The organism is Yersinia massiliensis (assembly GCF_003048255.1).
Lineage (GTDB): Bacteria > Pseudomonadota > Gammaproteobacteria > Enterobacterales > Enterobacteriaceae > Yersinia > Yersinia massiliensis_A.
The window spans coordinates 2,879,916-2,937,586 of the sequence record NZ_CP028487.1 but is presented as its reverse complement, the minus strand read 5'-3'; the positions used below and the strand labels follow the sequence as shown (position 1 = coordinate 2,937,586).

Genomic DNA, 57,671 nt, shown 5'->3' with positions numbered 1-57,671 from the left:
GGGGCCATTAATCCGAATACGCAATTGGCTGTCACTTGTACCAACTGTCATGGTAAAGCCTCACTTCTACACAGAAACGGCGTCAAAGATGTGATGCGATTTAACCGCGATATGCTGAATGCCGATAAGGCGATGTTCAGCGTATCGCAACAAAATAGTGTCTGCATGAGTTGTCATCAGCCGGAGAAATTACGAGAGGCATTTTGGCCCCATGATGTGCATATGCTGAAGTTATCTTGTGTCAGTTGCCATCAGTTGCACCCGAAAACAGATCCTATGCAGGGTTTGGATGACAAAGGGCGGGTCAAGATCTGTGTGGATTGCCATCGTCGCCAGCAGGAGCTGATACCGAAGGAAACGCCATGAAAACCAATCGTCGTCACTTTATCGTCAGTATGGGGGCGCTGATTTTTATGACCGGTTCGACCGGGCGTTCATTGGCGCTGAGCGGCACTATTGAAGGTGTGCGTTACGGTATGTTGCATGATGAGACACGCTGTATTGGTTGTACTGCGTGTATGGATGCTTGCCGCGAAGTCAATCACGTTCCTGCGGGTGTCTCGCGGCTCAATATCATTCGCAGCCAACCTATCGGTGAGTTTCCAGCGGTAAAATATCAGTTCTACCGCCACTCTTGTCAGCATTGCGATAAAGCCCCGTGTGTGGATGTTTGCCCGACGGGCGCATCCTATCGTGACAAGGCGACGGGCATTGTCGATGTTAATCCTGATCTCTGCGTCGGCTGCCAGTATTGCATCGCAGCTTGTCCTTATCGGGTGCGCTTTATTCACCCCATAACCAAAACGGCGGATAAATGCGACTTTTGCCGCAAGACCAATCTTAAACAAGGAAAACAGCCTGCCTGTGTGCTGTCTTGCCCTACCAAGGCGTTAGTCTTTGGCAATTTGGATGATCCTAACAGTGAACTGGTGAAACTGTTGCATCAGCGGACGGTCTATCGCGCCAAGTTACATCTGGGAACACAGCCGAAGCTGTACCGTGTGCCTTTTCAGTATGGGGAGATTACCGGATGAGCCCTAAACCGAATACGCCATTCCACTTCGAGTCTTTAGTCTGGGATTGGCCGATTGCGATTTATCTGTTTTTAATCGGCGTCTCTGCTGGGATGGTGGTGGTGAGTCTATTGGTTAAACGGCGCGTGTTAGGGGATGAGGCCGCTCAGAGTGGGTTGCTTAAATCCACCGCCATCATCGCGCCACTGGCCGTTATCTTCGGCTTATTTATCTTGATATTGCACCTCACTCGGCCATGGACCTTCTGGAAACTGATGTTCTTCTACAGCTCCAGCTCGGTGATGTCGTTAGGGGTGATGCTGTTTCAGGTCTATATGGTGGTTTTGCTGGTCTGGTTGGCGGTGATATTCCGCCACTGGTTAGCAGCACTGCTCCAGCCCTATGCCAAGTTGAACTGGGTGAGCACTGTACTCAACAAAATCGCGCCACTTGAGCGCAAGCTTGAGCCTTTTATGCTGTTTCTAGCGGTGGCGCTAGGGGCTTATACCGGTTTTCTGTTATCGGCGTTAAAGAGTTATCCCTTGCTGAATAACCCTGTCTTACCGGTGTTATTCCTGTTCTCTGGCGTCTCTTCAGGGATAGCGGCGATGGTATTGTGTGCGGTGACATTTTTTAAAGAGCCGATAGACAGTCCTGCACTGGCATTTGTCCATCGACTGGAAAAACCGGTGGTCTGGCTGGAGCTATTTCTGTTGTTGGCGTTCTTTACCGGGCTATGGTTTGGTGGCGGGCAAAAAGAAGCTTCGGTGGCTGTCGCGCTTGGGGGCGGCTTCTGGGCGGCCATGTTTTGGTTCTGGGTGATTGGCTGCGGCATGGTGCTGCCAATGGCACTAAACCAGTATTGCAGCCATCGCATACGCCACCGAGTATCATTTTTGCTCACCGTTTCCAGCCTCAGTTTGTTTGGCGTATTCGTCCTACGTTTCTTCATTCTATATGCCGGACAGATGACGGTGGCGTGATGAGTGGGCTGAAATGATCGGTGAATTAGGGCTGTTGTCATTGCTGGCTGCGGCGTCATTGGCGCTTTTGCTCAGTTGTGTGCCTTTTATTGCTTTACATGGGCGGCGGTTGCCCTTGTTGTATTGGTTGCCGTCGTTTAGTTATGGCGTGACGTTATTCTTGGCAGTGGCACTATTTTTACTGGGCTGGTGCTTTGTTACTGACGATTTTTCGCTGCTGTATGTTGCGCAGCATGCGAATAGCCAACTACCGTTGTTTTACAAGATTGCGGCGATATGGGGCGGGCATGAAGGTTCTATGTTGTTCCTGCTTTTTGCGTTGAGCTTGTGGAGCGCCGCGTTAACCGCTTTTCGCCATCATCTTCCGCTGCGCTTTTTTGCCCGCGCGCAGGGCGTCTTGGGCGGGTTGCTCGTTATCTTGAGTCTCTTTATCCTCTTCTTCTCGAATCCTTTTGAGCGCTTATTCCCCACGTTGGCGGAGGGGCGTGATTTGAACCCAATGCTGCAAGATCTCGCGCTAATATTTCATCCTCCCTTGCTGTATTTGGGGTATAGCGGTTTTGCCATCAGTTTTGCGTTCGCTATCGCTGCATTGCTAGAGGGGCAAACAGGGCAAAGTATGGCGCGCTATAGTCGCCCATGGGTCCTGGCGGCTTGGTGTTTACTGACCATGGGGATCTTATTAGGTGCTTGGTGGGCGTACAGTGAGCTGGGTTGGGGGGGCTGGTGGTTTTGGGACCCTGTAGAAAATGCGTCATTACTGCCTTGGCTGACGGCCACCGCACTATTACATGTGTTGGCGATCAGTCAGCGGCGCGGCTTATATCATCATTGGGGCATATTGTTGGGGCTGGTGACATTCCAACTTTGCCTGCTCGGCACCTTTATCGTGCGCTCTGGGGTGTTGACCTCGGTACACGCTTTTGCCGTCGATACCGCTCGTGGTGAGGCGCTGCTGGCAATGTTTGGCATCGTGACGTTAGCCTCGTTAACCCTGTTTTCGCTGCGAGTGAGGGGGAACCGTCGCGCTGCTGATTTTAGCGTGTTCTCATTGGAAACTTTGCTGCTAGCGGCGTTAGTTTTGTTAACCGTGGCGGCGGTTACCGTACTCATTGGTACGTTATATCCGCTAATATTTAGCGTATTAGGCTTAGGCTCGTTGTCTGTCGGCGCACCTTATTTTAATCAGACGTTAACCCCTTTTGTTCTCTTGCTGCTTTTGTTGATGGGCATTATGCCCTTCGCTCAATGGCGACAAAGCCCTAAAACTGCACTTTGGCGGCTTGCGATACCGGCCTTGCTCGCGGTTATCGGTGGTGTGCTCAGCTCGGGACTGGGGGCATTATGGCAAGTCGGCATGATACCGGGTGTCACATTGGCGCTTTGGGCATTACTGGCCCCGCTATTTGCACCAACAATACGGTGTCGCTCTTGGCTGCTACATGGTGGCGTCGCCGTCAGTTTATTGGGTATGTTGTTTGCGTCGTATCACTCAGTGGAGCAGGGCAGTCGCATGTCCCCCGGTGAGCAAATCACGTTGGCAGGTTACCAATTTACCTATCGCCAAACTGAACGACAGGTCGGCCCAAATTACACCAGCGAACGGGCACATATTCTGGTCAGTCGACAGGGGCAACCGATCACCCTGCTATTACCTGAACGGCGGCGCTATACCGTGCGTGAAACCTTGATGATTGAACCTGCCATCGCCAGTGGTCCGCTGGCTGATTTCTATGCGGTTTTGGGGGACAACTTGGGATCAGGGGAATACAGCGTACGTCTGTATCATAAGCCGCTGGTAAGTTGGATCTGGGGGGGCGCATTAATGATGGTCTTGGGTGGCGTGTTAGCACTTTGGCATCGATTAAAGCAGGGTGACGATCACCTAGGGGAGGATAGATGAAACAACGCTGGCCTTGGTTGATTGTCCCCTTACTGGCTTTATTATTAGGCATCGTGCTTTACGGCGGTTTAAAACGCGATCCGCATCGTATTGAGTTAGCGGCGAATGATTTGCCTTTTCCTGACTTTTCGCTCACGCAATTACAGCGACCTGAACAGCGCATAACGCGAGATCAACTGCTCGGTAAAGTCACGGTGATCAATGTGTGGGCCAGTTGGTGCGCGAGCTGTAAACAAGAAATGTCTGCGTTGGGTGAGATCGCTCGCCGCCATCCGAACATACAGTTTTATGGACTGAACTACCGAGATGAGCGTCAGGCGGCATTGAATACGCTTCAGCGGTACGGCAATCCTTTCCAACAAAGTCTGTATGACCCTCAAGGTACTTTAGCACTGGCGATGGGGGTTTATGGTACGCCTGAAACGTGGTTAATCGATGCTGATGGGGTGATTCGTCAACGCTATGCAGGTGAGATGACCCCTGCGATATGGCAGCAGCAATTTATGCCGTTGTTGGTGCAATCAGCGAAAATGGGGGGATCATGAGAATACTATTGCTGATGTTATCCCTGTTCTTCTGCGCATGGGCGTCTGCTGATCTGGTGGATACTTACACCTTTAGTTCACCACAGCGTCAGCAGCAAGCATTGGCACTGGCAAAAGAGCTACGGTGCCCACAATGCCAAAATCAGAATTTGCTGGAGTCAACATCCCCCATTGCGCAGGACTTGCGCTTAGAGGTCTACCGCTTGGTTGATGCAGGGCACAGCTCGCCAGAAATCATGACATTAATGACGCAACGCTATGGGGATTTTGTACGCTATCATCCCCCTTTACGCGGTACAACGCTCGTGCTTTGGTATGGGCCAGGTGTGTTGCTGATCGGTTTATTGGGTGGATTAGTGTGGCGAATACGCGCCCGAGCGGCCTCAACAACAAAAGGTTCACGCTAATGGTGCTGGCTATCGGGTTGGCATTTATGCTGTTGCTGATTCTGGCTGGAATTGGTTGGCCTTGGTTTGCCCAATATGGTCGAATCAGTTGGCGTTGGCCTGCGGGGTTCACACTGGTGGTATTAACCCTGATACTGTTGGGATATCAACATTTGGGTCGCTTTACCTTGGTACAGCAGGAGGTACTAAGGCAACAAGAAGCGATGCGCTTAAATAATATGCTGGATAAGCAAAGTGACGACCCGACCTTATATCGGTTACAGCAGCGTATCCGGCAGTCGCCGGATAACGGTGGCGGTTGGCTAAGTTTGGCTCAACATTATTTGTATCGAAATGAGTTTGACGATGCGCTGTTTGCATTGCAGCAGGCAGAACGACTACAGGGCGCGAATGCGGTTCTGGATGCTGCTCGTGCGACCGTACTGTATTACCAAGCGGATAAAAAGATGACCAAAGAGGTGGCTTATTGGTTACAACAATCGTTGGCAAAGGAGCCGCTGCAATACACCGCGCTTATGCTACAAGCTTCTGATCAATTTACCCATGGGCGCTACGTGGAAGCCATCGCCATCTGGCAGCAGTTATTGGACAGTGATAATCCTGAAGTCGATCGTGCGGTGATTATTCAAGCGCTGGCATTAGCGCGGATGATGCAACACGCCTCCTAGGCTCTTCCCACCTCAAATTTTAGGTAAAAAAAACCCTTACCAATCTCATTTGGTAAGGGATGCCAATTCGGCCAACACCAGGGAAACATTATAACCGTTGATTTATCATACGATTAATTTCGGTTAGGGACATGACTTAAGTCAAGTTTACCAAGATTACATAAATAAGTTTAATGTTTATATGCGTAAAAAGAATATTTATCAATGGTAATTAGAGATTATCGCTCGATTGCGTTTGCTGACTGTTTGATTTATGTGCAATATTTGGCAATGTAGCCTGTCGCACATCATGCGTTGGCATTAACTTTCGCAAATAAAACGCAGCATTTTGCAGAGGCAGATTGAAGAGGAGTAACAGACATAATGGGAGTTGAACGATGGATATTGATGATTACGGCCATCTAAATGTAAGGGCATCCAGATGGCTGGGGTAAAGCAGTACTGATGGACTCAGAGAGTCCCCTGGTATTGGCGAAATTTTATTCTTTGCAGACTAACTTTCTGCGCATTTGTGCGCTAAGATATTAGTTCATTATATTCAAATCTAATTCTTTAAAGCAAAAACAGTCTAATTAACATGGGGCTATAATAATAGCTATCCTTAGGTCTAGTTTTAAAAACTAACCTTTAGTCTAGGTTTTCAGTATTTTATTAGGCGGTTTCTGTTCATTTGAGGAATATCTGTAAGACTAGTTATACTCTGAATTGTATTGAAAACAATGTAATAAAATTGTATTGTTGCGGCATGTATAAGGGTGAAATTGGTTTGTTATGATAATTGATTACTTTGACAATGAAAGTATTAATGAAGACATTAAAAACTATATTCAAAGAAGAATAAAAACATATGGTGACCTTCGTTATTCGTATCTTGTCATGAATAAGAAAACACCCTTGCACCCGGCTATTATTTCTAACTACCCGTTAGATTGGGTGAAGAAGTACAGGCAAAATAGTTACCACCTCATCGATCCCGTCATTTTGACCGCAAAAGATAACGTTGCACCTTTTGCCTGGGATGACAACTCAGTCATCAATAAGAAATCAACTGACTCCGCTGTATTTAACTTGGCGAGGGAATATAACATTATTAATGGCTATACTTTTGTTCTTCACGACAATAACAATAATATGGCAACATTGAACATCTCGAATGGGAGTGATGACAGCATTTCTTTTGATGAAAGTATTGAAACGCATAAAGAAAAGATTCAAATGCTGCTTATCTTGACGCATGATAAAATGTTGGGCTTGTACCGGCAAGATTTCAATGCAAACAATGAATTACAAAGAAGTGGTAAGCCGAGAGAGATATTTTCTCCTCGAGAAAATGAGATTCTCTACTGGGCCAGTGTTGGCAAGACATACTCCGAGATTGCCATCATTTTAGAAATTAAAAGAAGTACAGTAAAATTTCATATTGGCAATGTGGTCAGAAAACTCGGTGTATTGAATGCCAAACATGCAATTAGGCTTGGCATTGAATTGAAACTTATCAAACCTATTTGATAATGTCGGGTATAGCCAACGGCCAATTATCAAGAATTTCAGGTTGGACGTGATGCTTTTTGCATATTTTAGTGATGAGCTTCTGTTGGCTATCAAGATCGACACCCAGGTTTAGCAGGTAGATAACCTCATTTTTTTCTGATTCACCTTGATTTAAAACAGTGATATTCCAGCCTGAACGCTTCAGTATTATATACATTCCTCGGCTCACTACGGTCAAGATACCTTTATATCCACGGCTTCTAGCATAGTTAACCATTGCAAGAAATAGGACCGTACTCAGTGAGCTATCATTACCGACCATATCTCGCGCCAATGCCTTTTCAACAAAAAATCGGCTGGACTCAATAAAGCCCTCAATCGGTAAATTAACATCCGTAAAATAAGGAGAGAATGGACCTGTAATCATTGTTGGATGTTTCATTTCAATAAATCTGACACTGCATACAATCGTGTCTTCTATTGTACCTAATATATAATGTGTATTCTCGTCATCATATTGATCACTTTCTCTACCATCAATACAAGTCACTTTCCAATCTAAGCGATCTTTGAACGTTATTCTCCGCAGTGTGAAAACTTCGTCCAACTTTCTTTCGGGCATACTGTCAAATTTTACGTTAAATAGTTTTAACATAATGAAAACCAAAGTTATTTAATTATAGTACGCATCGTACACGATCTTTGTCTATCAGTGCAAACATTGAACGAGCAGGGCCACTGTATGAATATCCAATGAAGGAAAGATGTGCAGTACGATTATTTTGTGGCTGAAGAGCGAAGAAACAATCTATTTTTTGACTCGCATGTTCAATAAGTGCGAAAGGAGTGATTATCGAGATGTTTTTAAGAGAAAAGTGACGTGAGGCGAGACTTTTTGATAGAGAATAGTTATAACGAAACATTATTTCATTTTTCTTGTTCGAAAAGGATGTTCACGTGGACCGCAGTTCTCCGCTTTTTACCAATAAAAAATTTGTATTCCTCGTGGCGACCTTCTGTTGCCTCCTTTGGGGGAGTGCGTACCCTGCGATAAAAAATGGTTATGCGCTATTTCATATCGCACCTGATGATATTCCGAGCAAAATGGTGTTTGCCGGCTATCGCTTTCTTTTAGCTGGACTGGTACTGCTGATAGTGGCGATGGCCAGTGGTAAGGCGATTGGTCGCCTCAAAAAGGGCCAATATAAGCAAATAGCGCTTCTGGGGTTGACTCAAACAACGCTGCAATATGTCTTTTTCTATATTGGTCTTGCATACACCACAGGGGTGAAAGGCTCCATTATGAATGCAACAGGGACATTCTTCAGTGTGCTGTTGGCGCATTATATTTATCAAAATGACCGGCTAACCTTCAATAAAGTGATCGGATGCGTATTGGGTTTTGCAGGCGTTATGGTGGTGAATTTTGGCTCAGATTTGATGGATTTTAATTTTTCACTGATGGGAGAAGGCTTTGTCGTGCTAGCGGCATTTATTCTCTCTGCGGCCAGTATTTATGGCAAACGTATTTCGCAAACCATGGATACCACGGTGATGACGGGTTACCAGCTAGCCATTGGCGGATTGGTGTTAACGGTTGGAGGTTATCTCTTTGGCGGCCATTTAAATGACGTAGATTGGCGCGCCTTATTGCTACTGGCTTATTTGGTCCTGTTATCCTCTGCGGCATTTGCGCTGTGGAGCTTATTACTAAAATATAATCGGGTAGGGATGGTTGCTCCGTTCAATTTTCTCATCCCAGCGTCGGGTGCTGTGCTTTCTGCGATATTCCTAAACGAAAGCATTTTAGAATGGAAAAATGCCGTTGCATTGATACTCGTCTGTGTGGGGATCGTGCTGGTTAATCGAATTAAGCCAAACCGCGTTTAGTCACGTACGTCATTGTCGTCGGGCGCTAATCAAAAAGTCGGGTGCTAATCAAAAGAGAGAATTAGCACCCTATCAATGGTGACGGCAGCAACACTAACGGCAGCATCAGGCTTTATCAGTAACGATTTTCACCCCCACACGGACGACACGCTCAGCATCCATTTCAGCAATGGTCCAAGTCAAACCATCCCACTCAATCTGATCGCCGATAACCAGTTCGCCACCAAAAAGATAAAGAACAAATTCACCCAATGTTTGCTGTTTGTCGACACCGGGTTCCAGATTGAGGCCATAGATTTGCGAGATATCATCGAGTTTTGCATCAGCTTCCAAAATGAAATCACCAAAGAAACGCTCGTCCAACTGAATGCTAGGTGACTGGCTAAAGAGTTTACCCAGTGCCGGTAAGTGATGCTCTTGGCCAATGACACATAGAATATCGCCTTCTTTCAGGCGGGTACTGCCCGTCGGATGTAACAAGTCTTTGCCACGAAATAGCGCAGCAATGCGTGTTTCATGCGGCATTTCCAAATCGCGTAAAGCGGCACCGATACACCATTTGTCGGAACTCAGTTGATAAATAAACTGCTCCCACTGATTATTCTTATCAATATCTAAACCAATTCGCGCCACGGGTGATAACGCGGGGGGCACCACCAACTTTGTTTTACGCGCCGCATAGGACAGGCTGGTGCCCTGCAACAGCAGTGATACCAAGACAACAAAAAAGGCGACATTAAAGAATAAATTTGCGTTGGGAATGCCGGCCATCATAGGGAATACGGCCAGAATAACGGGTACGGCGCCGCGTAAACCCACCCATGAAATAAAGATTCGTTCCCGTAGATTAAAACTTGGGAAAGGCAGCAGACCGATGAAAACGGAGAGCGGTCGAGCGAACAGAATCATCCACAATGAGAGAATTAACGCTGGGATTGCAATTGGCAGTAACTCGCTTGGATTAAGGAGCAGCCCCAAGACGAGGAACATACCAATCTGGCTGAGCCAAGCTAGCCCATCAAACGTTTGTAAAATGCCAGCTCGGTTACGGATAGGGCGGTTACCAAGCAGTAAGCCACAAAGATAGACCGCTAAAATACCACTGCCGTTCATTGCTGTCGCCAGTGAGAAAACTAAAATTCCGCCACTGACCGCCAGTAATGGATAGAGTCCATTTGCCAGCTCAATCCGATTCATTAGCAGCAACAATAAACCACCGCCCCCCAACCCGATGATGATTCCCAAACCAAACTGTTGAATCAAGTGCACCAAGAACATCCAGCTCAGGCTAGTTTCACCGGCTGAAATCATGGCAATCAAGGTGATGGTCAAAAAGACAGCCATCGGATCGTTGCTGCCTGATTCAATCTCTAGCGTGGCGCTCACGCGTTCGTTAAGCCCTTTGCCACCTAACAACGAAAAAACAGCGGCGGCATCTGTTGAGCCGATAATCGCGCCAATCAATAATCCTTGAATGATATCCAAATCAAATAGCCAAGCAGCCATCATTCCTGTTAGGCCAGCGGTGATCACCACGCCAATGGTTGCCAATGAAAGAGCAGGCCACAACGCAACACGAAAGGAAGAGGCTCGAGTACGCATTCCGCCGTCGAGTAATATTACGGCTAATGCAAGGTTGCTGACTAAATATGCAACCGGATAGTTATCAAATGCGATACCTCCAATCCCATCTGTGCCTGCCAGCATCCCAATCGCTAGAAAGATAACCAAAATGGGGATGCCTAACCGTGACGAGAGCGAACTCAGTAAAATACTGGCACCCACCAGCACTGCGCCGATCAAAAAGAGGCTATTTATCGTGATGGCGTTCAAGGTGGGTATTCTCCTGAAGTAATACTTAGGCAAATGGGTGGCTAGCGAATGTTAATGCGAAATTATTATACACAGATTTGTCGGAGGCGATGGGAGGATATGACCCAATTCAACGTGTTAAGTAGAGAGATTGAACTGCTGTATCGCAGAGAGCGTCAGTGAGAAGAAGAGGGAGAGCGCTCACCTTTAATCGCCCAGCGGGGAATCAAGGGTGAGCGTTTGTGGATTGAACTAGTCGCGTTTCAGGGTTGCTAGCACTCGTTTCAGTGCTTCAGCGGTCACTGCTTTTTCTTGTTCAGGCAGATTATCGACAGAAAGTTGTGAAAGTTCATGGACTAAGATACTGCGATCTTTCCCTGTGATTGCACCGTCTAATGCGCCACTGAGTCGGCCAATCAAGGTCAACAAAGTGGTGAATTCAGTGACGGTTGGCGTCTCAGATTCGGGATTTTTCTCAATAGAAGTTTGTTTCGTCATCACAATTCCTCTTTTGTTGTCACAGCAAGTGAAACAAATCCTGATAAGGAATCTACAGGATAGTGACTCTGCAAGCAGAGCGTACAGTAAGGCATTAGCCATCCCGCATCGATATGATGGTAGATCACATGACGGTTAGTCAGTGTAGCGGGTTTATTAAGCAAGCGGTATTCAGATATCAATATCACTTAGCAATAACATTATTCGGTTGAATAATAATTTGATCACGCAGTTTGCTGCGGTGCTCTGCCCGAAAATAAGAATTTAAGTAAGGGAATTCGGCGATGAATCTCATACAGTAGGAACGAGATGAGGCAAACAAACATCATGCCAACGAAAAACCCAAGGCCGTTATTGTCAATATGCGGCGTCACGAATGCACCATAAATCAACGTTAATGGGTGATGTACCAGATAGATAAACAGCGATGCATTTACCAAATAAGTGATTCGTGGTGAGGGATAGTTGAAGAGTTTGTACCCAAGGGCAAAAACGACGTTGGTCATGCTCACGCCCATCAATGCTTTGATGATGAGATCCAGTTCAAAGGCAAAAAATTCAGCAGTATTAGCATGTTGATTCGCAAAGTAAGCCACGAATAAGACCAATGAGGCGAATAATGCAGCGGGTGAGAATTTAAGAAATACTTGTTTGAGTGGTGGATAGATAAAGCTATAGGCACCAAGAAGAAAGAATGGAAGATAAAATAGCGTCTCCATAACAGTAAAGTTAAAGATACTATTAAAGAGTATTTCAGGGTTAAGTAGGTATATTATTCTGCGTATTATGGAATAGATAAATACATATAGAAACACTTGTAGTGAGACTTTTCCTATATTATTCATTCCTTTTATCATGGTCGGAATAGAATGTAGGTTATTCTTTATTCTACTAAACAGATAAAAACAGAGACCAGTCAGTAATGCGAGTGTCAGTAAAAACCATAAGTGTGAAATGAATTCCCAAATAGCAATATTTATTTTTTGATAAATTGTAAATGAGTTCCAATCTTGTAATTTATTAGTGTAATTCTTGAGGAGGAAAAATTGCGGTAAAGTAATAAGAGGGATAGCAGCCAGTAAAGGGATAACCACCCGTTCCAAGCGGACTTGCAGCCAACGTCGACGCTCATATCGCTGATATAACATGAACGAAAAATAGCCGGAAATAACAAAAAATACCTGCATACGAAAGGCGTGAATGAAGTCATTCAGTAAAGTAAATACCAGTGAGGGATGGCTACTGTTAACCGCCCAATGATGGCTGGAGTATATAAGAGAAAGATGAAAAGGAATGCCGAGTAACATCAAATAGGCGCGAATAGCGTCTAGAAAGTACTCTCTTTGGTTAGTGCTTTTTTTCATACTTATTCGCAAGTTGCTATCAGAAATAGAATAACGTATTGGTTTTTTGAGCATTGCTTTTTAATCGCAATCATATCGTTGATAACGATATACGTTATTAATGGATCAGTACGGCGAGAAACACTACTATAAGGGTTAATAATTTTCCATAGTGTATTTTAATCTGGGTTACCAGGTTTGTGGCTTAGCCACGGGTTTGCGCAATACGCAGGCAGCATAACGCCGGACATAACAATTACCTGAGCTTATCTGCTTGGCCTATTGGATAAACCGTCAATAATTTGGCTGTTATGATTTAGGGGGAGATGTGCAAGTTAATATTTTTTCAAATGTAAATCCTGTGTTGAAACGGGCTGGGGCAAACCAAACCAGATGGTTGGGGGTCACGCTCTTGCTGTCATTATTTGCTTCGCAGGCCATGGCTTTTTCGCTCGATGATGTCGCCAAACAGGCACAAGCATTAGCAGGTAAAAGCTTTGACGCGCCGAAAAGTAACCTTCCTTCTCAATTTCGCGAGATGAAATTTGCCGATTATCAGCAGATTCAGTTCAACCACGACAAATCGTATTGGACTAAGCTGGATACGCCATTCAAATTAGAGTTTTATCATCAAGGTATGTATTTCGACACGCCGGTACAGATTAACGAAGTGACGGCCACCAGTGTCAAACCTATTAGTTATAGCCCTGATTACTTCAACTTTGGTTCAGTGAAGCACGACCCTGATGCCGTTAAAAATCTAGGTTTTGCCGGCTTCAAAGTACTTTATCCGATTAATAAAGCGGATAAGAAAGATGAAATCGTCAGTATGCTCGGTGCTAGTTATTTTCGCGTGATTGGTAAAGGTCAGGTTTATGGTCTTTCTGCTCGTGGGCTGGCAATTGATACGGCGTTGGCTTCCGGTGAGGAATTCCCGCGTTTTCGTGAGTTCTGGATTGAGCGACCTAAACCCAATGATAAGCATTTGGTGATTTATGCGTTGCTGGACTCCCCACGAGCCACTGGCGCGTATAAATTTGTTATCTACCCAGGGCGCGATACCACTATTGATGTGCAGGCCAAAGTTTTCCTGCGCGATAAAGTGGAAAAGTTAGGGATTGCGCCTTTAACCAGTATGTTCTTGTTTGGCCCAAGCCAACCCTCGACTGTGTTGAACTACCGTCCGGCATTGCATGATTCCAATGGTCTTTCTATTCATGCCGGTAATGGCGAATGGATATGGCGGCCACTGAATAATCCAAAACACCTGTCTGTCAGTACTTATACGGTTGAAAATCCGAAAGGCTTTGGCCTGCTGCAACGTGGGCGTGAATTCTCGCAATATGAGGATTTAGACGATCGTTACGATCTGCGGCCGAGTGCTTGGGTCGAACCTCGTGGTGATTGGGGCAAAGGGAAAGTGGAGTTGGTGGAGATCCCAACGGCGGATGAAACCAACGATAATATCGTCGCGTTTTGGAATCCTGACGTGTTGCCCGATGCGAAAAAATCACTCGATCTAAATTACCGCCTGTACTTCACTCGTGATGAAGAGAAATTACATTCACCTGATGTGGGCTATGTTAAACAAACACTGCGCTCAACGGGTGATGTTAAACAGTCGAATTTGATTCGTGAGCCAGATGGCAGCGTCGCGTTCTTGGTTGATTTTGTTGGCCCAGCACTGAAAGCACTCGATGAGAAAACACCGTTAGCGTCTCAGGTCAGTCTTGATGATAACGGTGAACTGATCGAAAACAGTGTGCGCTATAACCCCGTCACCAAAGGTTGGCGTTTAACACTGCGGTTGAAAGTTAAGGATGCGAAGAAACCAATAGAAATGCGCGCAGCGCTGGCTAACGGTGATAAAACCCTGACCGAAACTTGGAGCTATCAGTTACCTGCCAATGAATAAGTCAACTCAATCTCCTATGCAGGATTATATTGCGGACTTGCCCCTGACTGCGCAGCAGCAAGGGGCGCTACGTGATGCTTTCCCTGAAGATGTTCTGCTCGATAGCCGTGTGGATGCAATGTCGCTTTTGCATCGACAATTGGCGGCTGATACACCAGAACGTGCCGTATTGACTGAAGGTGACAGCGCACTGGTATCCGTCAATGCTCGTCTACAAGCGGCATGGCCGGATGCCGTTAAAGGCGAAAATGTGCTGGGGAAAGATAGCGAAGGGCGCACGGTGATTCATGCCACGCCGCCTATCAAACGCACTAGCATGGCACCGCAGGCATGGCGGACTAATCCTGTCGGTCGTTTTTGGGATTCTTTACTGGGCCGCACACCGGTATCTCGTGCGACAACACACGAGCAAGCGGCAGCAGAAAAAAAATGGCGCAGTGTCGGTTCCTTGCGTCGATACATCTTGCTGATACTGATCGTGCTGCAAACTGCCATTGCGACCAGTTATATGAAGACCATTCTGCCTTATCAGGGTTGGGCACTCCTCGACCCCTTTGAGATTTGGAAACAGAACTGGCTGGTTTCAGTGATGCAATTGCTGCCGTATCTGTTACAAACGGGCATCTTGATCCTGTTCGCGATTCTATTCTGCTGGGTGTCAGCGGGCTTCTGGACCGCGCTAATGGGCTTCTTACAATTGCTGATTGGCAAAGATAAATACAGCATCTCTTCCACTATTAAAGGGGACGAGCCGCTCAATCCAGCTCATCGCACGGCGTTGATTATGCCGATTTGTAATGAAGACGTGGAACGGGTATTTGCCGGTTTACGTGCGACCTACGAATCCGTTGCCGCCACTGGCCAGCTTGAACACTTTGATATCTATGTCCTGAGCGATAGCTATGATCCTGATATCTGTGTCGCAGAGCAAAAGGCTTGGCTGGAGCTATGCCGTGATGTCGATGGCCACGGTCGCATCTTCTATCGCCGTCGTCGTCGCCGGGTTAAACGCAAAAGTGGCAATATCGATGACTTTTGCCGCCGTTGGGGCAGCCAATACAGCTATATGGTGATTTTGGACGCCGACAGTGTGATGAGTGGCGAGTGTCTGACGGGGTTAGTGCGGCTGATGGAAGCCAACCCGAATGCAGGGATCATTCAGTCTGCGCCGAAAGCATCTGGCATGGATACGCTTTACGCTCGTATCCAGCAATTTGCAACGCGGGTTTATGGCCCTTTATTTACGGCTGGCCTGCATTATTGGCAGTTGGGTGAATCCCATTACTGGGGCCATAACGCCATCATCAGGGTGAAACCCTTTATTGAACATTGCGCTTTAGCGCCATTGCCGGGCGAAGGCTCTTTTGCCGGTTCTATCCTGTCACATGACTTTGTTGAAGCCGCCTTGATGCGCCGTGCGGGTTGGGGAGTGTGGATTGCTTACGATCTGCCGGGCAGTTACGAAGAATTGCCACCTAACTTGTTAGATGAGTTGAAACGCGATCGCCGTTGGTGCCACGGTAATCTGATGAACTTCCGCCTATTTTTGGTGAAAGGAATGCATCCGGTTCACCGTGCGGTCTTCCTCACCGGCGTCATGTCGTATCTGTCTGCGCCTTTATGGTTTATGTTCTTGGTGCTGTGTACCGCATTACAAGTCGTCCATACCCTGATGGAGCCACAATACTTCCTGCAACCGCGGCAGTTGTTCCCTGTTTGGCCCCAGTGGCGGCCAGAGTTAGCCATTGGGCTGTTCTCCACCACGTTGGTTTTGCTGTTCTTGCCGAAATTACTCAGCATTATTTTGATCTGGGCAAAAGGGGCGAAAGAGTACGGCGGGGCGATTCGTCTGCTGTTATCCATGCTGACAGAAATGCTGTTCTCCGTGTTATTGGCACCGGTGCGAATGTTGTTCCACACGGTATTTGTGGTCAGTGCGTTCCTCGGTTGGTCAGTACAATGGAATTCACCGCAGCGCGATGATGATGCAACGCCGTGGAGTGAAGCCATGGTGCGCCATGGTCCCCAATTGTTACTCGGCGTGGTTTGGGCCGGTGGTGTGGCTTGGCTGGATCTGCTGTTCTTGTGGTGGCTATCCCCGATTGTCTTCTCGTTGATCCTGTCCCCGATAGTCTCTGTCCTGTCTAGCCGCCGTACTTTGGGGTTAGCCAGCAAGCGCGCAAAACTGTTCTTGATTCCGGAAGAGTATGATCCGCCGCGAGAACTGTTGGCGACGGAAACTTATCTGAAGCTCAATCACCAGCGGGCGCTGAAAAATGGTTTCTTCCATGCCGTGATGAATCCATCGTATAACGCGTTAGCCAGTGCGATGGCAACGGCTCGCCATCATGCCCGTGCGATAATTGAGCAAGTTCGCGCGGAGCGTGTGGCGCTAGCACTGGAAGCAGGGCCGGATAAGTTGGCTAAATCTCAGCGCTTAGAGTTGCTCAGTGATCCGGTATTGATTTCACGTCTGCATCAACACGTCTGGCAGCAACCTGAGCAGTACCGAATCTGGAATGGATACTATCGTCAACTCGCACACAATATGAAGGCGTTTCCTGCTGCGAAATAATGGCACTTTCGTCATCGCATTGTTGATTAAAAACGGGCATACATGATTGTATTGCCCGTTTTTTCTATCAATTTATTCTCTATCAATCTATTTTCTATCAATCTAAAAGAGCATTTGCGTGAATATCATGGTTAGACAGATACAGCGGACAAAAAGCGTCATCCGTATAACGCTATTACTCGTCGGCATGACCCTATTGACGGGCTGTGGCAGTATCATCAGCCGCACTGTGCCGGGGCAGGGCCATGGGCATCAATATTATCCCGGCGTGCAGTGGGACATGCGTGAAGGGCCGTGGAAGTACATCACGGTAATTGATGTTCCGCTGTCAATGATTGTTGATACTTTTATGCTCCCCATCGATGCCCAGCATGGGCCGTATGAATGACAGTAGGTCACCTTCATATGCCATCTCAGGCGACTAAGTTTTCCGACACTGCGAAAGCAAGCAGTTCGTCTAATGACCTGTCAGCTTAGAATCGATTTATGAAAGATCATTGTTGGCGACTTATTCATGATTACGCCTAATTAATCCATTCACATGAATATTATTAGGAGTCAACATGAGCTTCAACATCGCAAGCCTCAAAAGTGCTATTACCATCGCGTCCAGTCACACCAAAGTTGATAATCGTTTTCACAAAGCTGATATGAAATCATTGGCCGGTATGATGAAAGAAATTAAAAATAGCACCACTTTTACGAAAATGGATAACCAAATCACCCAAAAGGCTGCCGGTGTTCTTACACAACAAATTGATAGTATGATCAAAACGTTAAACGCACAAAGTTCTAATATGAAAGAACAGAAAATGGCTGCGCTGACGGGTTTAAAACATGAATTAACAGCCATAACTCAACAACGGGATAGTGCAAAAACAGACATGCCATCGCGAAAAGAAATTAAAGAGGCTGATAGAAACGCAGAGATAAAAGCCAACGCCAATACTGGTAAGTTGTTCAGTCTTAACGGTAAAGTTGAATCTAACCGTCAGGATGTAATGAACTAACCATCCCAGCAAACGCTTATATATGTACTAATGGCTAAAAAATTGTACTGTCGGATAAAAGAAAACGGCCCAAATAAGGGCCGTCTGGATAGGATGAAAATTGTTGCCTGCTAACTTATGCAGGTTGCACTTTCACCATCAAGCGGTTTTTTGTTCTTGAGTGCTATTCATCAATCGACGAATTGGCACGATAAGCAATATCAGCACTGCCGCGCAGATGGCTAATGCAATTGAACAACGCGCAAACAAGGTTGGCAGCATATCAAGTTGATCGGCTTTAACATGACCGCCAATCAGGCCCGCCGCCAAATTCCCCAGTGAGCTGGCACAGAACCATAACCCCATCACCTGACCGCGCATTCTATCCGGAGCCAGTAACGTCATGGTCGCCAACCCGATAGGGCTAAGGCAAAGTTCACCCAGAGTCAGGAGCAGGATACTCATCACCAGCCACAGGGGAGAAACTCCCTCGCCACCGCTGTTAAGCACATGCTGAGCCGCATACATCATCACGGCGAAACCGGCTGCAGCACATAAAATACCGATAACGAATTTTGTGATACTGCTTGGCTGAATTTTTTTCTTCGCTAATGCTGGCCATGCCCAACTGAATACTGGCGCTAAGATAATAATAAACAGCGCATTAATGGATTGGAACCAAACGGTTGGGATCTCAAAACCCATTATCATGCGGTCGGTATAGTCATTCGCAAACAGGTTAAATGAGGTTGGTTTCTGTTCGAAGGCTGACCAGAAGAAGGCCGCAGAAACCAACAGAATAAAGCACACTAAGAGCCGCGCGCGATCTTGACGGCTTAACTTAGCGAAGGCGAAGAGATAAACAAAATAGAGTGTGACTGAGGCGGCAATGACGTAAACCAACAGACTCGCCACCAGCACAGGGTTAATGGGGATTATCCCTTGCGAGATCATTGCGATGATGGCGACAACCACTACCATAACGGCGGTCACCCACTTACCCACACCTTGGCGCTTATTCGTCGGTCGGTTCCAGCTTGAATCTAACCCGACTTCGGCGTCATAGCGTTTCATTGAAGGGATGGCGAAGTAACGGAAGATGAGCAATGCTACTAGCATCCCAATCCCGCCAATACCAAAGCCCCAATGCCAGCCATGGGTTTTAAGCAACCAGCCAGACAACAGCGGCGCGATAAATGATCCCATATTGATACCCATATAAAACAGGGAGAACCCACCATCACGGCGAGCATCACCCGGTTTATACAACGTACCCACCATGACCGAAATACAGGTCTTAAACAGCCCCGTACCGAGTACGATAAACACTAAACCGATAAAGAACAGGTCATTGCCAAAGAAGGCGGAAAGCGCGATAGACAGATGGCCCAAGGCAATCAGAATCGAGCCATACCACACCGCACGTTGTTGACCGAGCCAGTTATCGGCAAGCCAACCACCGGGTAAGGCCGCCAGATACATACTACCGGCAAAGATCCCAACGATGGCTGAGGCTTGTTCACGAGGCAGGCCCATACCACCGTCAAAAACGGTCGCCGCCATAAACAAAATTAATAGTGGGCGAATACCGTAGAAAGAGAATCGCTCCCACATCTCGGAAAGAAAGAGTCCGCTAAGCGGGTAAGGGTGGCCAAAGAACGTTCGGCTACCTTCAGATTTAACAGAGGTTTGCATAATGTCTTCTCATATGAATTTAACGCATTAAAAACGTCATTTTTATATTTTCACTCTGGGTTATAGCGTATTTCTAGATGAAAAGTCGACACTCATAACAATTATCAATCAGTTAAAACCGAATATGATTATTTTTTCAGCTTTCTTATCGGGGATCACATTGATACGGATAGATGCGTAAAACACGCACTAAAATGAGGGGGTTGTCCCTGACAGTCTGCAAGTTTTGAATGGTGTCTATGTGATAACAGAATTTACGCCATAACCACATTGACGCCATTTTAGCTATCTTGCGGCTGCTGAACGTTATGTCGGCGTGACTTCGCTGGCTGGCGTTGTAAGCACCAGTAAGAGTAAATGGCATTGAATAGCACAACGACTGCCGTGACACAGAATACGGCGCGAAAACCGTAACTGGCAGAAACGGCAGCACCTAATAGTGGGCCAGTCACATTACCCACATCGCGGAAAGATTGGTTGTAGCTGAAAATTCGGCCCGCAACTTGATTGGTGCAGTTATAAATCAGCAGGGTTTGTACCGCAGGCAGTAGCGCACCATCCGTTGCACCCAATAAAAAGCGCAGGATACCCAGTTGCAAAGGGGTCTGAACAAATGCCATCGGGATCAGTATCAAGACGGATAAAGCTAGCATGGCAATCAAAATACGTTCTGGACCGATTTTATCCCCTAATTTACCTAATCGAGGCGCACTCATCAGTGCAGCAACCCCTGGCACAGAGGCGATTAGGCCACTGACGAAAGCCAGGTTATGGATGTCTCCCGCCAACTCGCGGACATAAAGCGTCAGGATAGGGGCAATAGAGCCTGTCGCAATTTGAATGATCATGGTGGTGATAAACAAACTGAGGATTAACTTCGGGCTTTTCAGCGAATTAAAGACCTGTCGTCCGTTGAGCATGTCTTTCTTCGAGACCGGAACAAATTCCTCTCTCACGTACAACCACGTCATGACAAAACAGGCCAATAAGACTCCAGCAGTGATAAAGAATACTGGGCGCAAACCGTAGTTATCTGCCAGCAGGCCACCAATCATTGGCCCAATTAACGCGCCACTGACTCCTCCCGTCGAAAGGGTGCCTAGCGCCCAGCCACTTTTATTGCGAGGGACTTGAGTGGCAATAAGGGCGTTAGCATTAGGAATAAAGCCACCTAATAGGCCCAGCAGCGCACGTAGCGCGAGAAACTGCCAAATGTTCTGTGCCATCCCCATCAATACCATCACTATCCCCATCCCTAATGCGGAGCGTAACAGCATAAGTTTTCGCCCTTTACGATCGGCGAGGCTCCCCCAGAAAGGGGCGGCGATGGCGGAAAATAGGAAAGTAATGCTAAACACGATCCCTGACCACATGTTGAGTGACTGATGGCCACTCACACCCAACTCCTCCACATAAAGTGGCAGGAACGGCATGATCAAACTAAAAGCAGCACCGGTTAGAAAACAGCCTAACCAAGCGACGAAGAGGTTTCGCTTCCAATTAACGGGTTGTCGTACTGGGGTCATAATCTACCGAGTAAGCAATTGATCGTTTTAAGCTCAAGCAAGCTGATCGCTTTGCGTCTCTAATTCGTCTGTATGGGCGTTTGAAGGGGCAAAGCGTAAGAAGAAAACAGTTAGCTTGGTAAGTATGCGCTTATGGGAGAGTGACATCAACCAGATGAAGAGGAGTTTTTATTTAAATGGAAGGCCAGTTTGAAATTTAGGAATATACTTATTCTGCTTATGCATAACGGAAATTGAATAAAAGTTAAGTGGTTATATATCAGGCTAAAATGCATAAAAAAAGCCACTCGCACATTGGGTGGAGTGGCTCAATATCGTCAATTCGTGTTTAGCGATACGCTTCGTTTTTGGTAATCGAATAACGACCGCTGCCCAGCAACATGATGGCAACACCACCGAGGAAATACATGGCTTCGTTTTCCAAACCCCATGCACCCACTTGAGTGAGGGTGAAGAATTTACCGGTGCCAACCATCAGTACTGCAACTAACAAGTTAACCGCGTAAATAAATGCCGCAGGGCGCGTGAATAGACCCAAAATGATGAGCACAGGGGTTAAGATTTCACCAATATAAACACCATAAGCCACGAAACCGGGGATACCTTGCGCCTGTAAAGATTCAGCAATCCAACTGGTACCATGCAGAATTTTTGCCACGCCATGGAACAGCATCAAAATACCAAACGTCAGGCGTAATAACAGTTTGCCGCCATCTGGATGATTCGTTAAGCGTGTGAACCAGAGATTTAAACTTCCCAGCATGTGTATTTCCTTCTCAATTGAAGTTGCAGCGTTGTGAGCTGCTCTTATTATTTAAGCCATGAACTCTTGTGTGTCGTCTGTCGGCGACTGCCTGCAACCCCAATTATGTTGGATATACATCCGAAGAAAGAAGATAACCATATAATAACTAGGATTAATTAGTTTTAATTATCTGTCAGATACCTACTATTCCTATAGCGGATAATACTGACAGACTATATCAAATAAACTGATATAGACTAATTCTCATTATCACTTGCGTTATTACATTTCAGTATAAGTTCTGCTACTCATAGAGCGACGGCGCGCCCTCTGGGCGAGTTTTAAAACGGCGGTGTAGCCACATATATTGATCAGTTGCCTGAGTAATCTCTTTTTCGATCACTTTATTCATAAAAGCGGTCGTCGCAACTTCATCCTCCAGCGGGATGTTTTCAACCGCCGGCTGCAAGATCAACTCATAACCTTTCCCATTCGGTAAGCGTTTGGGGGTAAATGGAATGACTGCAGGTTTACCCATTCGCACTAACAGGTAAGTACCGGTCGTTGTTGCGGCTTGATCGACGGCAAATAGCGGCACAAAAACGCTGCTGCGTGGGCCATAGTCGTGGTCAGGTGCATACCAAATAATCTCACCCTGTTTTAGGCTACGGACCATGCCTTTGAGATCCTTACGGTCCAACATGGCTTTATTGGAACGCATCCGGCCCCAAGTCTGAATCCAGTCCATGGCTTTATTGTCATGGGGGCGGTAGACACCAATGCCGGGGTTATAGATACCGAATATACGCGCGCCCAGTTCTAGGGTGAGAAAATGTAAACCGATCAACAGCACGCCTTTTCCCTCATCACGCGCTTTCTGAATATGCTCTAGCCCACTGACACGACACCAGCGCTCAATGCGCCAGTTTGGCCAAAACCATGCCATGCCGGTTTCAAACAGCCCCATTCCCACCGATTCAAAATTCTTAATCAGCAGTTCGTCTCGCTCCGCTTGCGGCATGTCAGGAAAGCAAAGTTCCAGATTACGCCGAGTTATCCGCAAGCGCCGTTTGAGAAAACGCATAGAAAAGCGCCCAAGGGCAGTGCCTATGGAATAAATAACGGGGTAGGGGAGCAGGACTAAGAGGTAAAGAACACCGAGGGCGAACCAAGTCAGCCAATAACGTGGGTGCAGTAGTGAGCGATCAAAAGAAGGAACTTGCATATCTGTTCTCAGCATCAATGTCATTTATTCGGACAGTTAACGATTAATCTTGCTGGCGGACATGTGTGCATTAGCGAATCTTGATGGGCAGTCCATGCCAACCTGTTTAGCTGTCTCATCAGTGGTTTATGATAGACTATTGTCGCATTTTTCGCGTACAACCGGAAAAGAGACCGCACTAATAAGCCATTTATTATGTTATTCGTTTAACATTTAGACAGATAAAATGCAACGTAGCCCTAAAAATAGTGTGGTTATGTTAAGTTTTGAGCAGACTGACTAATTCAGCCAAATTGTTAACCGCCATCTTCTCCATGACTTTGGCTCGATGTACTTCAACGGTTCTAACGGACACACAGGCTTTATCTGCAATATCGCGATTGATTAACCCTTGCATGACCCATTGCGCGATCATTTGTTCCCGTGATGTCAACGTGGCATAACGCAGTTGGACTTGTCGACGGGTACAGAGCAACTCTGATTGCAGCAAACCTTGCTGTAAGGCCGCCATCAAAGGTGCCGTTGCCACCGGTTTTTGCAAGAAATCTACCGCCCCCAGTTTCATTTGTTCAACCGCTTGCGGTATCTCACCATGTGCGGTGAGGAATATCACGGCAAGTGTGCTGTTTCGCTCGCGCATCTGTGCATAGACATGCGTCCCCTCTATTTGCGGCATACGAATATCCAGCAGCAACACGCCGGATTGATGTAAATCAGCCTGCGCCAGAAATCGTTCGCCGTCGTGCCATGCCTTTACTTTGTAGCCAAGACTTTCGAGCAAAAAACGGCAAGCATCGGTGACAGCAATATCGTCATCAACCAGATGAATCAGTGGCAAAAGTGAGCTCCTTAATTGAGTTGAGGGGGAGAGTTAGGGTGACTTGCAGCCCCATTTTTCTGTTAGCCGCGATGAGGTTAAGTAGTGTTAATTCACCGCCCTGACTGCGAATTAATCGTTGGCAAATCACCAAGCCTAGCCCTAAACCGTCACCTTTGTTGGAGCGGAAAGGGGTAAAGGGCTGGCTTAGTTGTTCTTTCGTTAAACCACCCGCATCATCCTGCAATGTTATTGTGATGCCGCTCTCATGCTGATAAGCGCGGCACCATAAGTGGCGTGCGCCTGCCTGCAAGCTATTGGTGATCAGGTTACATAACACTTGATCGAGCAAGGTGGGAGGCAACTGTAACGTTAATGACAGTGGGATATCCGCATGGAGTTGACAGGGGGGATGATGCCGTTCGGCCCCGAGTAACTGCCAAAGATGATGCAATAATTCATGCAGTGGTAGGGTGATAGTCGCCGGTTGAGTCGCCGAGTGAGCGGCAGGCTGTTTCCCCACCCACAGGCGCAGATTAGCGATGGTATCGGCTCCTCGCTGTGCTTGGTGGGTGATTTGCCCCAAAATCGGCAACAAGGAGTGGTCTGGTTGTTCTTGCCGTAGACGAATAGCACAGCCATCAGCATAGTGCTGAATGGCGCTCAGTGGCTGGTTCAATTCATGCGCAAATCCGGAGGCCATTTCCCCCAAAATGCTCAGACGCTGCGCGTGTTCCAAGGCATTCTCTCGGCTTCTTAACTGCTGATGCAACTGCTCTAACTGGCGGCTACGGCGGCGCACTAAGAATGCGACCCAAATATGATTGGCACCTAATAAAAGTAGAATCAATGTGATAACGGTAATTAATAATCGATGCGCTTGTGCCCAATCGACTATCTGTTGCCAAAATTGCGGCTGTTGCGGATGTTGATTAACCGAACGCAACAGACTTTCGACCTGGCTGGTGGAGGAGGCTGCGCCCCACAGCAGGTCAGGTTGACCAACTGGGCTGAGTAAGATTCGAGTGACATTATCAGCCAATTTATCTGGCACTTGTGATAATGCGGCAAACGACCAATTAGGATACAGCTCAGTACTGGTCAGACAGGGGATTGTTGCCGGTTTTGCCAGCAATGGTCGAAAATCAGCGGCATGAATCAATCCTTCGGCTTGCATATCCTCTAGCAAACACGTGGGAACGATGGCGGCGGAGATAGCGCGATCACGCAGTAAGTAGATTAACGCATCAACGGGGAAGCCAGAGAAACGTAACTGAAAATCTTGTTCAGGCTGAAAACCCGCATCGCGCAACGCTTTATAGCCTAATAAGTATCCGCCAAACGCCTCGGGTGACACGGCACCGACATCTTTACCAATCAGATTTTGTGGGTGATAGATATCACTGTCAGCACGCACCAAAATCACACTGCCAATCACATTACGGCTGCTGCTGTCGGGTTCATGGCTGGATCGCAACGAAACCAACCAGCGCAAAGGATAGTGGCTGTCAATCTGCACATATTGCGCTGGATTGGTGAGCAAAAAGTCAATTCTATTCTGCGCCACCGCCGTTTTCATCGCCGCCAAATCGAGGGGCAATAACTGGAAATGCTCATCGGGTAATTGTTGATTCAGCCTATCAGCCAGTGGCTGCCAATGAGCTTGCGCTTGTGCATCGCCACGCAACGCCAAGACCCCGATGGTCCACTCGCGAGCATCGGCGGTTGAAATGCAGAAAAACAGCATTATCGTCAGCACTCTAAACAGCATGCATGGTCCTTTTTATGATCCCGATCGCGGTGCGCAATTGTCCTGGATCAAGTCCCTAAAGGGAATGTGGAAAACCACAATAGGGCTTCTACGCATAGATTTCTACACTGCTCATCACCAAGAAGATTCTTATTAAAAAAGATGAGAAGAAAAATGGATCAAGGGAAAAGAGCATTCTTACAGCGGCTAGGCGTGTTAACTGCAGGCGCGACGCTGGTGCCATTGGCACAAGCGGGCTGGCAAATGGAACCTGCGCGCAAACAGGGTGATATCAAACGGCGTTATGCCATGTTAATTGATTTGCGCCGCTGTATCGGTTGTCAGGCTTGCACGGTCAGCTGTGCCATCGAAAACCAGCTACCTCAAGGCCAGTTTCGTACCACCGTTAATCAGTACCAGATTGCACTGTCAGGTGCCGACAGCGTGACGAACGTGTTGCTGCCGCGGCTGTGCAATCATTGTGATAACCCGCCGTGCGTGCCGGTTTGCCCTGTGCAAGCAACTTATCAGCGTCAAGACGGCATTGTGGTTATCGACAATACACGCTGCGTGGGTTGCGCCTATTGCGTGCAAGCATGCCCTTACGAGGCCCGATTCATTAATCACAGCACCCAAACTGCCGATAAATGCACATTTTGCGTCCATCGACTGGACGCCGGACTCTTACCCGCTTGTGTTGAGTCTTGCGTCGGCGGTGCGCGGATTATCGGTGATTTACGCGATGGCAACAGCACATTGCGCCAGATGCTGCTGGCGCATGCTACCGATATCAAGGTGTTGAAACCGGAGCAAGGCACGCATCCACAGGTATTTTACCTTGGGCTAAATGAAATCTTCACGCAGCCACTGCAAGGTCAACCCGCACTTTGGCAGGAGGTACATCCATGATCCGCGAAATTTTAGCTCGACCGCAGGATATCGCTTGGTTGCCTTGGGCAGTGCAGTATTTCTTCTTTATTGGGCTGGCTTGTAGTGCTGTGCTATTTGCCGGATGCCAGCGAGCATTTTCTCGCCAACAACCTAACGTATTAGAGTTTGCGGCACTGATGATAGCCGTGACCGCAGTCATTGTTGCCCCTTTGGCCTTGAATGCGGATCTTCATCAACCGGCCAGAGTTTGGCATTTTTATGCGCACTTCACCCCGTGGTCATGGATGTCTTGGGGATCGCTATTCCTCCCTCTGTTTAGTGTGTTGGTGGTGACCTATTTTATGGCGCTGACTTACAGCCGCCTGTGGGGGAAAACACTGCCACGGCTACTGGCTGCGTTAGCATGGCTTAGCGCGCTTTCTGCCGTTAGCATCTTGCTTTACACCGGACGAGAGGTATCCGTCTTACGCGCTCAACCGCTGTGGTTCAGTTTGTGGTTACCGCTGGTTATTTTCCTTAGCGCGTGGCAGGCCATCCCGCCTTTACTGGCACTCTGGCTCTGGCGAAAGCCGCAATATCAACTGACATTGGCGCATTGGCAATTCATTAATTTAGGGGCGCTAGTGGGGGTCACCTTGATTTGGGCCAGTGGCAATAATCCCTCCGCACAAGCACTGCGCGACTGGAGTGTGCAATCCCCGATATTAGCCACGATCCCTGTGGTGCTGTGGTTACTGCTGCTCGGGTTGGCCGTGGTCAATAAAGCCAAAAATTTATCGACACTGATGATAGTGATACAGGGGGGAATCGCCCTCAGCCTGTGCTGGTCAGTTCGTTGGTTACTACTGATGCAAACCCAAACATTGCCTAAATTCAACATACTCGCGAACCCTTACTCTTTGCCGCCAGGTAGCGAAGGTTTGCTGGCAATTGTTGGTACATTCGGCTTATGGATAGCGCTAATGATTGCTGCTCGCGAAGGTATCAGATGGCTTCAACACAAAGTGTCAGATGGAAAATTATTCAAAGGGGAAATGCGTCATGGCTAAGTCTACTAGACGTCAATGGTTAAAAGGCAGCTTAGCGTTGGGTGGCGTCGTTGCATTTGGTGCCAGCTACCATGCAGTGGCACGTAAGACGTTGGCGGGGCTGGTGGATGGCAGTGCCGGCAAACTCACGCTCGACCCTATCAGCGCCAATGCTTTGCCAACGGAAGGGCGCATTGGGCCGCAATGGCAGCCGAATCCGCAACAGGCAGTGTCGATGACGCAATGTTTTGGCTGCTGGACGCTCTGTGGGTTGCGGGTGCGAGTGGATACGCAGCAGAATAAAATTCTACGGATTGCCGGTAATCCATATCATCCGTTATCCCACGACCATCATTTCCCCTACCCGTTGCCGCTGAGTGAAGCACTGCAACGCCTTGGTGGTGAGCAAGGTATGGAAGGGCGCTCAACTGCGTGTGCTCGGGGGGCCACGTTGCTGGAAGGGGTGGATAGTCTCTATCGGATTACGGAGCCGATGAAGCGGGTAGGGCCTCGGGGCGGTGGTCAATGGCAACGGATAAGCTTTGAACAACTGGTGGCAGAAGTCACCGAAGGCGGGGATTTGTTTGGCGAAGGGCATGTGGAAGGGTTACGCGCTATTCGTGATCTGGTGACACCCATCGATGCTCAACAGCCATCTCTTGGCCCAAAAGCCAATCAGCTATTGGTGACAAATGCGGGTGATGATGGCCGCGATGCTTTTATCCGACGTTTTGCTAACCAATCTTTTGGCACTAAGAATCTTGGGAGTCATGGTGCGTATTGTGGGTTGGCATATCGCGCGGGTTCCGGTGCTCTGATGGGGGATTTAGATAAAAATGCGCACGTCAAACCGGATTGGGATAACGTGCGTTTTGCCCTGTTTCTTGGCACCTCACCGGCGCAATCAGGCAACCCATTCAAGCGGCAAGGGCGTCAGTTAGCCAATGCGCGCCAGCGGGATGATTTTAATTATGTGGTCGTCGCACCCGCATTGCCGCTCACCACCACATTGGCAAATCAACATAACCGCTGGGTGCCGGTATTACCAGGAACAGATGCCGCATTGGCAATGGGAATGATCCGCTGGATTATTGAACAAGAGCGTTTTAATCACGATTACTTATCACTGCCCGGTGAAATGGCCATGCAGGCCTCCGGTGAGCGCAGTTGGACCAACGCCAGCCATCTGGTGATTATGACACCAACGCATCCATTGGCAGGCCAATTCCTGCGCGAAAACCATATAAGTGGTGAAACGCTGGCCGAGGGGAGCGATAGCCCAGCGATGGTACAAGTCGCCGAAGAGGCGGCATTACAACCCGCGGCCTCAATGTTGCAAGCACAATTGTTTGTCACGCGGCAGGTGGCCTTGCATGATGGGCAAGTGGTCGAAGTCCAATCTGGCATGACTTGCCTACAACAGGCTGCCGCACGTTTTTCCTTGACAGAATATAGCCAGCAATGCGGCGTGCCGGAGGCCACTATTATTGGATTGGCACGTGAGTTTACGGCGTATCAACGGCAGGCTGCGGTGATCTCCCATGGTGGAATGATGAGTGGCAATGGTTTCTATGCTACTTGGGCAGTGATGATGCTCAATGCCTTGATTGGTAACCTGAATCTTAAAGGTGGCGTCTCCGTTGGCGGCGGTAAATTTGATGGATTTGCGGACGGACCTCGTTATCAACTGGCGACCTTTGACGGCATGGTCAAACCGAAGGGCTTGTCGTTATCACGCAGCAAACAACCTTACGAACAATCAGCGGAGTATCAGCAAAAAATTCAGCAAGGCCAATCGGGTTATCCTGCCCGTGGCCCTTGGTATCCCTTCGTCGGCGGGCAATTGACCGAGCAACTTGCACCTGCGCTGTCAGGATACCCCTATCCGTTAAAAGCGTGGATCAGCCACATGACCAATCCTTTGTACGGCGTGGCGGGTTTACGTCATCTGATTGAGGAAAAACTGCAAGACCCGCGCCAACTGCCGCTATTTATTGCCATCGATGCCTTTATGAATGAAACCACCGCACTGGCGGATTACATCGTGCCGGATACCCACAATTTCGAAAGCTGGGGATTTAGTGCGCCTTGGGCAGGTGTATTAGTCAAAGCGAGCACCGCCCGTTGGCCGGTTGTCGCACCACGTACTGCGCGCACAGCCCAAGGCGAACCTGTTGCGATGGAAAGCTTTCTGATTGCGGTGGCGAAAGCATTACAATTGCCGGGATTCGGTGCCAATGCCATGCAGGACAATGAAGGTCATTATTACCCGTTGGACAGCGCGGAAGATTATTATTTACGCGCAGCAGCTAACATTGCCTATGGCGGTGAAAAGCCCTTGCCAGCCGCGCAAGATGATGAACTCAAGTTAACTGGCGTGGATCGTCTGTGGCCTGCGTTGCAACGGAGTTTGCTGGTGGATGAACAGCGTCGAGTAGCCTATTTGCTGGCACGTGGCGGGCGTTTTGCGCCTTATGAGAAAAGTTGGAATGGGAAGGCTACGGGCCCGCAGTGGAAAAAACCACTGCAAATCTGGAATGAGAATGTGGCGAAACATCATCATGCGATGACCGGTGAGCGTTACAGTGGTTGCCCAACGTGGTATCCACCACGCTTGGCCGATGGTTCCGATGTGTTCCAGCATTACCCTGCGGCAGAGTGGCCACTGCGTCTGATGTCATTTAAATCGCATTTGATGAGCAGTTCAACGGCAATGATTGAGCGGCTACGCGCGGTTAAGCCGACTAACCTAGTCGCCATCAACCCTAGAGATGCGCTCCATTATGGCATTCAACAGGGTGATACTGTGCGGTTGATGACGCCAGGTGGTGAGATGACGGTGCAAGTCAGTTTGTTGGATGGTGTAATGCCCGGAGTTGTGGCGATTGAACATGGCTATGGGCATCGGGAAATGGGGGCCAGAACTCACGTGCTCGACGGGGAAGTGATGGCGTCGGATCCGCGCATCGGTCAAGGCAGCAATCTCAATGACTTAGGATTTACCGACCCTACTCGAGAAATTCCCAATACGTGGTTGGATTGGGTCAGTGGTGCGGCTGTTCGTCAGGGATTACCGGCAAAATTGATGATAATGAGCTAATTCATCAGGATATTGGCTTTTCTTGCTTAAATCCCTTTGCCCTGAAAGGGATTTATTATTTCTCAGCGATGATTGTTTTGGTGTATAAATCATCATCAAGCGTCTTCGGCGGAGCCTAATCCATGTCAGCAGCAAAAATCAGTGCGTGTCTTTTGGTATCCGGCGGTCTTTTAGGCTATTTGGGTGCCTATTGGCAGACAGAATCATTGTTGATTGCTGCGGGCATTGCGTTGTTCGCCGGTATCATTGCCTCTGCTTTCACTGACCGTATTCGATTTATCGATGAGGGTCGTCGCGGCAAATAATGGGTACGGTTGGTGTTTTCAGCGCCGTTCGCTGACCAATAAAGGGCGCGATACTATGTACAATCATACCGACAATCACCAAGCCTATCCCTAACAGGGATAATCCTGAGGGCAATGCTGCGGCTAACCAAAGCATTTCACCCAACAAAGCAAAAAGCACTTCACCTGATTGGGTCGCTTCGACGGCAGCCAGCTTCGAATAATCTTGTTTGACCAAATTGGTGGCGGCAAAAAACAGCAATGTCGCGATGACCCCAGAGAATAAGGCAACCAGCAAGGATTGATTGACTTGCATCTGTGAAGGCCAACCCGTTTGCGACCATCCGTAGTACGACAATAGCAACCAAAAAGGCAAACTCGCCAGTGTCATATTGAGTACGCGCTGTAAGGTATCGACATCCCCCTGACATATATCCATCATTTTGCGATTACCTAATGGATACATAAACGCTGCCAATGTGACTGGCAACACGCACCATAACATTTGTTGCAGATTCAGCGCCTGCGCGTGTTGCCACTGCATCAAACCCACGCCAAGTAAAATCAATAGCGACCAGCGTAAGCCTTTGAACGGAATCTTTCCGCGAACCGATTTCAAACCATCGGGTGTCGATATTTCGCGCTTAAACAGTGGGGCCAACAGTGAGCCCGCAATAATGGTAATTTGCCATGAACCCGCCACGAGCCAACCTTCACCATAAGCCCCAGCCAGACTAATGGGGGCATAAAACAGGCCAAACCCAACGGTACTCCACAGTAAATAGCCCCGCCAATATTGGCGCAGATGTTTTAAACTTTGGCTTAATTGACCGCGCAATAGCACCAAGAGCAATAGCATCGGTGCCATAAAAATAAATCGTAGCGACGCGCTCCAAATCCAACTGCCCCCGCCTAGATCCATGGAGCGGTTAAGAATAAAAGTAAAAGCAAAAAAGAAAGAAGCGGCAAGGCCATAATAAATCGCGCGCATTAGTATCACTTGGTCACACTGAAAGGAATAAAACAGGAATATCGATATTTGCCGTTGGCGTCAAGTGCTACGCCGCGCGAGATGCACCGCAGGTGGGTTTCAGGTATAATTTGCGCCGCGCCGGAAACTGGCGCTCGAAATGTCCGTTGTATTGCGCGATGAATTGTCGCGGTTAGCCTTTTAATCGCCGAAATAACCCATTGAGCAGTAACCCAATATTTATCAGTAACCTCTTTGAAAGACAGGAACGTACACCATGCCAGTGTTACATAACCGAATTTCTAATGAGGAACTTAAAGCGCGCATGTTGGCTGAAACCGAACCGCGCACCACAGTTTCTTTTTATAAATATTTCACGCTAGAAGATGCCAAAACTTTCCGCGATAGCCTCTATAGCCAATTTGTTAAACTCGGTGTCTTTGGCCGTGTTTATGTGGCGAAAGAGGGGATCAATGCACAAATCAGTGTCCCTGCTAACCGCTATGACGAATTTAAAATCGCGCTGTTCGCTGCACATCCTGCGCTGGACCAAGTGCGATTAAATGTGGCCCATGAAGATGACGGTAAGTCATTTTGGGTACTGCGAATGAAAGTTCGCGAGCGCATCGTCGCTGACGGTATTGATGATGACAGCTTTGATCCCAGCAATGTCGGGCATTATCTGAAAGCGGACCAAGTCAATCAGATGATTGATGACCCAGATACTCTGTTTGTCGATATGCGTAACCATTATGAGTATGAAGTGGGCCATTTCGAAAACGCGATTGAAGTCCCATCAGATACCTTCCGTGAGCAACTGCCAATGGCGGTTGATATGCTGCAACATGACAAAGATAAGAATATTGTCATGTACTGCACCGGTGGGATCCGCTGTGAGAAAGCCAGTGCCTATATGCTGCACAACGGTTTTAAAAACGTTTATCACGTTGAAGGTGGGATCATCGAATATGCCCGTAAAGCGAAAGAGCAAGGTTTACCACTGAAGTTTATTGGTAAAAATTTTGTTTTTGATGAGCGCATGGGGGAGCGAATTTCTGATGATGTCATCGCTCATTGCCATCAGTGCGGTACAGCTTGCGATGCACATACTAATTGTAAGAATGATGGTTGCCACTTACTGTTTATTCAGTGTCCAGATTGTGCCGCCAAATTTGAAGGTTGCTGCAGTCAAATATGCCAAGAAGAATTAAAACTACCGCAGGAAGAACAACGTTCTCGCCGAGCAGGGCGTGAAAACGGCATTAAGATTTTTAATAAGTCAAAAGGACTATTGCAAACCACCATGCATATTCCAATGCCAGAAAAGACGCCGACTAATAAAGAGTGATGCCTAATTAATCTGGTTATATACCTGCGAGCAGTACTATTAAATCAAGACGTTGTCGGTTATTTTATTCGACAGCGTCTTTTTTTGCCATTTGAGTTGAGCAATGGCGATTCCAAAACAAGGATCGATAATGAAAACACCTATGGTAGGCAACCAAGGGTTACGGCTTGTTGCGATGTTAGCAATGCTGGTGGTCATTATGGCGGGCATTAAGGCTGCATCGCCTATTGTTGTGCCATTTTTACTGGCGATCTTCCTCGCTATTGTACTGAATCCGTTAGTGAAATTGCTTGAGAAAATAAGAATTCCCCGCACCTTGGCTATTGTCTTATTAGTGACATTGATTATTTTACTGATGGCACTCCTCTTCAGTCGGTTAGGTTCTTCATTAAATGAATTTGCCCGCTCATTACCGCAATATCGTGGCATGATGCTGGAAAAAATGCGTGACCTGCAAGAATTTGCTATGCGTTTTAATATCGAATTCTCGGTAGATGACATCATGAAACATGTTGATCCCAGTATGGCGATGAACTTTGTTACTCGGTTGCTTAGCCACCTTTCTGGTGCAATGGCTAGCACATTCTTGCTGTTAATGACTGTGGTCTTTATGTTATTTGAAGTCGAACGACTGCCTTATAAAATGCAATTGATGTTTGACAACCCTGAACAAGGTAATGCCATCCTCAAACGTGCATTAAATGGTGTCACCCATTATCTCGTGATTAAAACAATTATTAGTATTGCGACGGGGATTGTTATCTGGCTATTTTTGGCAGCGATGGGGGTTAGATTTGCTTTCCTATGGGGGCTGCTGGCCTTTGTTTTGAATTACATCCCTAATATAGGCTCAGTGCTTGCCGCTATTCCTCCCATCGTTCAGGCAATGCTATTTAATGGTTTTGGCGACGCGCTTGCCGTGACTAGCGGTTATATCCTGATAAACTTGATTGGCGGTAATATCATCGATCCACGTATGATGGGCCGTGGCTTGGGTCTATCGACATTGGTGGTGTTCTTATCCTTGATTTTCTGGGGCTGGCTATTAGGGCCGATAGGTATGCTGCTCTCAGTGCCTTTAACCATTATTGCCAAGATTGTGCTTGAGTTAACGCCTGCAGGCTATAAATTTGCAGTTTTGCTGAGCGATGGCAAACCCGCCAAAGTTGAGTAAATAAAACACGAAAATACCGGCTGAGGGCCTTGGGCGAATAGGTACTTATAGGTCCTCAGACGGAGATAGATAGAGATGGGCAGTGAAACAGATTAGTAGAAAAAGAAATAAATATCTAAAGCCAATAAAATCAACCATAAGCAGATATAGAGCAACAGATGTTCTCGTACGTTATTGATAACTATCGAGAGCAATTTATTTAACATTCTGACTGCCTGCGGCTAAAATTTTCGCCCATTATAGGGAGTTTCACTTTAGTAAACAATAAGCTAGCCGAGTAAAATCATGTGCTTGAAAAGGGCGATGTACAAAGACTTATGGGTATAATTTTAAAAGTAAAAATCTAACAGATAGAAATATGAATACGGCTTATAAAAAATTAGATTTAACGTCAATTTAATCTCCCGCTAAACCGTCGATTCCTCTCTAGTAATATGATTGCGGCTGTGTGTTTTTGCATTAAAGCAGCGTACACATCGACTACTTTAGTTAATGATGATGTGTACTAGATGTTCTACCGGTTAAATTAATAGAGAGTTTCAATATAGGTATTTAAAAACATTATAAATAAAACATAATTCTAATCTGTTTCTGACTTTTATTTTTTCCGTAATATGCCGCTTATGTGAATATACCGTACTATCACTGATGTTCAATTTACGAGCGATACGATAGTTTGGCATTTCCATCATCCAGTAACACATCACTTTATGCTCTTGTGGACTGAACAATGAGCTTGGATAGGATATATGAGGTTGGCTGATATCATTTGAAATATCAGATATTTTTTGTAGCAACTCCGGCAAATGTCTTTTTGCTAGAATTGAAACTGAATTCGTCAGCGCAATCGGCGTTTCACTGAATGGATAAGAAGCATCCAGATAAATATAAATTTTAGCATGACCGCAACAAGCTAAAAATTGCTCGAGTAACGGGCAGTGCCCACCGAACCGACAATATTTAGTGAGGTTGACAAATATTATATCTGGAGCGAAGTCTTGGATGGATAACGTTGCTTTCTCAACCGTAGGTAGATCCATTAAGTTAAGCGATGCAGTGCTATTAAAATAAGTATTTACACCGTATCGGGTATAAAAGCATTCATCAATAATTAATATTCTCATGTGACATAATCCTTGTCTAACTGCATCCGTACCTGGCTGCATACAAGGATAAGGTAATCCTCTGTGACCTAAAACGTCAACTCGATAATATCGATTGATTTTGACGGAAATGACGAATTAATATTTCACCTATCATTGATGTGGTGATATTTTATATCAAAAAATGAGTTATTACCTATATAAATATAACTTTGCGATCAATTTATTACTTAATTGATCGCAACTAAAAAAGCCCGATAAATACGTGTCTGCGAAGCTAATTTTTCTCAAATCGAGAAAGAGAAAAAGCAGAAATATCAATCGGCGACTGTTTGTTTTGCGCGAAGAGAGCGGCAACTTCACCCAATGCAGTCGCAAATTTAAACCCGTGGCCGCTTAGCCCCGTTACGACCAAGATATCTTTATTATCAGGCAGTGTATCAATAATGAAGTCTTCATCTGGGCTCATGTCATAACTGCACGCTGCACCATGTAGACATACGCCTACACCGGGTAAGTAACTGCGCAAAAAATCAAAAACTTCCGTGCCATCTTCGGCATAGCGGCCAAAAGGTTTACGCTGTGCGGCAGATTCGATAGGCTGTCCTCCGTTATGCTTACCGAGTTTTAGTTCATCATTATGTGAGGGGAAACCATAGTAATGAATGTTATCTGGTGTTTCGACAGTAAATGCTGGGAAATGATTCCCCTCGCTGTAGCGACCATCAGCATGATGCCAAGAAAAGACTTTGCGTATTGTTGTCACCGGTAATGTTGGTAGCAGCTCTTTGACCCAAGTTCCGGCAGTGACGACAACCTTTTTGGCGCTATAAGTGCCATCAATGGTCACCACATCAATCCCTTCATTTGTCGGGTCAATCGCGGTAACAGGGCAATTGAATAAAATGCCACAACCTGCCTCAGTGACGGCCTTAATCAGTGTTTTTATCGCAAGCTCAGAGCGTAGGAAACCTGCTTGTGGCTCAAATACGCCGACGTAATTATCGGGTATGGTAAATACCGGCCATTTTTGACGGACCTGTTCTGCCGTTAACAACTCGACGGGCAAATTATACTGCCGCGCGCTGAGCTGCGCATTTTGCAGGAAAGTGGAGTTATCAGGCCCCAAATTAAGCACGCCGCAAGCCTGAAATAACGACTCGCCGGTTTGAGCTGATAGTTGATTCCAAAGCGCCTGTGCACGTAAGACTAAAGGGACATATTTCTCGCCTTCACCATACGCATGGCGAATGATTCGTGTGTCTCCGTGGTGGCTACCGGCTTGGTGAGGGGGCATTGCACTGTCAATCATCAGTACTTTTAAGCCGGCCTGTGTCGCGTAATAACCTGCGGCAGAGCCCACCGAGCCACTACCAATGACAATCAAATCATAATCCATATTCTGTACCCTTAAGAATTTCGCTTCTGTCTCATTCAATCTATTTTGTCACGGTTACGCGTCATTATCGTGGCCATTGTCTGCACTATGCATTTAACAGGGCGACAGAAACATTAAAAATTAGGACGATAGTAATAGCACGGGAGTGAGAGGAGAAAAAGAGATGTGAACGCTATAGCGATGGAAGTGATTAATAAAAAGGCACCAAGTGATATTCACTGGTGCCTGTTTTTGCGAGTATTGAAAAATAAGCGAATGGACAAAAATTAATGCTTACGGTGATCAAGAACTTGATATTCTGATGACTCAATTTTAGCGATGCCTGCTTCTAAAATATTGATTAATTGGCGAGCAACATCAGTGGTCAACCAAAGCGTTCTATCAACAAGTGCATTTTCTGGCAGTTGATCCATAGAAGACAGGTAATGAAGACGTATCATCATCGCGTCGTATGCATCTACCGTGCTGATATCCCAACCTACAAGCGGGTGAGTCTGAATAACTTCATCATTTCTGTCCATAAAGACCCCTTATATAGTAGTTACTGACTGGAGTGACTAACGAGGATCAATGCGGCTCATTATCAAGTGAGCTTTTTTAGTATACGCAACAGCTAATCAATTTGGTGATTATCCACGAATCTTTACAAATTATTTTTTTTATGATGATTAATTAAGCGAGAGGGTGGGAGACGAAATGAAATAAATATATGGCAGAGAAATGAGTATAAAAAAGCCGAGGAGCGACTCCCCGGCAAAAAACAGCATTCTTGTGGGTTAGTTTGCGTCAAACCAGTCGTCAGCGCTTTCCCATATTTCTTGTAATATTTCAGAGATCAGATCTTTGTCAGTTTTAGCCCCACCTAACACAGAAAGATTATTTGCACTGGCATAGCGGACTTGCACAGTTGTCGTTGTGTCTGGGAATTTCGTTTCCAGTTGTTTGCTTAATTCATTGGTTAGCGCTTCGATAGCACCTGCGGGTAACTGATTTTTCTTATCAATGCTCACTTCAACACGCATATATGGCCCTCCGAATATTCATACTGGTTATTTATACAGTATGAATATTCGAGTTGCAAGTGACTGATCCAAAAATCTTCAAGGCAGTAGAAAGCCCGTTAATGGGCCTCAGCTTTTAACTGACCAGTTGATCGTCTGACCTGCGAGATAAGGAACGATAGATTCATTCCCTAACGAGATCTCTTCTGGTTGTTGGAATGGGGTGCGTACCAACTCAACATAATCCTCGTTTACTGGCAGGCCATAGAAACGCGGGCCATTTAATGAGCAGAATGCCTCTAAATGTTGTAGCGCATTTAGTTCCTCAAACACAGTCGCATAAGCAGGCAGTGCTGATGGTGCGTTGAACACACCAGCACAGCCACAGGATGACTCTTTGCGGTGTTTGGCATGAGGTGCAGAGTCAGTGCCTAGGAAGAATCTATCAGAGCCACTGGCGACAACTTGGCGCAGTGCTTCCTGATGAGTACTACGTTTCAGTATTGGCAGACAGAACAGGTGAGGACGAATCCCGCCAACCAGCATGTGGTTACGGTTAAACATCAGATGCTGTGGAGTGATGGTCGCACCAAGGAAACGATTGCCTGCCAGCACATAGTCGGCGGCATCTTTGGTCGTAATATGCTCAAAGACAATTTTTAACTCGGGGAAATGACGGCGTATCGGTTCCATCACTTGATCAATAAAACGCGCTTCGCGATCAAAGATATCCACTGCAGCATCGGTGACTTCGCCGTGAATAAGCAGCGGCATGCCTATTTTTTGCATTTGCTCAAATAAGGGATATATCGCCGGGATATCAGATACACCATGATTCGAGTTTGTGGTGGCATTAGCCGGATACAGTTTCGCTGCGGTAAACACACCTTGCTCATAGCCAGCGGTCAGCTCATTGATATCAAGTGAGTCAGTGAGGTAACAGGTCATCAACGGCGTAAATTTATGCCCTGCTGGCACGGCTGCCAGAATACGATCCCGATACGCAATAGCACTGGCCACGGTAGTAATAGGGGGGGCCAGATTCGGCATGACAATCGCTCTGGCAAACACCTCGGAGGTATAAGGCAGCACGGTACTGAGCATTTCGTCATCACGTAAGTGAATATGCCAGTCATCTGGGCGGCGAATTTTCAGGGTTTGAGGTTGTGCAGTCATTCAACGGGCTCCGCAGTCATGATGAGATTTCGGTTTTTTGTGCTGTTTCCGGCGGGGTGTAAGAATAAGCGGAAAGTGCACAAGATGCATCTGATTGTTAGGGGTAAGTTGAAAACTTTGCTTAGGGTGAGTTGAAAATAATGCAAAAAGGGCATCTTATAGACGGGCTATGGATAGAAACACCCCAAAAATGAGCGGTTGATTAGCCGCAAAATACACGAATTGAATGTACTGTATGGGAGAAATACGATGGAAGTCCGTGTCATTGCCAGCTTAGTGGCTAAACCTGAGTTTGTGAATGAAGTCAAAGAGGCTGTTCTTCAGGTGATAGAACCAAGTCGTGAGGAACAGGGGAATCTGCAATATGATCTCCATGCTGAATCTGGTCAACAAGGTTCTTTTGTCTTCTTTGAGCGTTGGGAGTCTGATGAAGCATTAGACAAACATAATAAAACTCAACATTTCGGCGACTTCGTTAAATCGATAGAAGGTAAGCTGGAAAGTATTGAAATAAAGAAAGTAAAACAGATAGCCTGATAGCTGATATTCGCGCCCAAGAAAAACCCGCCGAAGCGGGTTTTTTTAATGCTAGTGATTAATGCGATTGCATTTATTCGACTGATTGCGGTTTTGTCGCTGGCGCTGTTGCTTGAGTCACAGCCGCGTGGCCACCTGCAGATCCTTTTCCTGAGAAATCAAAGGCCGGACGTTCCCAAGAACCTTTGGTTTGCGCTTCTGGCGCATAATCAGGTGCTGGTGCTTTGGTCATCGGTGCTGACGCATAATGTTTGAATAGTACGCCCTCAGGATGAGCAATAACTGGCTGTGGAGCCGCAGTCACGACAGGTTCAGTGCTATTAGTCGCTTCAGTTACCATTTGTTCAGCAGTAACATCAGCTTCAACCTCGATAGGCTCTTCGACCTGCTCTTCGTTGATAACTGACTCAGCGACAACCGGTTCATCGGCAACCGTTTCCTCAACTGCCACTTCGGTAACGGGTGCTTCCGCAGCCGTTACTTCAACAGAGGTTGCTTCAACAATCTCAACGCTTTCCGGTTGGTTTTCTTCAACTGCTGCATCTGGCACGATGGTGTTTTCGATAACGGCTTCTGCTGCGATAGCATCCTCAATAACAGGCGCTGTTTCATTCACCTCGATAGCTTCAACTGCTGCAATAGCTTCAGTTTCTACGACCGGCTCAGCGATGCTTGCTGGGGCAACAATCGGTGCACGGCCTGGAACGGCTGCGGCTGAAGATGCAGAACCACCTTGTCTATGCTGCGGAGCAGGAGTTGCAGTGGTTACTGCCTCAACGATTGGCGCTGCTATGATTGCAGTAGGGACATTTACCGCAGTTTCAGCATGGGGCGCTTCTTCCTCGACCTTGGCTGCTTCAACTACCGCTGTTTCTACCGCTGCAACTTCTACCGATACAACTTCTGCTGCTGCAACGTCTGCTGCTGCAACGTCTGCTGTCGCAGCGTCTACCGCAGTTGCAGCTATTGCGATTGGCAACTGCTCTTCAACCGGATTTTCTACAAAGGCGGCTTGTTCAAATGGCTGAGCGACAGGATAACGTACCCACACCTTACCTGATGCCATTTCTGGTGAAGCGAAAGCGCCAGCCAGAGGCATTGCAGATTGTGTTGGATAACGCTCATCACGATAACGGCGACGACGCTGACCACTAACACGCAAGTGACGAGGTGAGCGGCGGGAACGACGTGGCATTCCATTTTCGTTGTTACCATTACGGTCATTAGCTACGTCATCATCTGCAGCAACACTCACTTGAGGTAGTAACTTCACTTCTTCCTGCGCAGCAGGTACAGGCAAATTAGCCACAGGAGTGCTAACAGGGGCAACCTGTAAGGCATTTTCCTGACTATTCAGCTCATCGTTTGCAGATTGAATACGAACTTTCTGATTCAACTGGCGACGCTGACGACGTTGCATGACCTGCTGACGTTCTTCTTGCTCAGGTTGTGCTTCATCGACATTGACAGCAGAAACATTAGCTTTGACATCCTGTTGAGCTTGACGCTTGTCATCCTGACGACGGCGCTGGCGGTCACCGCGACGCTGCGGCTGATCGTCACGTTGCTCGATATTGCTGTCAACGATGTCATTTGATGCTTGCGATGTCGTTGCCTGTTGAGCCGGGCGACGGTTATTACGACGCTGATCATCACGACCTTCGCGATTGCTATTGTCACGGCTGTTGTTGTCACGAGAGCTGCTGTCACGAGAACTATTATCGCGGGCATTGTGGTCACGAGAACTGTTATCGCGAGAGTTATTGTCGCGAGAATTGCTGTCTCGGTTGCCGTTATCACGACCTTCACGTGGTGTGCGGTCCCCACGATCTTTACGCCCATTGTTTTGGCGACGTGGATTGCGGCGATCATTACGACGGTTATCACTTGCTTCGGTCTTCTCAACTTCAACCGGTTTAACTTCGGCTTCAGGTGATGCACCAAAGATACCCTTTAGTCCGGTGAGCAAACGGCTAAAGAAGCCTGGTTGTTCAGCAGTCGCTGAGCTGGCAGCTTGTGGCACCGCAGCAGGTTTAGTGGCGGCGGCTGTCGGCGTTGACTCCGGTGGCACTTCAGTCGGCAGAGAGAAGGTCGCCAGCGCAGGTTGTTCTGGGCGCTTACGTTCAATCGTAGTTTCTTCCTGCGGCTGCGCCATTTCTGCTTCATGCAGTTGTGGCAGCAAATAGCTCAGGGAAGGAACTTCCTCACCTTTACGCACCCGAAGAACAGAATAGTGTGGGGTTTGCATCTGATCGTTTGGTACGATCACTGCACGCACACCACCTTGGCGTTTTTCAATGGCGTTAACGGATTCACGCTTTTCGTTTAGCAGGTACGATGCAATTTGTACCGGCACGATGGCATGAACTTCATGGGTGTTTTCTTTCAGCGCTTCTTCTTCAATCAGACGCAGAATAGAGAGGGACAGTGATTCGTTATCACGAACAGTACCCGTGCCGCTACAGCGTGGGCAAACGTGATGGCTTGACTCACCCAGCGATGGGCTGAGGCGCTGGCGGGACATTTCCAGTAAACCGAAACGGGAAATGCGGCCAATCTGAATACGCGCGCGGTCTTGACGAACAGCATCGCGTAAACGGTTTTCAACTTCACGCTGATGACGCACAGGAGTCATATCGATAAAGTCGATAACAATCAGGCCACCCAAGTCACGTAAACGCAACTGACGAGCAATTTCATCAGCGGCTTCAAGGTTGGTATTGAAGGCTGTTTCTTCGATATCACCGCCACGGGTTGCTCGTGCGGAGTTAATATCAATCGCGGTCAAAGCTTCGGTGGTATCGATAACAATAGAACCGCCGGATGGCAAACGTACTTCACGTTGGAATGCCGATTCAATCTGCGACTCAATTTGATAATGGCTAAACAGAGGGATCTCACCACTGTAGAGCTTAATTTTGCTGCTGAAATCAGGGCGACCTAATGCGGCGATATGTTCTTTTGCCAACTCGAGCACTTTCGGGTTGTCGATAAGAATTTCACCGATATCTGGACGCAGATAATCACGGAAAGCACGGACAATCACGTTACTTTCCTGATGGATCAAGAAGGGCGCGGGGCGACCTTCAGCAGCTTTTTTAATTGCATCCCAGTGCTTTAGACGGAATGATAAGTCCCATTGCAGCGCGTCAGCTGATTTACCAACACCAGCAGTACGAACAATCAGACCCATACCATCAGGCAGTTGTAGAGAGGATAGGGCTTCTTTCAATTCAGTGCGGTCGTCACCTTCGATGCGGCGAGAAATACCACCAGCACGCGGGTTGTTTGGCATCAGAACTAAATAACTGCCAGCCAAGCTGATGAAAGTGGTGAGTGCAGCACCTTTATTGCCACGCTCTTCTTTATCAACTTGAACAATAACTTCTTGGCCTTCGCGCAACACATCTTTGATGTTTGGGCGGCCATGTGAGGAATAATTACTAGGGAAATATTCGCGAGAAATTTCTTTTAGGGGAAGGAAACCGTGTCTTTCAGCGCCATAATCAACAAAAGCAGCTTCTAGACTGGGTTCGATTCGGGTGATTTTACCTTTGTAAATATTCGCTTTTTTCTGTTCATGGCCTGGACTTTCAATATCCAAATCATACAGCCGCTGTCCATCTACAAGGGCAACACGCAACTCTTCTTGCTGAGTTGCGTTAATCAACATTCTTTTCATCTTAACTTACTCGTTATTTTTACATTGGCGTTAGAACTGCGGGCAAAATAACCTCATGGTCGGGTATACCGATGACCCCGAGTCTTCTAGCAAAGCCGTCAACCTCACGGTTGTCGCCTGCATAGGGGCGCATTATTTCGGTAAGCCTGTGTTTCGCTCTGAAAAACAGCACTTTTATATATAGGGTCGCTTCTGAATATAAGACAACAGAGCGTTACCCACTTGCCGACCAAGCTGCAACCCGCAGCCCGCTAATTGCTTGATTTCACATTACGTCTTACGCCATTGCTGCGTTTTTGTGTGATCAGGCAAATTTTTATATTCCACAAGTCTCTTGGTCTAACGAGAATCAACGCAGAATTAGTGACATTATTCCATTGCTGACACTGATATAGCAAGATGACTTTACCTGTCTACATAAAGATTCTTTTACTGTTATCACAGTGTTTGCGGCTATCGTTGTCTTATTAAACAATAAATGTACGCAAACGATATCTCTAATTAGCCAGAATGACAGTTAAGCACATAAAAAGGGGTGGCGCTAATTCCTCGGTGTATTTAGAATCGCGCACCATGAAAACGAATAATCCAGCAGTACAATTAATCACCATTTCTGCCGATGAAGCGGGCCAGCGGATAGATAACTTTTTGCTCACCAAATTGAAGGGTGTGCCAAAAAGTATGATCTACCGTATCGTGCGTAAAGGTGAGGTTCGCGTGAATAAGGGCCGCATTAAGCCAGAATATAAACTGGCTGACGGTGACGTGGTGCGTGTTCCTCCGGTGCGTGTTGCAGAGCGCGAAGAGGTCCAAGTCTCTGCGAAGCTTGATAAAGTGGCGGCACTGGCCGATTGCATTTTATTTGAGGATGATTACCTCTTAGTGCTGAATAAGCCTTCAGGCACAGCAGTACACGGTGGCAGTGGTTTGAGTTTCGGCGTGATTGAGGCATTACGTGCATTGCGCCCTGAAGCGCGTTTTCTGGAGCTAGTCCACCGCCTCGACCGCGATACTTCCGGTGTCTTGTTGGTCGCTAAAAAACGCTCTGCGTTGCGCTCGTTGCATGAACAGTTGCGTTTAAAAGGAATGCAGAAGGACTATTTAGCGCTAGTGCGTGGTCAGTGGCAGTCTCACTGCAAAGCGGTACAAGCACCTCTGCTGAAGAATATTATGCAAAGTGGCGAGCGTGTGGTGAAGGTTAGTAGTGAAGGTAAACCTTCAGAAACGCGGTTCAAAGTGGAAGAGCGTTTCGAGCATGCGACGCTGGTTAAAGCTAGTCCCATTACAGGTCGGACTCATCAGATTCGTGTTCATGCGTTGCATGCAGGGCACCCAATTGCTTTTGATGATCGCTACGGTGACCGTGAGTTTGATCAGCAATTGCAGGGAACCGGTCTGCATCGCTTATTCTTGCATGCTGCGGCTCTACGTTTTGAGCATCCGAATACCGGTGAAACAATGCGTATTGAGGCTCCTCTCGATAATCAGTTACGCCATTGCTTGCAGGTGTTGCGTAAAAAATCGGCAGCTTAATGTGAGCGCATGAGAAAATTGCCATTCGTCATTTTTTTCAAAAACGTATGTTCTAACATCATTATTAAACATTTATTGTTAAATAATGATGTTAGAAAAATTTGTCTACAGTAATGGATTTATCCCTTGCTCAATTAGCATTTGGGTGAGGGTAATGAGCGGCAGGCCGATCAGGGTATTTGGGTCACGCCCAGACAACCGTTCAAATAATGTGATACCCAACCCTTCACTTTTAAAACTACCAGCACAATTCCACGGCTGCTCTCTCATTAAATAGCCATTTATTTCGGCTTCGCTTAAGGTCCGAAAATAAACATCAAACGTTTCGCAAACACAATTGATGTGACCTGTGGCGGTATTGACCAGCGCCAACCCAGTATAAAAGGTCACACATTGCCCACTGGCTTGCTGTAATTGTTTTAGCGCATTTGCATGGTTATGGGGTTTTCCGACGATTTGACCGTTAATTACACATACTTGATCTGAACCAATAATCACATGTTGTGGATAAGCGTCAGCCAGTGCTTGGGCTTTGGCAAGTGCCAACCGCTGCACTAGCGCATCAGCCAATTCCCCCCGCAAGGGTGTTTCATCGGCCTTTGGTGCTGCGCTAATAAAGGGCAATTGCAGTTTTTCGAGCAGGGCGCGACGATAAGAAGACGTTGAGGCTAGAACAAGTTGCGGCATAATATTTTCCATAAACCGTGGCGAAATTTAATCAGGCATCTTAAACTGTCTGCCGCTTCGGAAGCGAATATTGGTGAAAGGTGCGGTAAAACGGCCTTTTTCTTTGACTCTATGTCGTTACAAAGTTAATATGCGCGCCCTATGCAAAAGGTAAAATTACCCCTGACCATTGATGCGGTTCGTACCGCTCAGAAACGTTTAGACTACGCAGGTATCTATTCGCCTGAGCAGGTTACACGAGTAGCCGATTCAGTGGTAAGTGTGGACAGCGATGTCGTGGCCTCATTATCGTTTAATATCGATAATCAGCGCCTGGCGGTTATTACAGGTCATGCGGATGTCGATGTCACATTGATGTGCCAGCGCTGTAATAACACGTTTGCACACCATGTTCATACAACGTATTGTTTTAGCCCGATCGTCAATGATGAGCAGGCTGAAGCATTACCGGAAGCGTACGAGCCGATTGAAGTCGACGAGTTTGGCGAAGTCGATCTGCTGGCAATGATTGAAGACGAAATTATTCTTTCACTGCCTGTCGTTCCGGTACATGATTCTGAACACTGTGAAGTGTCCGAGGCGGACATGGTATTTGGTAAACTGCCTGCAGAGGTGGAGAAACCTAATCCATTTGCCGTATTAGCCAGTTTAAAGAAAAGTAATTAAGGAGTAAGGTCAATGGCCGTACAACAGAACAAACCAACTCGTTCCAAACGTGGCATGCGCCGTTCACACGATGCGCTGACCACTGCCACTCTGTCTGTGGACAAAACTTCCGGTGAAACTCACCTGCGTCACCATATCACAGCCGACGGTTTCTACCGTGGCCGCAAGGTTATCGGCTAAGTAGTACTTGCTAATCTTTAGCAAGGCGATACCTTGACTTGTCTAACCCTGGCGTTAGATGCAATGGGTGGGGACTTCGGTCCCTGCGTCACAGTGCCTGCTTCATTGCAGGCACTGGCCTCTAATCCACAGCTAAAACTCTTGCTGGTCGGGAATCCCGACACTCTCAATCCGTTACTTGTCAATGCCACTCCTTTGTTGCTGGAGAGGTTACAAGTAATTCCTGCTGAGCATGTTATTGCCAGCGATGCTAAACTCTCACAAGCCATTCGTGCCAGCCGCGGGACTTCTATGCGTGTCGCATTGGAGCTTGTCAAAAACGGTGATGCCCAAGCTTGTGTTAGTGCAGGGAATACAGGGGTATTGATGGGGTTGGCGAAGATGATGCTTACGCCACTGGACGGAATAGAGCGTCCGGCGTTAATGACCGTCATTCCTAACCAACAGCGTAGTAAGACAGTGGTACTAGATTTAGGCGCTAACGTTGAATGTGATAGTACAATGTTGGTGCAATTTGCTGTCATGGGATCGGTGATGGCAGAAGAAGTTGTTGGAATAACGAACCCACGTGTTGCTTTGCTTAATATCGGCGAAGAGGAAACTAAGGGGCTAGATAATATCCGCGAAGCCGCCGCAGTATTAAAAAATACACCGGCAATCAATTATATTGGCTATCTGGAAGGCAATGATTTGCTGACTGGAAAGACTGATGTAATGGTTTGTGACGGCTTCGTGGGTAACGTCACTCTAAAGACCATGGAAGGTGTGATAAGAATGTTCTTGTCACTGCTCAAGTCATCGGGCGAAAGCGGTAAACAATCCTGGTGGCTTAAACTCATTGGGCGTTGGCTGCAAAAACGTGTGGCAAAGCGGTTCGGTCATTTGAACCCCGACCAGTATAATGGTGCATGTCTGTTAGGATTACGGGGTATCGTAATTAAGAGCCACGGTGCGGCGAATCAACGCGCATTTGCCGTTGCCATCGAACAGGCTGTGCAGGCGGTGCAGCGGCAAGTTCCTCAACGGATTGCCGCGCGCCTTGAAGCGGTATTACCCAAGAGTGACTGATCGTACATGTATACTAAGATTCTCGGTACGGGGAGTTATCTGCCCGTACAAGTGCGCAGTAATGCTGATTTAGAAAAAATGGTGGATACGTCGGACGAGTGGATTGTTACTCGGACAGGTATTCGTGAGCGGCGTATTGCTGGGCTCGATGAAACAGTCGCGACCATGGGTTTCCACGCAGCTGAAAAAGCGCTGGAAATGGCTGGTATCGATAAAAACGACATCGGGCTGATCATCGTCGCGACAACCTCCTCAAGTCATGCTTTCCCAAGCTCGGCCTGTCAGGTACAGCAAATGCTGGGCATCAAAGATGCCGCTTCGTTCGATTTGGCTGCGGCCTGTGCAGGTTTCACCTACGCATTGAGCGTTGCGGATCAGTATGTCAAAAGTGGTGCGGTCAAGCATGCCATCGTTATCGGTTCAGACGTATTATCACGCGCACTGAATCCAGAAGACCGTGGCACAATTATTCTGTTTGGTGATGGCGCTGGCGCTGTCGTCTTGGGCGCATCTGAACAACAGGGCATTATTTCGACCCATCTGCATGCTGATGGTCGTTATGGCGAATTGCTCGCATTGCCGTATCAAGATCGCCAACAGCAAGATCAACCTGCCTACGTGACGATGGCAGGAAATGAAGTCTTTAAAGTGGCAGTGACTGAGCTTGCCCACATAGTGGATGAGACATTGCAGGCCAATAATCTGGATCGCTCAGCGCTGGATTGGCTTGTGCCGCATCAAGCCAACCTGCGTATTATTAGCGCAACGGCTAAAAAACTCGGTATGGGGATGGATAAAGTGGTGGTCACGCTTGATCGTCATGGTAACACCTCTGCGGCATCGGTACCTGCAGCGCTAGATGAAGCAGTACGAGATGGTCGCATTCAACGCGGGCAGTTAGTGCTGTTGGAAGCATTTGGTGGCGGCTTCACTTGGGGCTCTGCGTTAGTTCGTTTTTAAGCCTATAGCGATTCTTTTGATTTAACAGGAATGCAGAATGTCGAAATTTGCAATGGTATTTCCAGGCCAAGGGTCTCAATCCCTTGGCATGCTGGCTGATTTGGCCGCACAATTTCCGATAGTTGAAGCAACCTTCAGTGAAGCATCATCGGTCTTGGGTTACGATTTGTGGCAGTTAGTGCAACAAGGCCCAGCAGAAGAACTGAATAAAACGTGGCAAACACAACCAGCTTTACTGACAGCATCCGTTGCTATCTGGCGTGTTTGGCAGCATCAAGGTGGTAAATTGCCTACGTTGATGGCTGGCCATAGCTTGGGTGAATACTCAGCGTTGGTTTGTGCTGGTGTACTGGATTTCAAACAGGCGGTCAGTCTGGTTGAATTACGCGGTAAACTGATGCAAGAAGCCGTACCTGAAGGTACGGGTGCGATGTACGCCATTATTGGTCTGGATAATGAATCCATTGCCAAAGCCTGTGAAGAGTCTGCCCAAGGGCAGGTTGTTTCACCAGTCAACTTTAACTCACCAGGCCAAGTGGTGATTGCAGGTAATAAAGAGGCCGTAGAACGTGCGGGCACAGCGTGTAAAGCTGCGGGGGCAAAACGAGCTTTACCTTTACCTGTCAGCGTACCGTCTCACTGTGCGTTGATGAAACCTGCTGCCGATAAGCTGGCAGAAGCACTGGAAAATATTGAATTCCAGGCACCTATTTTCCCTGTCGTGAATAACGTAGACGTGAAAACTGAAGTGTCACCAGAGGCTATCCGTAGCGCATTGGTGCGTCAGCTGTATAATCCGGTACGTTGGACTGAAAGTGTTGAATTTATTGCAGCAGAAGGCGTTGAGCTGCTGTTAGAAGTTGGGCCAGGTAAGGTCTTGACTGGCTTAACTAAGCGTATCGTTGACACGTTAGCCGCAGCACCAGTAAACGATGTGGCAACACTGACGAACGCGCTTGAAAACTAAAATAGAGGATAACATGAGCTTCGAAGGAAAAATTGCGCTGGTAACAGGCGCTAGCCGCGGTATTGGCCGTGCGATTGCAGAATTATTGGCTGAACGTGGTGCCCGTGTTATTGGTACAGCGACGAGTGAAAAGGGCGCTGAAGCAATCAGCGCCTATTTGGGCGAGAGTGGCAAAGGTTTAATGCTGAATGTCGTGGATCCTGCATCAATCGAGTCTGTTTTGGCAACGATTCGTGCGGAATTTGGCGAAGTTGACATTTTAGTGAATAATGCAGGTATTACGCGTGATAACCTGCTGATGCGTATGAAGGACGAAGAGTGGCAAGATATTATTGACACTGATCTGACTTCCGTGTTCCGTCTGTCAAAAGCGGTAATGCGAGCTATGATGAAAAAGCGTTTTGGGCGTATCATCACCATTGGGTCTGTAGTGGGGACAATGGGCAATGCGGGGCAGGTTAACTACGCGGCAGCTAAAGCGGGTCTGATCGGTTTTAGCAAGTCTTTGGCGCGTGAGGTTGCTTCACGTGGCATTACTGTCAACGTTGTGGCACCTGGCTTTATTGAGACAGACATGACGACGGCGTTGACAGATGATCAACGCGCAGGCATTTTAGCCCAAGTACCAGCTAACCGGCTTGGGCAAGCTAAAGAAATCGCCAGCGCTGTTGCATTTTTAGCCTCTGATGAGGCCAGCTATATCTCTGGTGAAACGTTACATGTCAATGGCGGCATGTATATGATTTAAAAATCACGAAAGTATTTGCATTTTTTGAGGTGAAAACCGCAAAATAGCATAAAATCGTGGTTCGACCAGCCGAGATTTAGTTGCATCTTTTTCAACATTTTATAAACTACGAAAACCATCGCGAAAGCGAGTTTTGATAGGAAATTTAAGAGTATGAGCACTATCGAAGAACGCGTTAAGAAAATCATCGTTGAACAACTGGGTGTTAAAGAAGACGAAGTGAAGAACAGTGCTTCTTTCGTTGAAGATCTTGGCGCGGATTCTCTGGACACCGTTGAGCTGGTAATGGCTCTGGAAGAAGAATTTGATACTGAGATTCCAGACGAAGAAGCAGAAAAAATCACTACTGTTCAGGCAGCTATTGATTTTATCAACGCTAACCAGCAGTAAGCGTACATGCTTTAAGTTTAGATAGTTAGGCGGTCACTCGACCGCCTAAGTTTTTTTTGTCCTAAGTGTTATTTTCCCTCCCTGGAGGACAACCGTGTCTAAGCGTCGAGTTGTTGTGACTGGACTGGGCATGTTGTCTCCTGTCGGTAATACAGTCGAATCCACATGGAAAGCTGTTCTTGCCGGGCAGAGTGGCATCAGCCTGATCGACCATTTCGATACTAGTGCCTATGCAACGCGATTTGCTGGCTTAGTGAAAGATTTTAATTGTGAAGATTACATTTCGCGTAAAGATGCACGCAAAATGGATGCCTTCATACAGTACGGTGTTGCCGCTGGCATGCAAGCCATGCAAGACTCCGGGCTCGAAGTCACAGAGGCCAATGCCTCTCGTATCGGGGCCGCTATTGGCTCGGGTATTGGTGGCTTGGGTTTGATTGAGGAAAACCACACCTCGCTGGTGAACGGTGGCCCTCGTAAAATCAGTCCCTTCTTCGTGCCTTCAACTATCGTGAATATGATTGCTGGCCATCTGACCATTATGTATGGTCTGCGTGGGCCCAGTATCTCTATTGCGACAGCATGTACTTCAGGTGTGCACAACATCGGTCACGCGGCGCGTATCATTGCTTACAATGATGCAGATGTCATGGTGGCGGGTGGGGCTGAAAAAGCCAGTACACCATTAGGTGTCGGTGGTTTTGGCGCAGCACGTGCATTGTCCACCCGTAACGATAACCCACAGGCCGCTAGCCGCCCATGGGATAAAGACCGTGATGGTTTCGTGCTGGGTGATGGTGCAGGCATGATGGTACTTGAAGAGTACGAACATGCGAAAAAACGTGGCGCGAAAATCTATGCAGAAGTGGTTGGGTTTGGTATGAGCAGCGATGCCTATCATATGACCTCACCACCGGAAGACGGTTCTGGCGCAGCGCTGGCAATGGTCAATGCATTACGTGATGCAGGTGTGACGACGGCTCAAATCGGTTATATCAATGCTCACGGTACATCTACTCCTGCTGGCGATAAAGCCGAAACGCAGGCGGTTAAGTCTGTATTTGGTGAAGATGCCCGTAAAGTGATGGTCAGTTCCACCAAATCCATGACTGGGCACTTATTAGGTGCAGCAGGTGCGGTTGAGTCTATCTTTACTGTGCTGGCGCTACGTGATCAAGCCATACCTGCAACCATTAATCTGGATAACCCAGATGAAGGTTGTGACTTGGACTATGTTCCTCATGAAGCCCGTCAGGTTAAAGAAATGGAATACACGCTGTGTAATTCCTTCGGCTTCGGTGGCACAAACGGCTCTTTGGTTTTCCGTAAGGTATAATCTGGGTCGCTAAACTTATGCTGTTTAAAAGACCCGGATTTCCGGGTCTTTTATTAGGCTCGCCTCCATGACCTAAACATCCCTCAATAATAATTGTCTCAGTTCTGAAAACATCACAGGTTTAAATCTGATACTGTCAGACCACAAACTATCGCATCCCATTTAAAGAGAATCTGAATGTTCTGGATTAATGGTGTAGAGCAAAATTTGATTTCCGCGTCTGACCGCTCAGTGCAGTTTGGTGATGGCTGTTTTACGACAGCAAGGGTTTGTGATGGGCGAGTGGTATGGCTGGATAAGCACATATTACGTTTACAGCAGGCGACCGAACGCTTACTCATGCCGACAGTCAACTGGAATGCACTGACTCAAGAAATGGTTGAGGCGGGAGGCCACACCGAGGAGGGCGTGCTGAAGGTGATTATTAGTCGGGGGAGTGGCGGACGAGGTTATAGCGGTACGGCATGTCAGCATCCTACGCGGATTATTTCTCTCAGTGATTATCCTGCTCAATATCATAGCTGGCGTGAGCGAGGCGTCTCATTGGCGCTCAGTCCAGTACCCTTGGCGCGCAACCCATTGCTGGCGGGTGTGAAGCACCTCAATCGTCTGGAACAAGTATTGATTCGTGCACATCTTGAGCGCACAACGGCTGATGAGGCGCTGGTGCTTGACACTGAAGGCATGCTGGTGGAATGCTGTGCGGCTAATTTATTTTGGCGTCGAAAAGAGGTGATATTTACACCTGATCTCAGTCTATCGGGTGTTGATGGCATCATGCGCCAGCAGATTATATCTTGCCTTAGCGCCCATGGCCGGCGGGTAGAGGTTGTGTCACAACCGCCAAACGTTTTGGCTGATGCAGATGAAGTGATGATATGTAATGCGCTGATGCCGCTTTTGCCGGTGAATCGCGCGGATAACCGAGTATACCATTCGCGACAGTTGTTTGATTTTTTGAGTCAGCACTGTTGCGACATATAAATGGCTCATTATTATCCATTTATGAATACGATTAATTTGAAGATGGCTGTCCGATGAAAATAAAACGTACCAGAGTAATAATCCTGTTTGTGGTGATCTGTGTGGGATTACTGCTTTCTGGCTATCAGGCAGTACAACGCTTTGCTAATCAGCCATTGGCGATTACGCAAGAAACGTTCTTTAAGCTTCCGACAGGAACGGGGCGGGTTGCATTAGAGAATTTGTTGCAACGTGACCATCTGATTAAAAATACTCGCTTATTCCCTTGGCTGTTGCGTATCGAGCCTGAGTTAGCCCAGTTTAAAGCGGGGACTTACCGTTTTACGCCTGGCATGACGGTTCGAGAGATGCTGCAGCTGCTTGCCAGCGGCAAAGAAGCACAATTTACCGTACGCTTTATCGAAGGTAAGCGGCTGCGTGACTGGATGGATGAGCTACAGCAATCAAAATACGTGAAGCATGTGTTGGCGGGAAAGAGTGATGCTGAGATTGCCAAACTGCTGGGATTGAAAGACAGTGAGCACCCTGAAGGTTGGCTCTATCCTGACACCTATTCTTACACTGCTGGCACGACTGATCTGGCATTACTGAAACGTGCTCATGTGAAGATGGAAAAAACAGTTGATGAAATCTGGCAAGGACGAGATAAGTCATTGCCTTACAAAACGCCGGGTGAGCTGGTCACGATGGCATCCATCATCGAAAAAGAAACCGCGGTAAATGAGGAACGGACCAAAGTGGCGTCGGTGTTTATCAACCGTCTGCGTATGGGTATGCGCTTACAAACAGACCCAACAGTCATTTATGGCATGGGCGATAATTATAATGGCAACATAAGCCGTAAAGACTTAGATACCCCGACGCCTTATAATACCTACGTTATTTCCGGTCTACCGCCGACGCCTATCGCCATGCCAGGGCTGGCATCGTTGACCGCTGCTGCGCACCCCGCGAAAACGGCTTACCTGTATTTTGTGGCAGATGGCAAGGGCGGGCATACTTTTACCACCAATTTAGCCAGTCATAACCAAGCGGTGCGAGTTTATCGTCAATCGCTAAAGGATAAAAATGAACAGTAAATTTATCGTTATTGAAGGGCTTGAAGGGGCAGGGAAAACCACTGCGAGAGATGTCGTGGTTGCCACATTACGTGCCCAAGGGATTAACGATATTGTTTTTACCCGTGAACCGGGTGGAACCCCATTGGCCGAAAAACTGCGTGATTTGATTAAGCAAGGCATCGACGGTGAAGTTCTCACGGATAAAGCAGAAGTCTTGATGCTATATGCCGCGCGCGTGCAATTAGTTGAAAATGTCATTAAGCCTGCTCTTTCACGTGGTAGTTGGGTGGTGGGTGATCGCCATGATTTGTCATCACAGGCATATCAAGGGGGAGGGCGTGGGATTGACAGCCAACTGATGACCTCATTGCGTGATACCGTGCTGGGGGCATTTCGCCCCGACTTGACGTTATATTTGGATCTCCCTCCCACGATGGGGTTAGCGCGCGCCCGTGCGCGTGGCGAATTGGATCGCATTGAACAAGAGTCATTGGCCTTTTTTGAGCGCACGCGCGAGCGATATCTTGCTTTGGCTGCTGCGGATCCAAGCATCAAAACCATTGATGCCTCACAGCCACTTGAGAAAGTAAGTGAATCTATCCGCCATGAACTGAGCCAATGGCTGCTCAGTCAGGAAATCCTGCAATGAAATGGTATCCATGGCTGACAGCGCCTTATCGTCAGTTAGTCGGGCAACATATCGCTGGGCGTGGGCACCATGCCTTACTGCTACATTCTTTACCGGGTAATGGTGAAGACGCCCTCATTTATGGCCTCAGTCGTTGGTTGATGTGCCAACATCGCCAAGGCGAAAAAACTTGCGGTGAGTGCCATAGCTGCCGGTTGATGTTGGCGGGTAATCACCCTGACTGGTATGTGCTGGCACCAGAGAAAGGCAAAAGCAGCATTGGCGTTGAGTTAGTACGCCAACAGATTGAAAAACTCTATTCTCATGCGCAGCAAGGCGGCGCGAAAGTGGTGTGGTTACCTCACGCAGAACAACTAACCGATGCTGCAGCAAATGCCTTGTTGAAAACGTTGGAAGAACCCCCTGAGAAGACCTATTTTCTGCTCGATTGTCACCAGCCCGCGAGCTTATTAGCGACTTTACGTAGCCGCTGTTTTTACTGGTACTTAGCTTGTCCGGATACCGCACTCAGTTTGCAATGGCTTCAACGGCAAATTCCAACTGAACCCGTTGCGGCGCTGGCCGCGCTTAAACTGAGTGAAGGCGCACCGCTAGCGGCAGAATGTTTGCTTCAACCTGAACGCTGGACGGTCCGCGCCACTTTGTGTGGTGCGCTGAGCCATGCGCTAAGCAGTATGGATTTATTGTCGCTGTTACCGCAACTGAACCATGATGATGCTGTTGAACGCTTGCAATGGATCTCCTCGTTGCTACTGGACGCGTTAAAATGGCAGCAGAGCGCGAGTGAGTTTGTGGTCAACCAAGATCAACTTCCGCTGGTACAGCAATTAGCCCAGCTAGCGACCACGCCAATACTATTGCAATCGGCTAAACAGCTAGCGCGGTGCCGCCATCAATTATTATCCGTGGTGGGTGTTAACCGTGAGTTGTTGCTCACCGAGCAATTACTTAACTGGGAAACCGCCCTGACCACTGGCACTTATGCCACCTTACCTACGTTGTAAAAGAGTTTAATATTATGTTGTTAGTCGATTCGCATTGCCACCTAGATAGCCTTGATTATGAAACGTTGCACAGCAGCGTTGATGATGTATTAGCTAAAGCGAATGCACGAGACGTCGGTTTCGTCTTGGCGGTTGCCACGACGTTGCCGGGTTTTTCTGCCATGACAGCACTCATTGGCGATCGCAAAGATGTGGCGTTTTCATGTGGTGTTCATCCACTGAATCTCGACGGTGGTTATGATTTTCAGCAATTGAGAGCACTGGCTGCGGCCGGTAAAGTGGTCGCCATGGGGGAGACTGGGCTGGATTACTTTTATCAGCAAGACAATATCCCACTGCAACAAGCTTCTTTTCGTGAGCATATTCGCATAGGTCGTGAATTAAATAAGCCTGTTATCGTGCATACCCGTGATGCGCGCGAAGATACCCTCGCTATTTTGCGTGAAGAGAATGCGCAAGAATGTGGTGGTGTTTTACATTGCTTTACCGAAGATAAAGCAACCGCAGCTACCTTACTGGATTTAGGTTTTTACATCTCCTTCTCGGGGATCCTTACTTTCCGCAATGCAGAACAACTGCGTGATGTTGCCCGATACGTGCCACTGGATAGGTTATTGGTCGAGACAGATTCACCTTATTTGGCACCCGTGCCTCATCGTGGCAAAGAGAATCAACCGGCCTATGTCCGTGATGTAGCAGAATATATGGCTGTGTTGAAAGGCGTGAGTATTGAGACTTTGGCTCAGACCACGACAGATAACTTCTGTCGACTGTTTCATCTGGATTCGTCGAGTCTAGACAGTGAAATGCGCTAACCTCCTTAACAATACTTATTTTTAAGCTCGTAATTAATCCCCGAAACGAGTAATGTTCTCACCCGAATTATTGGGTGAGGGCAGATGCTATTGACGTTTTTTTACAAAAAATGCGTAGTTTGAAGCAAAACAAGCGCCTTCTTGAAAGAAACGTGACTGCCATCAAACATTAAGCAGGCTATTTATTTTACTCTTCGTAAAAATTAAAAGGGTGCTTTAGACACCCTTATTCGCAAAGGCTTACTCCCCCCTTTGTAACGCCAATAAACGCGAGAAAAAGCAGAAAAGCACTATTACTCAGGAGCTCACTCAACTATGTTTAAGAACGCATTTGCAAACCTGCAAAAGGTAGGTAAATCGCTAATGCTACCGGTATCCGTTTTACCCATTGCAGGTATTCTGCTGGGTGTCGGTTCCGCGAATTTTAGCTGGCTACCAACGGTAGTCTCTCACGTAATGGCAGAAGCGGGCGGTTCCGTTTTTGCTAACATGGCACTGATCTTTGCTATTGGCGTGGCACTTGGCTTTACCAATAACGACGGTGTATCCGCGTTGGCGGCAGTGGTTGCCTACGGCATCATGGTGAAAACCATGGCGGTGGTTGCGCCACTGGTCTTGCATCTGCCAGCAGAAGAAATTGCGGCTAAGCATTTAGCCGACACCGGGGTATTAGGCGGGATCATTGCAGGTGCGATAGCCGCCTACATGTTCAACCGCTTCTACCGTATTCAGTTACCTGAATATCTTGGCTTCTTTGCGGGTAAACGTTTCGTTCCGATTATCTCTGGTTTCACCGCGATCTTCGTCGGCGTGATCTTGTCTTTCGTATGGCCACCAATTGGTACGGCTATCCAGACATTCTCCCAATGGGCAGCCTATCAAAACTCCGTGGTCGCATTTGGTATCTACGGTGTGGTTGAACGTGCATTAGTACCATTCGGTCTACATCACATCTGGAACGTACCATTCCAAATGCAAATTGGTGAGTACACCAACGCAGCGGGTCAGGTATTCCACGGTGACATTCCACGCTATATGGCAGGTGACCCAACGGCAGGTAAACTGTCCGGTGGTTTCCTGTTCAAGATGTACGGTTTGCCGGCGGCAGCGATTGCGATTTGGCACTCAGCTAAACCTGAG

At 47.5% G+C, this 57,671-nt stretch carries 54 protein-coding genes (2 of these 54 cut by a window edge); 35 read left to right on the top strand and 19 right to left on the bottom strand.

Features of this window, described 5'->3' with window-relative positions; all coding sequences use genetic code 11:
• The 8 genes from nrfB to DA391_RS13720 form a co-directional block, all read left to right on the top strand.
• Positions 1 to 366: the 3' portion of a cytochrome c nitrite reductase pentaheme subunit gene (gene nrfB, locus DA391_RS13755; RefSeq protein WP_050286038.1), read on the top strand. Its footprint begins 201 nt before the window's first position; only the last 366 of its 567 coding nucleotides appear in the window; its start codon lies beyond the left edge, outside the window; the stop codon is at positions 364 to 366.
• Positions 367 to 395: 29 nt separating this feature from the next.
• Positions 396 to 1,034: a cytochrome c nitrite reductase Fe-S protein gene (gene nrfC, locus DA391_RS13750; protein WP_430980869.1), complete on the top strand. Its 639-nt coding sequence runs from the start codon at positions 396 to 398 to the stop codon at positions 1,032 to 1,034.
• Positions 1,031 to 1,996, top strand: coding sequence for a cytochrome c nitrite reductase subunit NrfD (gene nrfD, locus DA391_RS13745; protein WP_050873343.1), 966 nt, complete (start codon positions 1,031 to 1,033; stop codon positions 1,994 to 1,996). The genes nrfC and nrfD overlap by 4 nt, the downstream gene beginning before the upstream one ends.
• Positions 1,997 to 2,009: 13 nt before the next feature.
• Positions 2,010 to 3,899: a heme lyase CcmF/NrfE family subunit gene (locus DA391_RS13740; RefSeq protein WP_108087855.1), complete on the top strand. Its 1,890-nt coding sequence runs from the start codon at positions 2,010 to 2,012 to the stop codon at positions 3,897 to 3,899.
• Positions 3,896 to 4,444 carry a DsbE family thiol:disulfide interchange protein gene (locus DA391_RS13735; RefSeq protein ID WP_050286036.1) on the top strand — a complete coding sequence of 183 codons (549 nt, stop codon included), beginning with the start codon at positions 3,896 to 3,898 and terminating at the stop codon, positions 4,442 to 4,444. The genes DA391_RS13740 and DA391_RS13735 overlap by 4 nt, the downstream gene beginning before the upstream one ends.
• Positions 4,441 to 4,851 (top strand): heme lyase NrfEFG subunit NrfF, encoded by a 411-nt coding sequence (gene nrfF, locus DA391_RS13730; RefSeq protein ID WP_050286035.1) that lies wholly within the window; start codon positions 4,441 to 4,443, stop codon positions 4,849 to 4,851. Before DA391_RS13735 ends, nrfF begins: the two co-directional genes overlap by 4 nt.
• Positions 4,851 to 5,519 (top strand): TPR domain-containing protein, encoded by a 669-nt coding sequence (locus DA391_RS13725; RefSeq protein WP_050081710.1) that lies wholly within the window; start codon positions 4,851 to 4,853, stop codon positions 5,517 to 5,519. The genes nrfF and DA391_RS13725 overlap by 1 nt, the downstream gene beginning before the upstream one ends.
• A 771-nt stretch (positions 5,520 to 6,290) precedes the next feature.
• Positions 6,291 to 7,028, top strand: coding sequence for a helix-turn-helix transcriptional regulator (locus DA391_RS13720; RefSeq protein WP_019209574.1), 738 nt, complete (start codon positions 6,291 to 6,293; stop codon positions 7,026 to 7,028).
• Here DA391_RS13720 and DA391_RS13715 read toward each other — a convergent pair.
• A complete protein-coding gene (locus tag DA391_RS13715) occupies positions 7,021 to 7,665 on the bottom strand; it encodes an acyl-homoserine-lactone synthase (protein ID WP_050081707.1) in 645 nt (214 codons plus the stop codon). The two genes, DA391_RS13720 and DA391_RS13715, sit on opposite strands and share 8 nt — an antisense overlap.
• A 302-nt stretch (positions 7,666 to 7,967) precedes the next feature.
• On the opposite strand from DA391_RS13715, the gene DA391_RS13710 reads away from it, so the two are divergent.
• On the top strand, positions 7,968 to 8,900 hold the full coding sequence (locus DA391_RS13710) for a DMT family transporter (protein WP_108087854.1): 933 nt from the start codon (positions 7,968 to 7,970) through the stop codon (positions 8,898 to 8,900).
• A 105-nt stretch (positions 8,901 to 9,005) separates the two neighbouring features.
• On the opposite strand, the gene DA391_RS13705 is transcribed toward DA391_RS13710, so the two are convergent.
• The 3 genes from DA391_RS13705 to mdoC all read right to left on the bottom strand — a co-directional run bounded on the left by DA391_RS13705 (position 9,006) and on the right by mdoC (position 12,574).
• Complete coding sequence (locus DA391_RS13705; RefSeq protein WP_050081704.1) at positions 9,006 to 10,733, bottom strand: potassium/proton antiporter; 1,728 nt, start codon at positions 10,731 to 10,733, stop codon at positions 9,006 to 9,008.
• Between the two features lie 231 nt (positions 10,734 to 10,964).
• Positions 10,965 to 11,210 carry a hypothetical protein gene (locus DA391_RS13700; RefSeq protein WP_019209578.1) on the bottom strand — a complete coding sequence of 82 codons (246 nt, stop codon included), beginning with the start codon at positions 11,208 to 11,210 and terminating at the stop codon, positions 10,965 to 10,967.
• A gap of 224 nt (positions 11,211 to 11,434) precedes the next feature.
• Positions 11,435 to 12,574, bottom strand: coding sequence for a glucans biosynthesis protein MdoC (gene mdoC, locus DA391_RS13695; RefSeq protein ID WP_050081701.1), 1,140 nt, complete (start codon positions 12,572 to 12,574; stop codon positions 11,435 to 11,437).
• Between the two features lie 418 nt (positions 12,575 to 12,992).
• Between mdoC and DA391_RS13690 the strand changes: the two genes are divergently transcribed.
• The 4 genes from DA391_RS13690 (at position 12,993) to DA391_RS13675 (ending at position 18,053) form a co-directional block, all read left to right on the top strand.
• Positions 12,993 to 14,468, top strand: coding sequence for a glucan biosynthesis protein G (locus tag DA391_RS13690; RefSeq protein WP_226720526.1), 1,476 nt, complete (start codon positions 12,993 to 12,995; stop codon positions 14,466 to 14,468).
• Positions 14,461 to 17,043 (top strand): glucans biosynthesis glucosyltransferase MdoH, encoded by a 2,583-nt coding sequence (mdoH, locus tag DA391_RS13685; RefSeq protein ID WP_108087853.1) that lies wholly within the window; start codon positions 14,461 to 14,463, stop codon positions 17,041 to 17,043. The genes DA391_RS13690 and mdoH overlap by 8 nt, the downstream gene beginning before the upstream one ends.
• Before the next feature lie 187 nt (positions 17,044 to 17,230).
• Positions 17,231 to 17,431, top strand: a complete 201-nt coding sequence (locus tag DA391_RS13680; protein ID WP_413470598.1) for a YceK/YidQ family lipoprotein — start codon at positions 17,231 to 17,233, stop codon at positions 17,429 to 17,431.
• A 175-nt stretch (positions 17,432 to 17,606) separates the two neighbouring features.
• On the top strand, positions 17,607 to 18,053 hold the full coding sequence (locus tag DA391_RS13675; RefSeq protein WP_050286032.1) for a hypothetical protein: 447 nt from the start codon (positions 17,607 to 17,609) through the stop codon (positions 18,051 to 18,053).
• A 138-nt stretch (positions 18,054 to 18,191) separates the two neighbouring features.
• Here the strand turns inward: DA391_RS13675 and DA391_RS13670 are convergent, their stop codons facing one another.
• The 6 genes from DA391_RS13670 to ttrS form a co-directional block, all read right to left on the bottom strand.
• Complete coding sequence (locus tag DA391_RS13670) at positions 18,192 to 19,727, bottom strand: peptide MFS transporter (RefSeq protein WP_108087852.1); 1,536 nt, start codon at positions 19,725 to 19,727, stop codon at positions 18,192 to 18,194.
• Positions 19,728 to 20,008: 281 nt separating this feature from the next.
• Entirely contained in the window at positions 20,009 to 21,253 is a 1,245-nt protein-coding gene (gene mdtG / locus DA391_RS13665) for a multidrug efflux MFS transporter MdtG (RefSeq protein ID WP_050286030.1), read from the bottom strand.
• Between the two features lie 328 nt (positions 21,254 to 21,581).
• Positions 21,582 to 22,016, bottom strand: a complete 435-nt coding sequence (locus tag DA391_RS13660; protein WP_050286029.1) for a DoxX family protein — start codon at positions 22,014 to 22,016, stop codon at positions 21,582 to 21,584.
• A gap of 286 nt (positions 22,017 to 22,302) precedes the next feature.
• Positions 22,303 to 23,223 (bottom strand): Kdo(2)-lipid IV(A) acyltransferase, encoded by a 921-nt coding sequence (locus DA391_RS13655; protein ID WP_050081684.1) that lies wholly within the window; start codon positions 23,221 to 23,223, stop codon positions 22,303 to 22,305.
• 259 nt (positions 23,224 to 23,482) lie between these two features.
• Entirely contained in the window at positions 23,483 to 24,061 is a 579-nt protein-coding gene (gene ttrR / locus DA391_RS13650; protein ID WP_050081681.1) for a tetrathionate respiration response regulator TtrR, read from the bottom strand.
• Positions 24,039 to 25,811 carry a tetrathionate respiration histidine kinase TtrS gene (ttrS, locus tag DA391_RS13645; RefSeq protein WP_057649956.1) on the bottom strand — a complete coding sequence of 591 codons (1,773 nt, stop codon included), beginning with the start codon at positions 25,809 to 25,811 and terminating at the stop codon, positions 24,039 to 24,041. Before ttrS ends, ttrR begins: the two co-directional genes overlap by 23 nt.
• A 153-nt stretch (positions 25,812 to 25,964) precedes the next feature.
• Here ttrS and ttrB point away from each other — a divergent pair, with 153 nt between their 5' ends.
• From ttrB to DA391_RS13625, 4 genes are all read left to right on the top strand, one after another.
• Entirely contained in the window at positions 25,965 to 26,699 is a 735-nt protein-coding gene (ttrB, locus tag DA391_RS13640; RefSeq protein ID WP_050286027.1) for a tetrathionate reductase subunit TtrB, read from the top strand.
• The gene (gene ttrC / locus DA391_RS13635) at positions 26,696 to 27,730 is read left to right on the top strand and encodes a tetrathionate reductase subunit TtrC (RefSeq protein ID WP_108087851.1); all 1,035 of its coding nucleotides are present in this window, start codon (positions 26,696 to 26,698) and stop codon (positions 27,728 to 27,730) included. Before ttrB ends, ttrC begins: the two co-directional genes overlap by 4 nt.
• Positions 27,723 to 30,809 carry a tetrathionate reductase subunit TtrA gene (gene ttrA, locus DA391_RS13630; protein ID WP_108087850.1) on the top strand — a complete coding sequence of 1,029 codons (3,087 nt, stop codon included), beginning with the start codon at positions 27,723 to 27,725 and terminating at the stop codon, positions 30,807 to 30,809. Before ttrC ends, ttrA begins: the two co-directional genes overlap by 8 nt.
• A 122-nt stretch (positions 30,810 to 30,931) precedes the next feature.
• Positions 30,932 to 31,114 (top strand): hypothetical protein, encoded by a 183-nt coding sequence (locus DA391_RS13625; protein WP_050081669.1) that lies wholly within the window; start codon positions 30,932 to 30,934, stop codon positions 31,112 to 31,114.
• Here DA391_RS13625 and DA391_RS13620 read toward each other — a convergent pair.
• The gene (locus tag DA391_RS13620) at positions 31,086 to 32,084 is read right to left on the bottom strand and encodes a DMT family transporter (RefSeq protein ID WP_050081667.1); all 999 of its coding nucleotides are present in this window, start codon (positions 32,082 to 32,084) and stop codon (positions 31,086 to 31,088) included. The two genes, DA391_RS13625 and DA391_RS13620, sit on opposite strands and share 29 nt — an antisense overlap.
• Before the next feature lie 256 nt (positions 32,085 to 32,340).
• On the opposite strand from DA391_RS13620, the gene DA391_RS13615 reads away from it, so the two are divergent.
• The gene (locus tag DA391_RS13615; RefSeq protein ID WP_050081665.1) at positions 32,341 to 33,411 is read left to right on the top strand and encodes a rhodanese-related sulfurtransferase; all 1,071 of its coding nucleotides are present in this window, start codon (positions 32,341 to 32,343) and stop codon (positions 33,409 to 33,411) included.
• Positions 33,412 to 33,541: 130 nt separating this feature from the next.
• The gene (locus DA391_RS13610) at positions 33,542 to 34,585 is read left to right on the top strand and encodes an AI-2E family transporter (protein WP_019209595.1); all 1,044 of its coding nucleotides are present in this window, start codon (positions 33,542 to 33,544) and stop codon (positions 34,583 to 34,585) included.
• 92 nt (positions 34,586 to 34,677) lie between these two features.
• Here the strand turns inward: DA391_RS13610 and DA391_RS13605 are convergent, their stop codons facing one another.
• From DA391_RS13605 to pyrC, 6 genes are all read right to left on the bottom strand, one after another.
• The gene (locus DA391_RS13605) at positions 34,678 to 34,791 is read right to left on the bottom strand and encodes a DUF2770 family protein (RefSeq protein ID WP_049605264.1); all 114 of its coding nucleotides are present in this window, start codon (positions 34,789 to 34,791) and stop codon (positions 34,678 to 34,680) included.
• Positions 34,792 to 35,124: 333 nt separating this feature from the next.
• The gene (locus tag DA391_RS13600) at positions 35,125 to 35,709 is read right to left on the bottom strand and encodes a LuxR C-terminal-related transcriptional regulator (RefSeq protein ID WP_050081663.1); all 585 of its coding nucleotides are present in this window, start codon (positions 35,707 to 35,709) and stop codon (positions 35,125 to 35,127) included.
• A 256-nt stretch (positions 35,710 to 35,965) separates the two neighbouring features.
• The gene (solA, locus tag DA391_RS13595; RefSeq protein ID WP_050286023.1) at positions 35,966 to 37,087 is read right to left on the bottom strand and encodes an N-methyl-L-tryptophan oxidase; all 1,122 of its coding nucleotides are present in this window, start codon (positions 37,085 to 37,087) and stop codon (positions 35,966 to 35,968) included.
• Between the two features lie 266 nt (positions 37,088 to 37,353).
• Positions 37,354 to 37,608, bottom strand: coding sequence for a biofilm formation regulator BssS (gene bssS / locus DA391_RS13590; RefSeq protein ID WP_019209598.1), 255 nt, complete (start codon positions 37,606 to 37,608; stop codon positions 37,354 to 37,356).
• A gap of 255 nt (positions 37,609 to 37,863) precedes the next feature.
• Positions 37,864 to 38,109, bottom strand: a complete 246-nt coding sequence (gene dinI / locus DA391_RS13585; protein WP_050081660.1) for a DNA damage-inducible protein I — start codon at positions 38,107 to 38,109, stop codon at positions 37,864 to 37,866.
• Between the two features lie 108 nt (positions 38,110 to 38,217).
• Positions 38,218 to 39,264, bottom strand: coding sequence for a dihydroorotase (gene pyrC / locus DA391_RS13580; protein WP_050286022.1), 1,047 nt, complete (start codon positions 39,262 to 39,264; stop codon positions 38,218 to 38,220).
• A gap of 249 nt (positions 39,265 to 39,513) precedes the next feature.
• On the opposite strand from pyrC, the gene DA391_RS13575 reads away from it, so the two are divergent.
• Positions 39,514 to 39,801 (top strand): putative quinol monooxygenase, encoded by a 288-nt coding sequence (locus DA391_RS13575; RefSeq protein WP_050081656.1) that lies wholly within the window; start codon positions 39,514 to 39,516, stop codon positions 39,799 to 39,801.
• Between the two features lie 73 nt (positions 39,802 to 39,874).
• On the opposite strand, the gene rne is transcribed toward DA391_RS13575, so the two are convergent.
• Positions 39,875 to 43,483 (bottom strand): ribonuclease E, encoded by a 3,609-nt coding sequence (gene rne, locus DA391_RS13570; protein ID WP_108087849.1) that lies wholly within the window; start codon positions 43,481 to 43,483, stop codon positions 39,875 to 39,877.
• A gap of 573 nt (positions 43,484 to 44,056) precedes the next feature.
• On the opposite strand from rne, the gene rluC reads away from it, so the two are divergent.
• Positions 44,057 to 45,016: a 23S rRNA pseudouridine(955/2504/2580) synthase RluC gene (gene rluC / locus DA391_RS13560; RefSeq protein ID WP_050081852.1), complete on the top strand. Its 960-nt coding sequence runs from the start codon at positions 44,057 to 44,059 to the stop codon at positions 45,014 to 45,016.
• 105 nt (positions 45,017 to 45,121) lie between these two features.
• Here rluC and DA391_RS13555 read toward each other — a convergent pair whose 3' ends face one another.
• Positions 45,122 to 45,703 (bottom strand): Maf family protein, encoded by a 582-nt coding sequence (locus DA391_RS13555; protein ID WP_050081652.1) that lies wholly within the window; start codon positions 45,701 to 45,703, stop codon positions 45,122 to 45,124.
• Between the two features lie 141 nt (positions 45,704 to 45,844).
• Here DA391_RS13555 and yceD point away from each other — a divergent pair, with 141 nt between their 5' ends.
• The 14 genes from yceD to ptsG form a co-directional block, all read left to right on the top strand.
• On the top strand, positions 45,845 to 46,369 hold the full coding sequence (gene yceD, locus DA391_RS13550) for a 23S rRNA accumulation protein YceD (RefSeq protein WP_005273034.1): 525 nt from the start codon (positions 45,845 to 45,847) through the stop codon (positions 46,367 to 46,369).
• 12 nt (positions 46,370 to 46,381) lie between these two features.
• Positions 46,382 to 46,549, top strand: coding sequence for a 50S ribosomal protein L32 (rpmF, locus tag DA391_RS13545; RefSeq protein WP_002210931.1), 168 nt, complete (start codon positions 46,382 to 46,384; stop codon positions 46,547 to 46,549).
• 33 nt (positions 46,550 to 46,582) lie between these two features.
• Positions 46,583 to 47,617: a phosphate acyltransferase PlsX gene (plsX, locus tag DA391_RS13540; RefSeq protein ID WP_072084728.1), complete on the top strand. Its 1,035-nt coding sequence runs from the start codon at positions 46,583 to 46,585 to the stop codon at positions 47,615 to 47,617.
• A gap of 6 nt (positions 47,618 to 47,623) precedes the next feature.
• Positions 47,624 to 48,577: a beta-ketoacyl-ACP synthase III gene (locus DA391_RS13535; protein WP_050081648.1), complete on the top strand. Its 954-nt coding sequence runs from the start codon at positions 47,624 to 47,626 to the stop codon at positions 48,575 to 48,577.
• A 37-nt stretch (positions 48,578 to 48,614) separates the two neighbouring features.
• Positions 48,615 to 49,544, top strand: a complete 930-nt coding sequence (gene fabD / locus DA391_RS13530) for an ACP S-malonyltransferase (RefSeq protein WP_057649966.1) — start codon at positions 48,615 to 48,617, stop codon at positions 49,542 to 49,544.
• A 13-nt stretch (positions 49,545 to 49,557) separates the two neighbouring features.
• Positions 49,558 to 50,292 carry a 3-oxoacyl-ACP reductase FabG gene (fabG, locus tag DA391_RS13525; protein WP_050081644.1) on the top strand — a complete coding sequence of 245 codons (735 nt, stop codon included), beginning with the start codon at positions 49,558 to 49,560 and terminating at the stop codon, positions 50,290 to 50,292.
• 153 nt (positions 50,293 to 50,445) lie between these two features.
• The gene (gene acpP, locus DA391_RS13520) at positions 50,446 to 50,682 is read left to right on the top strand and encodes an acyl carrier protein (RefSeq protein ID WP_002220787.1); all 237 of its coding nucleotides are present in this window, start codon (positions 50,446 to 50,448) and stop codon (positions 50,680 to 50,682) included.
• A 94-nt stretch (positions 50,683 to 50,776) separates the two neighbouring features.
• Positions 50,777 to 52,018, top strand: coding sequence for a beta-ketoacyl-ACP synthase II (fabF, locus tag DA391_RS13515; RefSeq protein ID WP_072084727.1), 1,242 nt, complete (start codon positions 50,777 to 50,779; stop codon positions 52,016 to 52,018).
• Between the two features lie 177 nt (positions 52,019 to 52,195).
• Complete coding sequence (gene pabC / locus DA391_RS13510) at positions 52,196 to 53,002, top strand: aminodeoxychorismate lyase (protein WP_050081640.1); 807 nt, start codon at positions 52,196 to 52,198, stop codon at positions 53,000 to 53,002.
• Between the two features lie 53 nt (positions 53,003 to 53,055).
• A complete protein-coding gene (gene mltG, locus DA391_RS13505; RefSeq protein WP_050081638.1) occupies positions 53,056 to 54,081 on the top strand; it encodes an endolytic transglycosylase MltG in 1,026 nt (341 codons plus the stop codon).
• The gene (gene tmk / locus DA391_RS13500; protein WP_050081637.1) at positions 54,071 to 54,712 is read left to right on the top strand and encodes a dTMP kinase; all 642 of its coding nucleotides are present in this window, start codon (positions 54,071 to 54,073) and stop codon (positions 54,710 to 54,712) included. Before mltG ends, tmk begins: the two co-directional genes overlap by 11 nt.
• The gene (gene holB / locus DA391_RS13495; protein WP_108087848.1) at positions 54,709 to 55,716 is read left to right on the top strand and encodes a DNA polymerase III subunit delta'; all 1,008 of its coding nucleotides are present in this window, start codon (positions 54,709 to 54,711) and stop codon (positions 55,714 to 55,716) included. The genes tmk and holB overlap by 4 nt, the downstream gene beginning before the upstream one ends.
• 14 nt (positions 55,717 to 55,730) lie before the next feature.
• Complete coding sequence (locus DA391_RS13490; RefSeq protein WP_050873373.1) at positions 55,731 to 56,531, top strand: metal-dependent hydrolase; 801 nt, start codon at positions 55,731 to 55,733, stop codon at positions 56,529 to 56,531.
• A gap of 315 nt (positions 56,532 to 56,846) precedes the next feature.
• Positions 56,847 to 57,671: the 5' portion of a PTS glucose transporter subunit IIBC gene (gene ptsG / locus DA391_RS13485; RefSeq protein ID WP_019209615.1), read on the top strand. Its footprint extends 609 nt past the window's final position; only the first 825 of its 1,434 coding nucleotides appear in the window; its start codon is at positions 56,847 to 56,849; its stop codon lies beyond the right edge, outside the window.

Bases quoted from the DNA above. Each gene is read 5' to 3' on its own strand.
- DA391_RS13625 (WP_050081669.1), top strand. From the start codon at position 30,932: ATGTCAGCAGCAAAAATCAGTGCGTGTCTTTTGGTATCCGGCGGTCTT.
- DA391_RS13740 (WP_108087855.1), top strand. From the start codon at position 2,010: ATGATCGGTGAATTAGGGCTGTTGTCATTGCTGGCTGCGGCGTCATTG.
- DA391_RS13690 (WP_226720526.1), top strand. From the start codon at position 12,993: ATGGCTTTTTCGCTCGATGATGTCGCCAAACAGGCACAAGCATTAGCA.
- DA391_RS13575 (WP_050081656.1), top strand. From the start codon at position 39,514: ATGGAAGTCCGTGTCATTGCCAGCTTAGTGGCTAAACCTGAGTTTGTG.
- DA391_RS13720 (WP_019209574.1), top strand. From the start codon at position 6,291: ATGATAATTGATTACTTTGACAATGAAAGTATTAATGAAGACATTAAA.
- DA391_RS13700 (WP_019209578.1), bottom strand. From the start codon at position 11,210: ATGACGAAACAAACTTCTATTGAGAAAAATCCCGAATCTGAGACGCCA.
- mdtG (WP_050286030.1), bottom strand. From the start codon at position 21,253: ATGACCCCAGTACGACAACCCGTTAATTGGAAGCGAAACCTCTTCGTC.
- nrfC (WP_430980869.1), top strand. From the start codon at position 396: ATGGGGGCGCTGATTTTTATGACCGGTTCGACCGGGCGTTCATTGGCG.
- DA391_RS13615 (WP_050081665.1), top strand. From the start codon at position 32,341: ATGCCAGTGTTACATAACCGAATTTCTAATGAGGAACTTAAAGCGCGC.
- bssS (WP_019209598.1), bottom strand. From the start codon at position 37,608: ATGGACAGAAATGATGAAGTTATTCAGACTCACCCGCTTGTAGGTTGG.
- pyrC (WP_050286022.1), bottom strand. From the start codon at position 39,264: ATGACTGCACAACCTCAAACCCTGAAAATTCGCCGCCCAGATGACTGG.
- rpmF (WP_002210931.1), top strand. From the start codon at position 46,382: ATGGCCGTACAACAGAACAAACCAACTCGTTCCAAACGTGGCATGCGC.
- solA (WP_050286023.1), bottom strand. From the start codon at position 37,087: ATGGATTATGATTTGATTGTCATTGGTAGTGGCTCGGTGGGCTCTGCC.
- fabD (WP_057649966.1), top strand. From the start codon at position 48,615: ATGTCGAAATTTGCAATGGTATTTCCAGGCCAAGGGTCTCAATCCCTT.
- nrfF (WP_050286035.1), top strand. From the start codon at position 4,441: ATGAGAATACTATTGCTGATGTTATCCCTGTTCTTCTGCGCATGGGCG.
- mdoH (WP_108087853.1), top strand. From the start codon at position 14,461: ATGAATAAGTCAACTCAATCTCCTATGCAGGATTATATTGCGGACTTG.
- tmk (WP_050081637.1), top strand. From the start codon at position 54,071: ATGAACAGTAAATTTATCGTTATTGAAGGGCTTGAAGGGGCAGGGAAA.
- DA391_RS13535 (WP_050081648.1), top strand. From the start codon at position 47,624: ATGTATACTAAGATTCTCGGTACGGGGAGTTATCTGCCCGTACAAGTG.
- ttrC (WP_108087851.1), top strand. From the start codon at position 26,696: ATGATCCGCGAAATTTTAGCTCGACCGCAGGATATCGCTTGGTTGCCT.
- DA391_RS13555 (WP_050081652.1), bottom strand. From the start codon at position 45,703: ATGCCGCAACTTGTTCTAGCCTCAACGTCTTCTTATCGTCGCGCCCTG.
- DA391_RS13610 (WP_019209595.1), top strand. From the start codon at position 33,542: ATGAAAACACCTATGGTAGGCAACCAAGGGTTACGGCTTGTTGCGATG.
- DA391_RS13600 (WP_050081663.1), bottom strand. From the start codon at position 35,709: ATGAGAATATTAATTATTGATGAATGCTTTTATACCCGATACGGTGTA.
- DA391_RS13715 (WP_050081707.1), bottom strand. From the start codon at position 7,665: ATGTTAAAACTATTTAACGTAAAATTTGACAGTATGCCCGAAAGAAAG.
- DA391_RS13725 (WP_050081710.1), top strand. From the start codon at position 4,851: ATGGTGCTGGCTATCGGGTTGGCATTTATGCTGTTGCTGATTCTGGCT.
- ttrS (WP_057649956.1), bottom strand. From the start codon at position 25,811: ATGCTGTTTAGAGTGCTGACGATAATGCTGTTTTTCTGCATTTCAACC.
- DA391_RS13675 (WP_050286032.1), top strand. From the start codon at position 17,607: ATGAGCTTCAACATCGCAAGCCTCAAAAGTGCTATTACCATCGCGTCC.
- fabG (WP_050081644.1), top strand. From the start codon at position 49,558: ATGAGCTTCGAAGGAAAAATTGCGCTGGTAACAGGCGCTAGCCGCGGT.
- DA391_RS13620 (WP_050081667.1), bottom strand. From the start codon at position 32,084: ATGCGCGCGATTTATTATGGCCTTGCCGCTTCTTTCTTTTTTGCTTTT.
- DA391_RS13660 (WP_050286029.1), bottom strand. From the start codon at position 22,016: ATGCTGGGAAGTTTAAATCTCTGGTTCACACGCTTAACGAATCATCCA.
- DA391_RS13670 (WP_108087852.1), bottom strand. From the start codon at position 19,727: ATGCAAACCTCTGTTAAATCTGAAGGTAGCCGAACGTTCTTTGGCCAC.
- rluC (WP_050081852.1), top strand. From the start codon at position 44,057: ATGAAAACGAATAATCCAGCAGTACAATTAATCACCATTTCTGCCGAT.
- ttrB (WP_050286027.1), top strand. From the start codon at position 25,965: ATGGATCAAGGGAAAAGAGCATTCTTACAGCGGCTAGGCGTGTTAACT.
- DA391_RS13490 (WP_050873373.1), top strand. From the start codon at position 55,731: ATGTTGTTAGTCGATTCGCATTGCCACCTAGATAGCCTTGATTATGAA.
- dinI (WP_050081660.1), bottom strand. From the start codon at position 38,109: ATGCGTGTTGAAGTGAGCATTGATAAGAAAAATCAGTTACCCGCAGGT.
- holB (WP_108087848.1), top strand. From the start codon at position 54,709: ATGAAATGGTATCCATGGCTGACAGCGCCTTATCGTCAGTTAGTCGGG.
- DA391_RS13655 (WP_050081684.1), bottom strand. From the start codon at position 23,223: ATGCAAGTTCCTTCTTTTGATCGCTCACTACTGCACCCACGTTATTGG.
- mdoC (WP_050081701.1), bottom strand. From the start codon at position 12,574: ATGAAAAAAAGCACTAACCAAAGAGAGTACTTTCTAGACGCTATTCGC.
- nrfD (WP_050873343.1), top strand. From the start codon at position 1,031: ATGAGCCCTAAACCGAATACGCCATTCCACTTCGAGTCTTTAGTCTGG.
- DA391_RS13735 (WP_050286036.1), top strand. From the start codon at position 3,896: ATGAAACAACGCTGGCCTTGGTTGATTGTCCCCTTACTGGCTTTATTA.
- pabC (WP_050081640.1), top strand. From the start codon at position 52,196: ATGTTCTGGATTAATGGTGTAGAGCAAAATTTGATTTCCGCGTCTGAC.
- ttrA (WP_108087850.1), top strand. From the start codon at position 27,723: ATGGCTAAGTCTACTAGACGTCAATGGTTAAAAGGCAGCTTAGCGTTG.
- yceD (WP_005273034.1), top strand. From the start codon at position 45,845: ATGCAAAAGGTAAAATTACCCCTGACCATTGATGCGGTTCGTACCGCT.
- DA391_RS13605 (WP_049605264.1), bottom strand. From the start codon at position 34,791: ATGTTAAATAAATTGCTCTCGATAGTTATCAATAACGTACGAGAACAT.
- mltG (WP_050081638.1), top strand. From the start codon at position 53,056: ATGAAAATAAAACGTACCAGAGTAATAATCCTGTTTGTGGTGATCTGT.
- DA391_RS13680 (WP_413470598.1), top strand. From the start codon at position 17,231: ATGACCCTATTGACGGGCTGTGGCAGTATCATCAGCCGCACTGTGCCG.
- acpP (WP_002220787.1), top strand. From the start codon at position 50,446: ATGAGCACTATCGAAGAACGCGTTAAGAAAATCATCGTTGAACAACTG.
- rne (WP_108087849.1), bottom strand. From the start codon at position 43,483: ATGAAAAGAATGTTGATTAACGCAACTCAGCAAGAAGAGTTGCGTGTT.